Below are 57671 nucleotides of genomic sequence, written 5' to 3'. Positions count from 1 at the left end.
GGGGCTGCAACTCGCTGGGTGCCGCCGACAGGTCGGCCTCGAGCAGTTCCGCGGCATCGTCCCATTGGCTCTGGCGCGACCAGGAATAGACCACCGCTCGGGCCAGACGCTTGTTGGGGGTGTCGCCCTCGACCCTCTCGAGAATCCGATCACGCCACTCCTGGTCGGCACGCTGAGCCGCCAGACCGAAATCGACCCAGGCGCTCAACATGCAGTCGCTCTTTTTCAGGCTGGGCACGTCGGATAAGCATTGGTTCGATTCTTCTGGGGCCGAATCGGCCCCGGCCATTTCCGGCAGTATATTGCACCCCGCCAGAAGCGAGGCCGCCAGCAAGCCGGCCAGCAACTGTATTCGTTTCATACCCATCAATTCCTTGCGTTCGTATCGAGCGTCAGCATCGTCTGCTGCGTCCAATTATCGTTATCGAGGACGTCGCCCCCATTCCAGGGCAATGTCAGGCGGAAACATACCGCCAGGGTGTCATCATCGGCCAGGGTCAACTGACCTTGTTGCGCCCGGGCGCAATCTGCCGCGACGGAGAGTCCGATACCCGAACCTTTGATTGGCCCCTTGCGCCGAGCACGACCCTGATAGAAGGCCTCGAATAGTCGTTCGCGGTCGGCACTATCGATCGGCTCACCGCTATTGGCAACGTCAATTGTCAACGTCGGACCATGTTGACTTGTGCGTATTTCCAGCTGCCCCCCGTCCTCGCCGTAGGCGATAGCGTTGGACACCAGATTATCCAGCACTCGTGCAGTGCGGTCACGATCTGCCATCCATTCAATGGGGGAGCGCGATGCACTGACCTGCATGCCTTTCTTGCTTAGCGCCAGCTGATGTTTGCCCAATACCTCCTGTATCAAGGTGGCCACATTGAAGCATTCGTTGTCGGCAGTCTGATTGTGCTGCAACAGATTATAGTCTAGTAGTTGTTCGATCAGTCGCTGCAACTCCAGTCCGCTGGTATCGATCAATTCGACGATTTCGAGCTGGCGCTGGGTCAATTCACCGACGATGCCGTCGGAGAGCAGGCTGGTACCTTCACGAACACTGGCCAGCGGTGTCTTGAGTTCATGTGACATATGACGCAGAAATTGCTGTTTCTGCGCCTCGAGTTCACTCAAGCGTACGGACAGCCAATCCAGGCGCTCGCCCAGGTTGACCAACTCCGCTGGTCCTTGGATCAAATGTGACGACGCAGGTTCCATACCGCTGCCCAGCGTCAGTATGCGCCGCTCGATCTGGCGTATCGGGCGAATGATCAACCAGGTGAACAGCAGCATCAGAGCGAGACTTGCCGACACCAGGGCCGCGGTCTGCAACCACAGCCGGCGTTGCACCTCCTCGGCCTGAGCGCTGATATTTTCGATACGATTATCGATCTGGCGATTGGTCGCCTCGCGCACGGCGCTGGTGTGCTCACCAAAACTCGCGAAGCCGTCCAGATTCTCGCTGACTTCTTCAACGGTCATGGTCGGCAGCATCGCCAGTGCCTCGATCTGATCGCTCAGCACAGCGATATCCGAATTATTAGGCAACAGGCGCTGCTGGGCCTCGAGTAAGGCTGCGTACTCTTCGACCTTGGAGGCATAGATTTCCATCAGACCGGGCTGCTCGACCACGGCATACTGACGAGCACTGCGCTCCATTTCCAGCGCCAGATTGGAGAGTGCCCGGGCACGCCGTGTCTGTTCGACAGCCTGACGCGCGCTGATATCAGCCAGATAGGAAAGTTCCGAAAGCGCCTGCCCCGCCTGAAACATCAGGACGGCAATGGGCAGCATCACTACGAGGAAGGCCAGCAGTACCAGCTGCAATAATGATCGAGGACGCCAGCGGCGTGAGACCTGTGAGGTCATGGCAACGGTTCTATGCAGAAAAAGGATCGAAATCATGAGTCTTATCCGCATAGCATACCAGAGTTGCCGCCAAGCAAAGTCGTAGACATCTAAACAACGCAAAAAAAGAGGGCCGACAAAAGCCGGCCCAAGGTACGCAGGGAACTGAAGGGTCAAGTGAGTGCTCTTTGAATGCCTACCTGTTTAGACATCGCCGAGAACTCGGATGGTCCCGAGGGACCCGAAGCCATGAAATCGCGTCAATGTCTAACAGGAACTGGCGATTTAATGTCAGCGGCGAACCGCCGTGCTTCGTTCTTTGATGCGCCGCCTGGGCGTCGTATCCAAATTGATCCCCCTCACGGGGGAATGGCGTCCGTGCCGGGCCTCCTTGCCCAAAAGGTACCTTTCCATGCCGTAACGGCGGTACCCATCTCATCGCAACTTGAGTCACACATCGCGTGGAGCAAACGCATTTGCCAATCTGAAAGAACAAGCCCAAGGGGTCATGCTTTCGATTGACCAAACAGGAAATGAGCTAAATGCTTCGATCTATTCCTGCCGCTCACGTAACATGTTGCGATAGGCATGCCAATAACCCCTATATGCTTTAAAAAACAAAAGGTTATATTTCTTCTCAAATAACCCTATAAGCGAATAACTGCGTTCATGGATAAAAAGGGACGCGAGGCACATTCATTACGTCTCTAAACGGCAACGAGCAATTCATTGTGCCGAATGTTTCGATCAAAAACAGGTGGTTAGCGAGTATCTGACTAGCGACAGCAAAAGGATATTTCAGAAAGTGCGTTTCAATTCATCTGCTTGAGCAGAATCTTGGATTTTCGAGCATGGTTGTAGGCATCGCGTCTAAGCGCCGGTAATAACTCGATGCGGGAGTGAACGAAGCCATGCTCGATGAACCAGTGAGCGGTATGGGTCGTCAGAGCGAACAATGCCTCGAGTCCACGCCGCCGAGCACGCCGCTCTACCTCGGCGAGCAATAATTCCGCCCGGGCGCTGCCACGATAATCGGCATGGACGGCAACACAGGCGAGCTCACCCATGGCGGTATCGGGAAACAAATGCAGCGCGGCGCAGCCAATGATCATGCCATCACGCTCGATGACCAGATAGTCGTCGATCTCCTGTTCGAGTCGTTCCCGGGAGCGCTCGATCAGAACGTCGTGTTCTTGCAGTGGCCGCAGCAGCTCAAGTAAACCGGCAATGTCGCGCAGTTCAGCGGGACGCAGCTGCTCATAACGGTGCTGGGTGATCATCGTTCCCACCCCGTCTCGAGTGAATAGCTCACCCAGCAGCGCATCATGATTGTGCCAAGGCAACAGGTGGGTACGACCTACGCCGTGGCGCGCCGCCTCGCAGGCGGCACTCAAGTGCCGCGCGAGTTCGCTGCCCGGGGCAGCGGCAGCACGCAAGGGCTCCGCCTCGTCCGGGGACAGCTGACGCTGCAGCCGACCGCTTGCATCATGCAGCCCATCGGCGTCTCCCAGCAGGATCAGCTTATCGGCCTTGAGCGCGATGGCAGCGTGCTGGGCCACTTCAGAGGCATCCAGATCGAACACTTCGCCGGTACTCGAGAATCCCAGCGGTGGTAGCACCACCAAGGCTTCCCGCTCGAGCAGCGCACCGATGGCACTTTTACGCACCCGGCGCACTTCGCCACTGCGATCGAAGTCGATGCCTCGACGCACTCCCAGGGGTTTGGCCATGACGAGATTACCGGACACCGCGACGAGCTCGACACCGTGCAGCGGTGTATTGGGCAGGCCCAGAGAAAAACGCGCCTCCAGCCACAATCGCTGCTGTGCCGCCACGCGCTCGACACACGCCATGATGACTTGATCGGCTACCCAGCGTCCTTCATAGCGTTGTGGCGCGATATCCGATTCCTCGAGCACCTGGCTGACCTGAGGACGAATACCGTAGACCAGCACCAGACGCACCCCGAGGGTATGCAACAGGGCCAGATCCTGGATCAGCTGTTCGCCACGCTCGTCGATCATGGCGTCGCCTTCGATCAGGATGACGAAGGTACGCCCACGATGCGTATTGATGTAAGGCGACGAATTACGAAACCACTCGACGAAGGGAAAATGTGTATTCAAGACCTGTCCCCGATCGCAGGAAAACCGAACCAGGCGAAGCACTATAACAGAGCCGCTGCCTCCCCTTATGCCTCAGAATGTCTCAGCCGAACATGCCCTTGAACATGAAGAAGAACAGGATCGCCAACATGGCGCCGGCCGGCAAGGTAATCAGCCAGGACAGAATGATGGTGCCGAGCACCCGCAGGTTGAGCGCCGCCATACCGCGCGCCAAGCCCACCCCCAGCACTGCGCCCACCAGGGTATGGGTGGTGGAAACCGGCAACCCGGTTCCCGAGGCCAGGACCACGGTGGTGGCCGCCGCCAGGGTGGCGGCGAAACCACGGCTCGGTGTCAATTCGGTGATGCCGGTACCGACGGTTGCAATCACGCGGTGCCCATAGGTCACCAGACCGACAACGATACCCGCGCCCCCCAATACCAGCACCCACCAGGGCAGAATTGCCGCACCATCTATCTCGCCGTGGGTGCGCACCACGCTGATCACCGCGGCCAGTGGTCCGACGGCATTGGCGACATCGTTGGACCCATGGGCAAACGCCATGGCGCAGGCGGTGAACATCATCAGTACGCCGAAGACGCGCTCGACGCTGGAGAATTGAAAATCACCGTTCTTGGCGCCCTTGGTGCGATTGATCCGGTTCTCGAGCCCGATGCCCAACAGCATGATCGTCAAACCGATACCGGTGGCGAGCAATAGGCTTTGAGCAAAGCTCAGATTCAGCCCCACATGGGATAGCCCCTTGACCAGCGTCACCATGGCGACGATAAAACCCACCAGAAAGATATACGCCGGCACATAGCGCTTGGCCGCCGCGAAAGGGTCCCGACTCTCGAAGATCAGCAACTGCACCGACTTGAACAGGACGAAGCCGAAGGTACCCGCCAGCACTGGCGACACTACCCAGCTGGCGGCAATCTGACCAACCTTGCCCCAGCCGACGGCATCGACTCCCAACCCGGCCACGGCGAAACCGACAATGGCGCCGACGATGGAATGGGTGGTCGACACCGGCCATCCGCGGGCCGAGGCGATCAACAGCCATAAGCCCGCTGCCAGCAACGAGGCCAGCATGCCATAGACCAGCAGTTGCGGATCATCCACGAGGAGTTCGGGGTTGATGATGCCTTTGCGAATGGTCTCGGTGACCTGGCCGCCGGCTAGCCAGGCCCCCAGAAATTCGAAGATTACCGCGATCAGAATCGCCTGCTTGATGGTGATGGCCTTGGATCCGACGGAGGTGCCCATGGCGTTAGCCACATCGTTGGCACCAACCCCCCAGGCCATGAAGAAACCGAAGATACAGGCAAGAATGATGAATACGTCACCGTATTGCTCAATGATAAACATGGGCAGCCGTTCGTTTTTGGGTGGCGTTCATGAGCGAATCCACGTAACCGCGACGGGACGTGGATTCAGCGGGCAGTGAGTATCTGTAGTCGACTGCCAACGCGCTCGGCGCGATCGGCAAGATCCCCGATCCAGTCGATGATCTTGTAGAGAAACATCACATCCACGGGCGGCAGATCGTCTTCGAGATCGAAGAGTTGACGACGAATGGCGATTTCCTGAGCATCCGCTTGATGCTCGAGATCGTGCAGGTCGCGAATCAGGTTTTCCATGAGTTGCGCCACATTGCGACCGAAGCCGGATTCGAGTAGCGACTCGAGCTCTTCCAGTGCCTTGCGCGCCTGGGCCACGGCCGCCAGTGCGATCTCCAGATAGCCGCGCATCGGTGTCGCCAAGGGCTCGGGGATCTGCATGGAACGTCCCAGCATGATGCCGGTGATGTCCCGGGCCCGATTGGCGATCTTGTCCTGCACGCTGATCAGTTCAAGTAGATCCGAGCGCGATACCGGCAGAAACAGGGTGTTAGGTAGATTGAGGCGTAACTGGGTTTTCAGCTCGTCCGCCTCGTTCTCGAGAGCGGTCACCTTCTCGCGGTGCTGGGCAGCTTCTTCCCAGTTGCCCGCCAGCGCGGCATCGAAGAAGGGCAATAACTGATCGGCGCACTCACTGGTCTTGACGATATGCGCCAATAACGGCTGAAAGGGCGAGCGCCCGAACAACGCTGAAAACGGATTGGACGTCATCATATAAAGACTGTCATGGGTTGGGAATGGCGTCGATAGTATAGTGATTGCATCGTGCAACGTCATGAAATTTCATTCGAGCGTCTCAACAGGATAGCCTGATGGCCGAAGAAATCGAACTCAAGCTGGCACTTGGCAATGTCGCCGCATCTTGTCTGCCGCGACATGAACTACTCATCGAACTCCCAATGAAGCTCGAGTGGCTGTCCAATACCTATTACGACACTGCCCAGGGTGCACTAGAGACCGCCCGGATCGCCTTGCGTGTTCGTCGCACCCCGGAACACCGGCTACAGACACTCAAGACCGCCGGCCGCGGGTCCGGGGGACTTTCCAGCCGTGGCGAATGGGAATGGAAGATTGGCGATGATGGCCTGGATCTGATCGGCCTGGCCGACTTGCCGCCCATTCAAGCCCTGGACGACGCTGTCCTCGAAGCGCTCCAACCGCGCTTTGTCACGGATTTCGAACGCTGCCGCTGGCTGCTCGAGACCGAGGACGCCACCATCGAGGCTGCCCTGGATCAGGGTGAAATCCGCGCTAACGGACGCAGCATCGCCATCAACGAGCTGGAACTGGAGCTCAAGCGCGGGCAGCCCGGTGCCTTGTGGCAATTGGCGAAGGGGCTTGCCGAACGGGTGCCGCTGCGCCCGTCCATTGCCAGCAAGGCCGAACGCGGCATGGCGTTGGACAAAGGCCACTGGCCACTTCAGCCTCCCGACGAGAGCCTCCGCACCCGGGCCGATCATGCCTTACGCCTGCTCGATATCTACCGCGATACCGAAGAACGATGCTTCCTGGAAAAGGCTCGCGACACATATCATGGCCTAGCCAGTGACAGACAGTTGAGTATCGCGCAGCAGCGTCACGCAAGTGCTCTGGCGAGCGCCTTGACGCATCCTGACTGGCTGACCACCAGCTTTGGGCGGCACAGCCTGGGCCTGCAACAGACACTTTGATTCACGAGGAGTCCGATCTTGCCATCTCCGTTACGTCCTGGCGGCATGGATCTGCGCACCTGGCTGTTCCAGCTCATCTTCGAGTCGGACACGCGACTCGCCAAGAGTTTCGATATCGCACTGATCAGTCTGATCCTGATCAGTGTCGCCATTGTCATGCTCGATAGCGTGGCATCTCTGCATGCACGCTACGGAGCGTTGTTTCTCGGGATGGAATGGGGCTTCACCGTGATATTCACTCTCGAGCTGGCGCTGAGGCTCTACTGTCTGGATCGTCCGCTGCGCTATCTGAAAAGCTTTTATGGCGTCATCGACCTGCTATCGATTCTGCCGACCTGGCTGAGCCTGCTCATACCCGGCGCCCAGTCGCTACTGGTGGTGAGGATCCTGCGCGTGCTGCGGGTCTTTCGTGTACTGCGGCTCATGGAGTTTCTGGGCGAAGGCAAGATCCTGCTGCAATCGCTGCGCCGCAGTTCGCGCAAGATCCTGATGTTTTTGTCCACGGTGCTGATGCTGGTGATCATCTTCGGCTCGATGATCTATCTGATCGAGCCGCCCGAGGCAGGCTTCACCAGCATCCCGCGGGCGATCTACTGGGCCATCGTGACCCTGACCACCGTGGGCTACGGCGATATCACGCCGCTGACACCCCTAGGGCAGTTCCTGTCGTCCGTGGTCATGATCATGGGCTATGCCATCCTCGCCGTGCCGACCGGGGTCTTTTCCGCCGAAATGATGCGCTCGATCCGGGAGCAGCGTTATTCCGACGAGGCCTGCCCCGGCTGCGGCCATGAAGGGCACGAGCGCGATGCGCGCTACTGCAAGCGCTGCGGTGCCTGGCTCGACGAAGAAAGCGAGGATCCGCGCAAGAAAAAGCACGATGATGAGCAAGCGTCCGCCACACCTACCGGCTAGTCGCTAAAATGCCGCCCAGCGGAGCGGCATTTCCACAACCAAGAGGCATTCAACGAAAGGGAGAGGTATCGCCCCGGCCTTCGCGCAGGATGACCGGCGGAATCTCGCGCAAATCGATCACGCTGGTAGGTTCCAGTGAGCAGGCGCCACCATCGATGATCAGCTCGAGATGCGCGCTGAAACGCTCACGAATCTCCTCCGCATCGGTCATCGGCAGCTCTTCACCCACCGGAATCAGCGTCACGCTCATCAAGGGGCCGCCCAGGGTGTCGAGCAGCTCATGAGTGATGCGGTGATCCGGCACCCGCACGCCGATGGAACGGCGCTTGGGATGCAACAACAACCGCGGCACTTCGCTGGTGGCATCCAGAATGAAGGTGTAGGGACCGGGGGTATTGTTCTTGAGCAGACGAAAGGCGTCGTTATCGACCTTGGCATAGGTGCCGATCTCGGAAAGATCGGAACACACCAAAGTAAAATTGTGCTTGTCGTCCAGCGAACGCAGCCACTTGATCTTCTCGATGGCCTTCTTTTCGCCCAGATGACAGCCCAGGGCATACCCCGAGTCGGTGGGATAGGCGATCACACCGCCCTGACGGATGATGGAGACGGCCTGATCGATCAGACGTTTCTGAGGGTTTTCAGGGTGAATCTGGAAGAACTGGGTCATAACCTCTCCTGACAGTGTTGACGAGGGGTTCGCATAGCACTTATTGACTAGCTTATCTGGTTATACAAATTCAGCCAGCAAAGTCGCGCATTCGTGGATGACACCACACCGGCGGCAGATCGCTCCGAGGGGCGAGACTCATGCTGCCCGGCGCCAGATGGCCACCCGGGAAATGAAAATCACTGCCCAGGGAACCATAGAGTCCGCGCTCCAGAAGCTGACGCGCCAAATCGCGCGTGACATCCGGATTCTGAAAGCCGCTGATCAGTTCCACCGCTTCGCCCCCCGCCTCGGCAAAGGCATCCAATAGCAGCCCGCGCTTGCGCCGGGTCAGACCATAACGCAATGGATGCGCCAGCACCGCCACACCTCCGCTTTCACGAATCCAACCGATCACGCTACTCAGGTAAGGCCAGTGCGCCTTGACGTCACCGCGCTTACCCGCGCCGAGGTGTTTCTTGAAAGCCGCAGCCATATCCGGCACCACGCCGGCTTCCACCAGGGCCCGGGCGAAATCAGGCCGCCCCAGGGGACGCTCGCTGCCGGCTTGCTTACGTGCACGGGCCAGAGCATCATCAAGGCCCACCGCTTCGAGACGACGAGCGATCTCTTCACTGCGCGTTACCCGCGCCTCGGCCTGGATCGCCAGCGATTCCTCCATCGTAGCGCTTGCGCCAGTAGGTAACAGCCCTACCACATGAATCGTCATACCCCGCCATTGGGCGGAGAGCTCCGTGGCGGGCAACAAGCGCACTCCCAGCCGTGCCGCCGCGATGCTGGCTTCCGGGACACCATTCAAGGTGTCATGATCCGTCAGCGCCATATGGGTCACGCCTCGGGCATGGCAAAGGTCAACCAGCGCGCTGGGCGACAGCGCGCCGTCCGAGGCGGTGGAGTGCATGTGCAGATCGAGACCGGAAACCGACTCGAGACTCTCGGGAAGTGACATCGTGGGCATGACGCCACCCGGCGTCTTTGTCAGAATAGGAGCGATATGGTGCGCGCCCTGCCACTCCGGGTCAATGGCGCCTCCTATTACAGGATACTGTCATGAAGCTGCTGCTGGACTTTCTTCCGATTGCGATCTTCTTCGCGGTCTATCATCTGAGTGGCGACATCGTGCTGGCCACGCTGGTGCTGATTCCCACCACACTGGCCCAGATGGCGTTCATCTGGTGGCGTTATCAAAGACTCGAGAAGATGCACCTGATCACCCTGGGGCTATTGATTCTGCTGGGCGGCGCCACGATCGCGTTTCACGACGCCGCTTTCATTCAATGGAAGCCTACCGTGGTCAATGCCTTGTTTGCCCTGGCCTTTCTTCTTTCACCCCTGTTCGGCGGCAAGACCCTGGCCCAGCGTATGATGGGCAAAGCCATCAGCCTACCGACGACGATCTGGACCCGCTTGAATCTCGCCTGGGCAGTTTTTTTCCTGGCCATGGCGGTGCTCAACGTCTACGTTTTCAAGACCTTTAGCGAGGCCACCTGGGTCAACTTCAAGCTCTTTGGCATGCTTGGCCTGACCTTGGTATTCGTGCTGGCCCAAGGAGTCTATCTTAGCCGTCACATGCTGGTTCAGTCCAAGTCCGGGAGTGGGGGTCGCTGAGCTTCTTCATTTCGACTCACTATCACACAAGGACACGTACCATGCTCTACGCCATCATCAGTGAAGACGTGAATGACAGTCTGGAAAAGCGCCAAAGCGCCCGCCCGGATCATCTGGCGCGGCTCGAAGCACTGCGCGACGAGGGGCGCCTGGTGATTGCCGGCCCGCATCCTGCCATCGACACCGAATCACCGGGAGATGCGGGCTTCAGTGGCAGCTTGGTGATTGCAGAGTTCGATGATCTGGACGCCGCCTGCGCCTGGGCCGATGCGGACCCTTACGTCGCTGCCGGTGTCTACGCCAAGGTGACGGTGAAACCGTTCAAGAAAGTATTACCCTGAGGCCAACTCCATGACGAACGTGGTTCTTGTAGTCAATACCGGCTCTTCCTCGATCAAGATGGCGGCTTACGCGCTGACCGAGCATAAGCCACCGCTGTGGAAGGGCGAGATCGATGGTATCGGCCGTACCGCGATGTACGAATCCCGCTCGAATGGTCGAACTCATGAGCGAATCCCCGTGCCGGCGGAGGTCGTGCAGGAACACAAGCCCTTGATCGAGTGGCTATTGCACCATTTGCAACGGGAGCAGCCGACATTCAAGGTCGTGGCGGCAGGGCATCGTGTCGTGCATGGTGGAAAGCATTTCAGCGCGCCGGTACGTGTAACCGATACGGTCTTGGAAGAACTACACGGCCTCAGTCCCCTGGCACCCAGCCACCAGCCCCACAACCTAGTGGGCATTCAGGCCGTCACCGAGATCTGGCCTGACATCCCTCAGGTGGCTTGCTTCGATACCGCCTTTCATCGCACCCAGCCGCGGATCGCACAACTCTTTGCCCTGCCCTATCAGCTAGCCGAGGAAGGGGTGTTGCGTTACGGCTTTCATGGCCTGTCCTATGAATACATCGCCAGTGTGCTACCCGAGTATCTGGGTGAGCGTGCCAAGGGTCGCATCATCGTCGCTCATCTAGGCCATGGAGCGAGTCTTTGCGCCATGCGCAATCGAAAGAGCATCGCCACCAGCATGGGCTTCACTGCCCTGGATGGCCTGGTGATGGGCAAGCGCTGCGGTGATATCGATCCGGGCGTAGTGCTCTATTTACTGCGGGATCGCGGCATGAGCCTGCCACGCGTCGCCTCGCTGCTCAGCCATGAGTCGGGGCTACTGGGCATATCAGGTATCAGCGATGACATGCGCGATCTAGTGGACAACGATGAGGCACGGGCAAAGGATGCGGTGGAGCTGTTTGTCTATCGCGCCCTTTCTCAGATCGGGGCGCTCATCGCGCAGCTGAAAGGATTGGATGGCCTGGTCTTCACCGCAGGGATCGGAGAGCATTCGCCGCAGATTCGTGCGCGCATCCTGGAAGGCCTGGCCTGGCTGGGCATACAAATCGACGATCAGGCCAACGCTCAGGGTGCGTCCTGCATCAGTGCTGCGACCAGTAACGTGCCGGTTCACGTTATCGCCACCGACGAGGAAAACGTCATTGCTCGTCACACCCGTCTTTTGATCAATACGGCCGCTTAACGCGGCCCAACCCCTCGTCCTTTACCAGCCTCTACAGACGCCCCCCTGTCAGAGTTGGTAGAGGAACTTTACGAATTAATTAGCGTCCTAACATAAAGTCAACGGCATTGCCTCGATATGGCCATGCTTAGGGTCTTTATTCGACCTTTGTATAATAGTCCATATCCTTTACCATGCTAATCGACTGCGGTGTCGACCTTATTCTTCTTTTCATCATTGCGCGCCGCGACATTTTTCGTCCATCGCTGCAAGGTTCTGTCAATGATCGATGTCATGCTTGTTCTTAACACCGGGTCGTCTTCCGTCAAGGCCGCGGCTTATCCCTACGCCACCCCTGGCGCCCCACTCTGGAAGGGGTGCATCACCGGTATCGGTGGTGCGGCGCTCTATGAGGCCAAACTGGGAAGCGCAGCAGGTGAGCGCATGTCCTTGGGCGAGGGCATGCCCCAGACGCACGGCCCGCTGATTCGCTGGATGCTCAAGCGCCTACGTCATGAAATGCCATCGCTGAACATCGTGGCGGCGGGCCATCGCGTGGTGCACGGCGGGCGCGAATTCGATGGCCCCGTCCTGATCGACGATGAGGCGCTGGAGACGATGCATAGCCTGAGCGAACTGGCACCCGGTCATCAACCGCATAATCTGAGCGGCATTCATGCCATTCGCGATACCTGGCCTGATATTCCCCAGGTCGCCTGCTTCGATACCGCCTTTCATCGCAGCCAGCCCCGCGTCGCTCAATTGTTCGCCCTGCCACGACGTTTCGCTGATGAAGGCATATTGCGCTATGGCTTCCATGGTCTCTCCTACGAGTACATCGCCAGCGTGTTACCGCGCCATGCCGGCGAAAAAGCCAACGGCCGTTTCATCGTCGCACACCTGGGGCACGGGGCCAGTTTGTGTGCCATTCACGAGGGGCGTAGCGTCGCCACCACCATGGGCTTCACTGCGCTGGACGGCTTGATGATGGGCAAGCGTTGCGGCAGTGTCGATCCCGGTGTCATCCTGCATCTACTGCGACATCAGGGTATGAACGCTCAGGAAGTGGAGTTGATGCTGCGGCGTGAGTCCGGCTTGTTGGGCATCTCCGGTATCAGCGACGACATGCGCGACCTGGTGGACAGCGATGATCCACATGCCCGCGAGGCCATCGATCTCTTCGTCTATCGCATTGTCTCGCAGGTGGGGGCTCTCGTCGCCCAGATGGGTGGCTTGGATGGTCTGGTCTTCACCGCGGGCATCGGCGAACATTCGCCCCTGATCCGTGACGAAGTAATCAAGAAGCTTGCCTGGCTGGGTATGCGCCTCGATCCTGCGGCCAACACCGCGGGGGCGGTGCGCATCAGCACCCAAGACAGCGACCTCCCGGTTTTTGTCATCCCCACGGATGAAGAAGGTATCATCGCTGAACACACCCGCGCCCTGGCGTATGAGGAAATGTCGGTCACCGCGTAATCAAGAGGACTCGGTCTCCCGTCACCAATCAACGAGGCTTACCCACAATGGCTGTGAGTAAGTCTGTTGAAAGTCAGCGGATCACTCGCGCCGGGCCATGATTTGCGTGGGCTCGGCGTTGTTGTTCAATTCTTGAGCATGCGCGCTATGGGAGATGCCGCTTTGGACGATTGCCTTTCGCCATCCGCTCAACTCTCTGAGCTAACGGCCCTGGAAAGTGCTCGGCTGGAATGGACCGAAGCCGAGGACATGTCCGAGACACCGCATTCGCTTGTCTTCGACGATGTCTACTTCTCGCGTCAAGATGGCCGCGCCGAGACGGAGCATGTGTTTTTGCAGGGCAATCGGTTACCCGAACGCTTCGCCGCCTGGCAGGATACGCGCCCTTTCGTCATTGGCGAGACCGGTTTCGGTACCGGTCTGAACATGCTGTGTGCTTGGGCCTGTTTCGATATTCATGCACCTCGGGGTGCACGGCTGCATCTGATTTCCACCGAACGATATCCTCTCACTCGCGAAGACTTGAAGCGTGCCCTGACCGCCTGGCCCGAATTCACCAAGCGGGCGCGCGCGCTCGTGAACCAATGGCCCGAACCGGTCAGCGGCGTACACCGTCTGATATTGTCCGAGCGAGTGGCCCTGGATCTGCACTTCGGCGACAGCAGCGAGCGTCTAATGCAGTTGGATGGACGTGTCGATGCCTGGTTTCTCGATGGATTCGCCCCCTCGAAAAATCCTGACAACTGGCAACCAGCGCTATTCCAGGCCATGGCGAGCCATAGCCAACCCGGCGCCACCTTCGCTACCTTCACCTGTGCCGGCATCGTCAAGCGTGGTCTCAAAGCAGCGGGCTTCGAGTGGGAAAAAGTGCCGGGATTTGGGCGTAAACGTGAAATGCTGTGCGGCCATATCGCCACACCGCCAATGGATATCTCACGCAAGCAAGTTCCCTGGTTTGCGCCGCCACCCACGCGAACAGCCCGGCACATCGCCGTGATCGGGGCGGGATTGGCCGGCACCAGCACCGCCGAGGCGCTGGCAAGACGCGGTGTAGGAGTCACGCTGCTCGATCGGGACGCACCCGGCGCCGGCGCCTCCGGCAACCGGCAAGGCGCGCTCTACGTCAAGTTGGCCGCCGAGACTAACCCGCAGAGCCGCTTCTACCTGGCGGGGCTGCTGTATACCCGGCGCCTGCTCGAACGCCTCGATCCCAAACGACAGCTCTGGAACGATTGTGGTGTGCTGCAGTTGGCGCTGAGCGAGAAGGAAGCCCGACGTCAGACCACCTTCCTGAACAATCATGCGCTGCCTAAAAGCGTCGTCGAAGGCGTCACTGCGGAGGAAGCCAGCCAGCGCGCCGGCGTTGCCTTGGCCCAGGGCGGGCTGGACTATCCGGGTGCCGGCTGGGTACGTCCGGCAGCCTTGTGTAAGCGGCTCGCTGAACGCCCGGGCATTGTCTTTCGTCGGGCCGAGGTCACGAGGCTTGAACATCGTGAAGATGGCTGGAGGCTTGAACTGGCGGATGGAGACACTCTGTCCGTCGATCAAGTCGTGGTCGCCAATGCCTGGCAGGCGCCTAACTTTGCACCCCTTGATTGGCTGCCATTGAAGCCGATACGCGGTCAGGTCAGCGAACTGCATCTATCGTCGGATTCGACCCATCCCCCTTTACCGCTCAAGCAAGTGGTTTGCGCCGGTGGTTACGCCCTACCGATGTTGGAGGGCGTGCAGTCTTTCGGGGCCACCTTTGCCCCAGGCGATACCGGGCGCAAGCTGCGTGAAGCGGACAGCGCCACCAATCTGGCGGAATTCGAACGAATGCTACCCGCCTATAGCGAGACATTGCGCGCCAGCGGTGTCGAATTTGACCCGGCGCAGTTAACGGGTCGCGCCAGCCTGCGGGCCGCCAGCCCGGACAAGTCGCCCTATGCGGGCCCGGTGCCGGATGCGCCGACCTGGCGCTGGGATTACGCTGCATTACAGAAGAATGCACGACGCGCCCCGGCCGTTGCCGGCCAGCATCACCCCGGCCTTTGGATCAGCGCCGCCCACGGTTCCCGCGGACTCGCCAGCGCGCCTCTATGCGCCGAGGTGCTGGCCTCGCACATCTGCAACGAGCCCATGCCGCTGGAGCGCGAACTCGTGGATCATCTGCACCCCGGGCGGCGTTTGATCGCCGAGATCATGCGCAGCCACAAGGCTTCGCCTTAAAAGTCAGCGAGCGAAGGCTAGACAAGGCAAAAATTGACGAAATAGCGGAGCTTACTGAAGTAAATGAGCATCTTGAGTTAATTTTTAACGCCGTATAGACGAGCGCAGGTACTTTTTAGGCGAAGCCTAATCTTCCTCATCGTCTGCCAGATCCCGCCCAAAGGCCCGCCACTGGGCCAGGGTCATGATCTCGGTAGATTCGGTCTGCAGGTCGTGGACGACCAGCAGCTCGCTGCGCTCGAGCTGACGCTTGAGTTCCGCTACCCAGCCGGACATGCCCTCTCCCGTGTCGGTGGTGTCATACCCCTGCCGGGTGACAAAGGTCTCCAGCAGCGCATCGAGCGTCTCACCCGGGAGCATGCGATAGGGCACTTCCACGAATCGGCTCATGACGCCTCTCCCTTCTCTCCGTCGCCGCTCTCCCAACCTGCCAGCCGAGTCAGAAAAGCCTCTTCATCGAGCACCTCGACGTTCAGTTCCTCGGCCTTGGCTAGCTTGCTGCCCGCTCCAGGGCCGGCGACTACGCCGGCGGTCCTTTTTGAGACACTTCCCGAGACCTTGGCGCCCAACGCCTGAAGCCGCGCCCTACCTTCGTCCCGGGTCATGCTCTCGAGCGTGCCGGTAAGCACCCAGGTCTGCCCGATCAACGGTTGAGGGCGAACACTCACTTCGGTTTCTTCCCATTGCACCCCGGCATCAATCAATTGATCGACGGTCTCGCGATTGTGTTGCTCCTGAAAGAAGTTATACACATGCGCGGCGACCACCGGGCCGACATCCTCGACGGCTTCGAGATCGACAAGCTCGGCCCGCATCAGCGCCTCCAGGGTGCCGAAATGCCGGGCCAGATTACCCGCCGTCGCCTCACCTACCTCACGAATGCCCAGCGCATAGATGAAGCGGGGCAAGGTTGTATGGCGAGACTTCTCAAGAGCGGCGATCAGATTGTCCGCCGACTTCTTGCCCAAGCGTGGTAGCTCGGCTAGCTCCTCTGCCCCGAGATGAAACAGCCCCGCAGGTGTCTTGACCCACTCGCGCTCGACGAGTTGATCGATCAGTTTGGTCCCGAGCCCGTCGATATCCAGCGCACGACGGCTAGCGAAGTGCTTGATCGCCTCCTTGCGTTGGGCCGCACAGAAAAGCCCCGCCGGGCAGCGTACCACCGCCTCGCCTTCAACGCGCTCGACTTCGGAGCCACAGACCGGGCAGTGCATGGGAAACTCGATCACCCGAGCATCGTCAGGCCGCTCGTCTTCCATGACCCGCACTACCTGGGGGATCACGTCGCCGGCACGACGAATGACCACCCGATCGCCGATCATCACGCCGAGCCGTGCGATTTCATCCTGATTGTGCAGCGTCGCGTTCGAGACCAGGGCACCGGCCACGGTGACCGGTTCGAGCCGCGCCACCGGTGTAATGGCACCGGTACGCCCGACCTGGAACTCCACGTCCTTGAGCCGAGTGGTTTGTTCCTGGGCCGGAAACTTGTAGGCAATGGCCCATCGTGGTGCACGAGCGACGAAGCCCAGTTCGCGCTGCAGACGCAAGTCATCGACCTTGATGACCGCCCCATCGATATCGTAATCCAGGTGATCGCGTTTCTCGCCCAGGCGACGGCAGTACTCGAGTAGTGCGGCACTGCCCTCGACCAGCGCAAGCTCCGGATGGGTACGAAAACCGAACTCACGCAATCGCGCCATATAAGCCGAATGAGCCATTGCCACTTCGTCGTCGTCGATACGCGCGACCTGGTAGGCACAGAATTCCAGCGGTCGCTGCGCAGTGATACGAGGATCGAGCTGACGCAGGCTGCCCGCCGCGGCATTGCGCGGGTTGGCGAATACCTTGCTGCCCTCCTCCCGAGCGCGAGCATTGAGCGTCTCGAAGCCGGAGTGACGCATATAGACTTCACCACGAACCTCGATCAGTTGCGGGATCGAATCGCCGCGTAGCTTGAGCGGAATCGAACGCAGGGTGCGCAGATTGGAGGTAATGCCCTCACCGGTGCGGCCATCACCCCGGGTCGCACCGCTGATCAGCACACCCTGCTCGTAGACCAGGGACACCGCCAGGCCGTCGAGCTTGGGCTCGCAGCAAAACGCCAGGTCATCGTCATTACGTTCCAGACGCTCATTGACGCGCTTGACGAAGGCGGCGATTTCCTCTTCGTTAAAGGCATTGTCCAGGGAAAGCATCGGTACGGCGTGCTGGACTTCTGGAAACCCTTCGGCGGGGGCGGCACCAACACGCTGAGTCGGAGAGTCCGGCGTCACCAGATCAGGGTGCTGAGACTCGAGCTCCTGAAGGCGACGCAGGCGACGATCGTAATCCTCGTCGGTCAGTGTAGGGTCATCAAGGACGTAATAACGATAATTGGCCTCGTCGAGTTCGGCGCGCAGGCGCGCAACCTCGTCGTGAAGCTCAGCGGTCTTGGGGGTCTTCTGGCTCATGCGAGTCGCGGGTCTCGAAGCGGCAAAAACCGCATTGTAAGGCGGGCCGTAGGATCGTCGCAAAAGAAGACGGGGCCTTAACGGCCCCGTCGATGCAACATCCAAGAAAATCCAGTTAAGAGAATCAGTTGGCCTGATAACGATGCAACCGGTGCCGACGACCGAATTCCTGCACGCGCTGCCGCGCAAATTCGACGGTTTGTGCGGTCATGACGCTACGGTTCTCGTCCTTCAACTCACCGCCCAAGTTGCGCACCAGCACCATGGCGGTTTCCACCATCGCCTCGAAAGCGGCAGCGGCGTCCATGGCCGCGGGCAGCGGCATCAGGAAAGTCACGCCCGGCGTGGCAAAATCATCCATGGTCTCGAGGTCGAAAACCCCCGGCTTGATCACATCGACCATGGCGAACTGCAACTCACTATCAGGCTCTTCCGTCTCATGACGCAGGAAGATACCCATCTCACTGTAACGCAACCCGCAGGCCAGCATCAGATTAAGCAGATCTGGGCCCGCAAAGCCTTCCTCGTTACGCGCCATCACGCTGATGACAATGATCTCTTCGGCATGAGCCAGGCTCTCCCGGGCACGCTGAGCACTGACATGATGCCGCCGTGCCTTTTCAACGACGGGATGCGAGACCGGATGTGACGCTATGCGCTCATCCTCTGACGCGTCCATCGAGGTGGCGTCGTCGGCCTGATGCACGGCAGCTGGTTCGCAGTCGGATCGAGCCGGGTCGGAAAATTCGTTTTCGAACTCAGCCTGCGGACCGCCAGCGTCAGCTGCGGCGACGCTCTGGCGATCGTCCTCGACCGGTGAAATATCGCTGTGCACGTCGCTGGGACGTTCAGGCGCCTCCGCCGCAAAATCCGCAGTGGCTCCTAGCGAAGGTTCGCGATGCGGCGACGACGGTTCGTCATGACGCTGAAACGCCGACGACATTCGCTGCATCGATTGTGAGACGCGCTGGCCTCCACTACGCAGCGCTGCAGCCATGCCGGCTCGGCTGAAGGTGCTTTGCTCGGACTCCTCACCGACGGATGAAAACGTCTCGTAGGTGGGACGGCTCGGCTGAGGCTGCGCCTGTTTTTGCGGAGTATCGTCTGTCGCAATCGGACGCGTCGCAGAACGTGCTTCGCCTTGCTGCTCGGACTCGGCGCGAGATGCGGAGCGTGGCGCCTCGGCCTGTTCAGACTCGGCCGGTTGTGGTGTGGGCCGTGAGTGAGTCTTGTGAGCGGCGCGCAAGGGCGGAGCAGAACGTGTGGACGGCTTTTCCTGTGCCTGTTCTTGTTCCTGTTCCTGGGCCATGCGTGAAAAGACCTTTGACGGTCCAGGGTGCTCCTGGCGCTGAAGCTTGGGCTTGGGTGCGACCGTCGGTTGAGTCGCCGGCTTGACCACCCGGGCGCCGCCGTTGGGCAACTCCCAGTTGACCTCGGCAGCACGCGCGGCGGCCTCGGGATCTGCTTCGGCCTGGCTGACCGCAGTGCCGTCTTCGCGTTCCTCACGTCGTTCGGCGTGATCGAGCCGGGGCACTTTGCGTTGACGCTGCAAGCGACGCACACCATCGACGACGATGATGGTCACGAGTACCAGCCCCAGGATAATCAACCACTCTCTTAGTTCCATGGATCGTCTTGCCTGTTTGCTAAGGCGCCATGCCTATGATTTATGTGTCCGATAGCATAACGCGATTGCCGAGAAAATGGGCTAGTTTTTTTAAATGTCAAGTTTTTCTTTGGCCCGACGCAATCGCCCTTCATTTGTCCCCAACCCTATCGCTAAAAGCGTTGTTAACCCTTTTAGCCTTTTTGTGCAAGTTTTCTATGCTTCTGCCAAGGCCGCCGCTTCTTCGACACCCACCGACACAAGACGCGAAACGCCTGGCTCCTGCATGGTCACGCCCATCAATCGATCCGCAGCTTCCATAGCGATCTTATTATGCGTGATATAGATGAATTGTACAGAATCTGACATATCCTTCACCAGTGCCGCATAACGACCGACATTGGCATCATCCAAGGGTGCATCCACTTCATCAAGCATGCAGAAAGGCGCCGGATTGAGTTGGAAGATCGCGAAGACCAACGCCAAGGCAGTCAGCGCCTTTTCGCCTCCGGAAAGCAGATGAATGGTGCTGTTCTTCTTACCCGGCGGTCGGGCCATTATCGCCACACCGGTTTCCAGCAAGTCCTCCCCGGTCAGCGTCAACCATGCGCTACCACCACCAAAGACCTTGGGAAAAAGGTGCGAAAACCCCTGGTTGACCTGATCGAATGTCTGCTTGAAACGTGTCCGCGTTTCCTGATCGATCTTGCGAATGGCCCGGTCCAGTGTCTCCAGCGCTTCGCTCAGTTCAGCATGTTGACCCTCGAGATAGTTCCGACGCTCCGCCTGCTGGTCATATTCCTCAATTGCTGCAAGGTTGATGGCCCCCAGACGCCGCAGCTTGTCGCCGGCGTCTTCAAGGCGCGTTTGCCAGGCCGACTCGGTAGCGTTGGGATCGAGGGACGACTCGAGTTCCTGGGCATCGAGTCCTAGCTCGCCCAGGGCCTCGTCCTGACCGTCGGCCTTGAGCCTGAGCGCCTGAACCTGCATGCGCGCTTCCTCGAGCCGACTACGGATACCTTCCAGGTTGCGTTCGTGCTGCTGACGCGCAATTTCGGTTTCACGCAGGCGCTCGGCAAGTTGTTGCGCCTCGTCGCGACAGGCGGTGAGCGCCTGCTCTTCCTTCGAGCGTCGATGCAGGAGTTCATCGAGCTGCTCCCGGCTTTCCTCTTCGGGCTCACGCAGTACCTCGCGCTGCTCCTCGAGCTCGGCGCACTTCTCTTCGAGGCGCGTGCGCGTTTCGTTGCTGCGGCCACTCTGTTGAACGAGGCCGTTACGCTCCGTGGTCAGACGCTGGTACTCCAGCGCCAGTTGCTGCCCCCGCTCCTGCAGGGGGCGCTGCCGAGCCCGCAGGCTGGCAAGAGCCTCTTGCGTCTCGCGGCGCTCTCGCTCGAGATCCTCGCGCCCTTGGCTGCTCTGCTCGAGCGCCGTCATCGCCCGCTGCCAACGCTCCCGAGCCTGCTCCAGCTCCCGGGCGCATGCTTCATGGCGTTTGTCGATGTCCTGAAGCTCTGCATCGAGATCGCGGCGGCGTGCATCGACATGCTCCAGTCGCGACGCAAGATTGGCTTCCTGCAAGGCCAGTTGCTGACGCTGCTGCTGGCGATTCCGCTCGTCGCCCCGGCATTGTTCGAGGGAGGCCTCGATATCAGACTCACGGGCCTGGGCGTCTGTCAGTTGACGCTCGTGTTCATCGAGCCCACTCATGGCGCTCTCGAGAGCATGCATGACCTCATCGCGGCGCCGCTGTTGGGTCATGACGCTATCGGCATTGTCGCCAGTACCATGGCGACGAGCCCAGCCTTGGCCCAGCCAGAGGCCATCCGCAGTCATTACGCTCTCGCCCGGTGCCAGCGTCTCAAGACGCGTCCAGGCCTCGGCGTGGCTATCGGCGCAATGGATAGTGGCCAGTAGCCGACCGGCAGCTCCGGCACCATCGACCTGAGCGGCCAGGCTGAGGGCGGGCGCCGGATGCTCCGCATCGGTGAGCAGTGCCAGTTCATCACCGCCCAGTGAATCCGCGAGCACCTGACGCTGCAACTCCGGGACAAGGCGTGCATTGAGCCAAGGGCCCAATACCCAGGACACCATCTGTTCCCAGGCCGGGTCGACACGCATTCGTTCGGCCAGCCGCGGCGTCGATGCCAACCCATGTCGTTCGAGCAGCGTATCAAGCGCATGGCCGCCGTCGCTCAGGCTCGCCGCGAGTAGCGCCTCCAGTGAGGCCAGCTCTCCCTGCAACTGGCTACGCTGCTGGCGGGCCGCTTCGCGGGCCGCTTCGGCGTCTACCAACCTCTCGCGGGTCTCGCCGCGCTCGGATTGCAACATTTCGCGACGTACTTCAATCTCCTCGAGTTGCAGATCGATCTCGGCCAACTGCTCGCCAAGTTCTTCGCGGCGCTCGCGCAGCTCGCTCTGTTCCGGCAATTCATCATATTGCTGGCGACGACGCAGACTATCATCCGTCAGAGATTGTAGCTGCTGTTCAAGATGGCGCACGTTGTCCTGGGCCCGCTCCGCCTCGCGGCTTGTCTCGCGGTCCTGCTCGCTGAAGGTTTCCCAACGCTCCCGAGCTTCCTCAAACGCCTGTTCGGCCTCTTCCAGTGCGGCATCGAGTTCCGCCAGGGTATCGGCGGTCTCTTCCTGCTCGGGTTCAAGCGCTTCAAGGCGCTCATCGAGACTGACAAGCCGGGCATCGTCCTCTTCGCCCAAACGATCGAGTTCGCTTAGTTCGCGCCGCGCCGACTCCAGTTCCCGGGCAAGACGCTGCTCCTGGCTTCTGGCATGCTCCAGATGCTGCTCGAGACGCGCGATGGCGGCACCGGTCTCGTAGAAGCGCGCCTGATGGGTCTCGAGCTGTTCCGCCAGCCGGTCATGTTCCTGGCGCGATTCCTCGAGCTGGCGCTCGCACTGTCGGCTGCCCAGAATTTCGCGCTCGACCTGGGTTTCCAGTTCGCGCACACGACTTTCCTGTTCACCCTGCTGCGCTCTTAGTCCCCGACCACGCAACAGTGCAAGCTCGCCCTTGAGCCGGTGCTCTTCTCTTTTCAGGGTTTGGTAGCGTCGTGCCGCCTCGGCCTGGCGCTTCAAGCGTTCGAGCTGCTTGTCGAGCTCTTCGCGAATGTCGTCGAGACGCTCGAGATTTTCCTGGGTGCGACGCATGCGATTTTCGGTCTCGCGGCGGCGTTCCTTGTACTTGGAGATGCCGGCGGCTTCTTCGAGGGTCGAGCGCAACTCTTCCGGGCGTGCCTCGATCAAGCGCGAGATCATTCCCTGACCAATGATCGCATAGGAGCGCGGACCCAGACCGGTGCCCAGGAACAGATCGGCGATATCGCGACGGCGACATTTCTGATTGTTGAAGAAATAGCTCGATTGGCTGTCGCGAGTCACCACCCGCTTGACCGCAATTTCGGCGTATTGCGCGTAGGCCCCCCCCATGCTGCCGTCGCGGTTGTCGAAGAACAGCTCGATGGAGGCCTGGCCCACCGGCTTGCGCCCGGTGGAGCCATTGAAGATGACATCCGTCATCGACTCGCCGCGCAGGGTCTTGGCCGAGGATTCACCCATCACCCAGCGTACGGCGTCGATGACGTTGGACTTGCCGCAGCCGTTGGGACCGACGATGGCGGTCATGTTGCCATCGAAGGGGACCGTCATGGGATCGACAAAGGACTTGAAACCGGCAAGCCGGATCGACGTCAAACGCATGGGTTCAATCTACGACCCGATCAATGAGGATGTCGACCGTCTCATTCTGGCCATCCAGTTGGATGGGCCCTGCCTGACCGGCCAGATCCCCCGGTTGCGGCATAGCCTGCCCCGAGGCTGAAACACGCACCGTCAGCTGCACCTCATCGACCTGGGAAAGGCGCGCGCTGGGGGCCATGGCATCGCTGTCGTCGAGGGTGACTTCAAGGGGCAGGTCAGCGACCGTGGCGCGCTCCAGCGCCAAGGGTGGCAGTTCACCGGCGCTATCCCGCGCCACCACGAACACCGTATCCCCCGGTGCGGCTTGATCCTTGAGCGCATCGTCAAGGCTGACCTTGACCGCAAGCGATGGCCCCTCTCCGGCGCTAGTCGCGGCACTTGCGCGCTCCGGCGTGATGCCCAGGCGCTGCTGGGCGATGGCGATACCGTTGCGCAGTACCTGTGCCGCTTCCTCGTCATCGAAACCGGCGATGGCCTTGCGCCAATGGGCGATGGCCTGCTCGTAACGACCGTGCTCGAAGGCTTCGATGCCCAGCAAGCCAAGCACCGTCGGCTGACGTGGGTCCTTGGCAAGTACTTCATCGGCCAGGTTCTGGACCTCATCGGTCAGCGTTCGATCGGCGGCGAAGAATTTCATTTGCGTCAGCTGCGCCAGCAACTCGACACGCCGTCCTTCCAACACGATGAGTCGCTCGAGGGCATCGATTGCCTCATCGAACTGACCGCTGTCACGATAGAGCGGAAACAGCGCCACCCACAGTTTGGGATTGTCCGGTTGCTGATCGATCTGGGTCTCCAGGCGCTCGATCAGCATCTTCACCGAGCCATCCGGGGCGCTCATCACGTCGCGCTGAATGGCATAAAGGGCCAGATCATCCTGAGCTCCCTCCTGCTGATACCACAGCAGACTGATGACCACCACCGCGATCATTGCCAACAACACCATCCAACGCCCAGCCGTGGCGGTCTTGAGCGGTGAACGACGCTGCGCTTCGGTGTCCTCGAGCAGACTGCGATCGAGTTCCAGGCGACTTTCCTCGAAGCGCTTGGCATCTATCTCGCCCCGGGAATGAGCCTGCTCCAGGGACGCCAGTCGGCGCTGATAAACCGCCACGTTCTGTGCGTCGTTACTCTCTTCGGCCTCGTAAGCGTGCTGAGCCGCATGAACCGCTCGGGCACGCTTGAGTGGCCAGGCGAGTATCCATAATGCCGGGAGCAATAATACCCCCAGCGCTATCCACAGCAGATTCATTCAGCCCTCTCACGATTGACCAGCGCATTGAGACGCTCCCGCTCGGCAGCACTGAGCGCATGATTGGCGGAGCGCCGCCGCGCTCGCACGATGAAACCAATGATCACACCGCCGAGCACGACCAGTCCGGCAGGAAGCCCCCATAACAGCCAGGTGCGGCCGGACAAACGTGGATTGTAGAGCACGTAGTCGCCGAAGCGATCGATCATGTAGTCCTGGATCTCACGATCGGAGCGACCGTCCCGCAGCAATTGGTAGACCCGTTCGCGCATGTCCCCGGCGATGGGGGAGTCGGAATCACCGATGGCCTGGTTCTGACACTTGGGGCAACGTAGGGAACCGTTAAGAGACTCGTAGCGCTGCTTAAGGACCGGGTTTTCGAACTCCCGTACTTCGATGGCGGCCAGGGTCGTGGCGGTCCACGATAGACAAAGCAATAACGCCAGGACTTGGATCAATCGGTACGCCATTTTTCCACCTCCGGCACGATCGTCTGTTCGACATCCTCGGGTGTGATGTACCCGGTATGGTGATAGCGGATGATACCGTCCGCATCGACAAGAAACGTCTCCGGGGCGCCATAGACGCCAAGATCGAAGCCCAAGGTTCCCTCTGCGTCGAAGACATTGACCTCGAAGGGATTGCCAAACTCCTCGAGGAATTCACGCCCCTTGGCCCGGGTATCCTTGTAATCGACACCCACCAAGCGAATGCCGCGCTCTTCCAGTGCCAGCAATTGTGGCATCTCCTGCTTACAGGTCGGGCACCACTCACCCCACACATTGACCAGCGTTACCTCGCCCTTCAGCAGGGATTCATCGACCTGCTTCTCGGAATCCTCCAGGGTCGAAAGCTCAAAGGGCGGGAACTCCCGGGCCAGCAGCGCCGAATCCCGCGCACTAGGGTTCAATGCCAGCCCCTGATAGAGAAACACGCCAAGCACAATGAACAGCAGTAACGGAATCAGCAACAACAAGCGGCGCTTCATGCTCGCGCCTCCTCGAAGCCTGCCTGATTCGCCGTTCGTGTTTGTTCCGCCCGACGCTTTACCCGCCGATAGCGCTTATCGACCACCGCCAGCATACCGCCCATGGCCATGAGCAACGCCCCCAGCCATAGCCAGCGCACGAACGGCTTGAACTGAACCCGTAGCGCCCAGGAACCGTCGCCCAGATCCTCGCCCATGGCGACATAGAGATCCCGCAGCAAACCAGGGCGCAGCGCCACGTCGGTCATCGGCATGCCCCGGGCCAGATAGAGACGTTTTTCCGGATGCATGGTGAAGCGGTGCTCACCGTCGCGGCTGACATCGATGGTGGCGGTATCGGCGATGTAGTTGGGTCCCCGGCGCTCCCGCAACCCCTGCATGGTGAAGGTATAGCCGGCGATCTCGGCGCTTTCGCCTACGTTCAGGCGGATATTGCGCTCGATATTGTAGTTCGACACCATGGTCACGCCGATGATGGTCACCGCCAGCCCCAGATGCCCCACCACCATGCCCCAATAGGCCGGTGACAGGCGTTTGAAGCCGACAGCAAGGGAGGAGGCGTTACGCAGCTTGTCGAAAAGATCGCGGCCCAAGGATAGAACGATCCATAGCGCCATCACCAGTCCCAGCGATACCCACAGGTTCCACTCCCCGCCGTAGAGCAGCGGTGTCATCACGCCGATCACCAGCGCCGCGATGCCGGCACCCATCAGGCGCTTGAATAGCTCGCGTCCACTCATCTGCTTCCAGCGCGATGAAGGTCCTAGCCCCATGAAAACGCACAGCAGCCCGGTGAGGGGCACGAACAGCGCATTGAAATATGGCGGACCGACGCTGATCTTGCCCAGCCCCAGGGCATCGAGCAGCAACGGGTAGACCGTGCCCAGCAATACGGTCACGGTCATGACAATCAACAGAATGTTGTTGATCAGCAGCAGCGCATCCCGGGATAGCCAGGTGAATCCGACGCTATGGCTGACCCGTGGCGCGCGCAGCGCGAAGACAAGCAACGAAAGTCCGACCGTCAGCCCAAGCAGTACCAGGATAAAGGTGCCCCGGGCCGGATCGTTGGCGAAGGCGTGCACCGAGGTCAGCACCCCGGAACGCACCAGGAAGGTGCCCAGCAGGGACAACGAGAAGGTGGTAATGGCCAGCAGTACCGTCCAGCTCTTGAAACTGCCGCGCTTCTCCGTCACCGCCAGGGAATGAATCAAGGCGGTGCCCGCCAGCCAGGGCAGCAAGGAGGCGTTTTCCACCGGGTCCCAGAACCACCAGCCGCCCCAGCCAAGCTCGTAATAGGCCCACCAGCTGCCCAAGGCGATGCCCACGGTGAGAAAGGCCCAGGCGATGTTGGTCCAGGGCCGCGCCCAGCGAGTCCAGGCCGCATCCAGACGGCCGCCGATCAGGCCGGCGATGGCAAAGGCGAAGACCACCGAGAAACCGACATACCCCATGTAGAGCATGGGTGGGTGGATGACCAGACCGAAGTCCTGAAGCAGTGGATTGAGATCGGCGCCGTCCTGCGGCATGTTGGGCAGCAAGCGCTCGAAGGGGTTGGAGGTAATCAGCACGAACAGCAGGAAGCCGACGCAGACCATACCCATCACCGACAATACTCGCGCCACCATGTCCCGGGGCAACTGGCTTGAAAACTGGCTGACCGCGAAACCCCAGCCGCCCAGCATCAGACTCCACAGCAGCACCGAGCCTTCATGACTGCCCCACACGGCAGTGGCCTTGTAATACCAGGGCAGCATTGAATTGGAGTTGTTGGCCACATAAGCCACACTGAAATCGTCGAGCAGAAAGCTCGTGGTCAGACATACATACGCGATCGCCAAAAACAGAAACTGTCCACCGGCCAGTGGCTTGGCAAAGGCCATCCAGAGCGGGCGGCGAGTCAGCGTGCCGGCTAGTGGCACCGCGGCCTGAATCAAGGCCATGAGTAGCGCCAGAATCAGCGCGAAATGACCGAGCTCGGGGATGATCTTGCTAAGCATGGTGACTCCAGGATCCGTAAACGGATCTATTCAAGCGTTTCTGTCGGCATTTTGCCTTGCATGGCTTCGGCCACTTCCGGTGGCATATAGTTCTCGTCATGCTTGGCCAACACCTGACCAGCGCGCAGCATGCCGCCTTCCTCGAGCTTGCCGACCACGACCACGCCCTGACCTTCGCGGAACAGATCCGGCAGGATGCCGCTGTAGTATACTTCCAGATCGTTCTCGTAGTCGGTCACCACGAAGGAGACATCGAGGCTCTCCTTGTCGCGCTGCACACTGCCCTCCTTGACCATGCCGCCGGCACGAATCTGACGCTCCAGTGGTGCCTCACCCTTGGCGATCTGCTCGGGGCTGAAGAACAGGTTGATATTGCTGCTCAGCGAATAGAGGGTCAGCCCCACGGCAATTGCCGCCAGGGTGGCCAATCCGAGCAGTATCACCAGGCGCTGTTTACGCTTGGGGTTCATGGGCGTTCTCCCGGCCGGCATGCTGTTCCCGGCGTTGACGTCGTTGAAGATCGCGAATCAGATGGCGGCGCTCTGCCCGCGCGTAAAGAGCACTGCCGATCAACAGCAGTGCAGTCACGCCCCAGGCGGACCACACATAGGGCGCATGTCCCTCCATGGCCAATAATTCCAGGAACGAATCGAAGGCCATTATTATCCTCTCCTCCCGGTGCCGGCGACAAGCTCGCGCACCCAGCGTTTGGCGGATTCGCGACGCAGTATCTCATTACGGGTGCGGGTCAAGGTCAAGGCGATGAAGAAACAATAGAAGCCCAGCACCATGATCAACAGCGGCAACCACATCTCGACGGGCATCGCCGGGCGCTCGGTCAGCGTAAAGGTGGCCGGCTGATGCAAGGTATTCCACCACTCGACGGAATACTTGATGATCGGAATATTGACTACGCCCACCAGCGCCAGCACCGAGGCAGCCCGGGAGCCGCTGTCCCGGCTGGCGAAGGCCCCCCGCAGCGCAATGACCCCCAGATACAGGAATAGCTGAATCAGCATCGAGGTCAGACGCGCGTCCCATACCCACCAGGTGCCCCAGGTCGGCATGCCCCAGACGGCACCGGAAAACAAGGCAACGAAGGTCATCGCCGCACCAAAGGGAGCGATGACCGATGCCGCCATGTCGGCGATCTTGATCTTCCAGACCAGAAAGATGACGCCGGCTACCGCCATGGTGACAAAGCAGGATTGGGCGAGAATGGCCGCCGGCACATGCACGTAGATGATGCGAAAGCTGTTGCCCTGCTGATAGTCCGCCGGGGCGAACACGAGCCCCCAGACACTCCCCAGCAGCAGCAGCAGGATCGCCATCCACCAGAACCAGGGCTGGAGTTTAGCACTGATCGCGTAGAACCATTTGGGCGAACCCAGCTTGTGTATGAAGGCCCACATGCCGTTACTTCCTCAACCGTTGATACTGATGCGCAGCGCCGCTGCAATGGCCCAAGGCGCGAGCATCAGCGCCACGCACAACTGAGCGCCGAGAATCGCCAGATGCGGCGCGGCATTGCCCTCGAGAATCACCACTTGTACCGCGCCGGCCCCAAAGATCAGCACGGGAATATATAAGGGCAATACCAGCAGCGACAGCAGCACGCCACCTCGCGAAAGCCCCACCGTCAATGCCGCCCCGATGGCGCCTATCAGACTCAGGCTGGCACTGCCCAGGGCAAGTGAAAATGCCAGAACCGCATAGCTTTGCCCCGGTAATGCCAACATTAGTCCCAGTAGCGGCGCCATCAAGGCCAGCGGCAGCCCGGTCAGCAGCCAATGCACCAGCACCTTCGATAGTACCAGCAGCGGCAAGGGCTGGGGTGAAAGCAGCAACTGCTCGAGACTGCCATCGTCGTAATCACCCCGGAACAACGTATCCAGTGACAACTGGGTGGCCAGTAGCGCCGCCACCCATAGAAGCCCCGGCGCGATTGCGGCCAACAGATCAGGATCCGGCGAAATACCCAAGGGGAACAGCGTGATGACCAGCGCAAAGAACACCAGCGGGTTGATCACCTCGCTGCGTCGACGCAGCACCAGGGTCATGTCCCGCCTGATAGTCGCTCTTATTGCGACCCCGAGCCCCGCTTTGGGTTCAACGACGTGCATTCACTCTCCTGAGTTGTCTCGTGTCGCTTGCCCCAGGGTGACGCGACGTAACTCCCCCAGCGGCACCAACTCGTGATGGGTGGTCAGAATCACGCTGCCCCCTGATCGAGCATGTTCCAATAGACGCTGTTCGAGGCGGGCGACACCCTGCTTGTCGATGGCAGTAAAGGGCTCATCGAGCACCCACAGCGGTCGCGGCGTCAATATCAAGCGTGCCAGCGCCACTCGCCGCTGCTGCCCGGCGGAGAGCTGCGCCACCGGCACATCCTCGAAGCCGTAGAGCCCGACATCTGCCAGTACCGCCATGCGCTCGCCATCGCCGCCACGTTCGCCGCAAAGCGCTTGATACCAGGCCAGATTTTCCAGCGGAGTGAGTGCCGACTTGATGCCGGGCGAATGGCCTAGATACAGGAGATTGGCGAGAAAGGCGGTACGGGCACGGCGCATCGGCTGACCGCACCAGTACAGTTCGCCACCATAATCCGTGAGCTGGCCCGACAGGATCTTTAGCAGGGTTGTCTTGCCACTGCCGTTGGGACCCTCGACACGCAGCACCTCGCCAGGCCCTACGTCCAGATCGAGCGCCTGAAACAAGCGCCGATCATCGCGTTCGCAGGTCAATCCGCGTGCCTCAAGACGAAATGTCACTCGCACTCCCACTGCCTATAATCAACGGGGCACTTTACAGGGAAAGCCATTTTGCGGCCAGCCACGAGATTGCGTCAGCGCGTCGCAGTATCATCGAGCACTTCTGGAGTATGTCCAATGCGCTATCCAATTCCCCAGCTCACCGAGGCGAACATTCATGTCGCCGAGATCGAGGTCGAGCGCAGCCGTTTCATCGCCTGGATTAACCATGCGCCCAATGTCGCCCGCTTCGAGGCGCTGCTCGCTCAGGCTCGCGCCACCTACTCGGATGCCAGTCACCATTGCAGCGCCTTCATCGCCGGGCCGCCCGGTGAACAGACCGCCATCGGCTTTTCCGATGACGGCGAGCCGGGCGGCACCGCCGGACGGCCGATGTTTCAGGTATTGGAGGGTGCCGGACTCGGCCAGATCGGTTGCGTGGTAACCCGCTACTTCGGCGGCACCAAACTGGGTACCGGCGGTCTGGCTCGCGCCTACTCCCAGGCGGTCCAGAAAGCGCTGGAAACGCTGCCTTGCACCGACTTCGTCGAGCGCAGCACGCGGCTCCTCAAGATCGGCTTCGCCGGCGAAGCCGAAGCCAGGAGCTGGCTCGCCGGGCAGGCAATCCCCATCGAGAGTGTGGACTACGATGGCGACGGCGTGACACTCACCGTCGGCTGGCCCAGCGACACCGCGATCGACCTTGCTCCGCTCGAAGCCCGGCTCAAAGGAAACATCGCCCTACTCGACTGACAGAATTTTTTCAAAGCCTCTCAGCCTCTCGCGGTCGTCACGAGCGACTTTTCATCCCAAATACTTGATCATGACGCCGGCCGCTACTGCCGACCCGATCACCCCCGCCACATTCGGCCCCATGGCATGCATCAGCAGGAAGTTATGAGGATTGTAGTCAAGCCCCACCTTGTTCGACACCCGCGCCGCCATGGGCACCGCCGACACCCCGGCGGAGCCGATCAAGGGATTGATCGGCATCTTACTGACCAGGTTCATCAGCTTGGCCATGAGGATGCCGCAGGCGGTGCCGATGGCGAAGGCGACGATGCCCAGCCCGAGAATCCCCAGGGTTTCCACGGACAAGAAACGATCGGCGATCAGCTTTGAACCCACCGACAACCCCAGAAAAATGGTAACGGTGTTGATCAGTGCGTTCTGGGAGGTATCGGACAGGCGCTCCACCACGCCGCACTCGCGCATCAGGTTGCCGAAGCAGAACATGCCCAGCAGCGGCGCGGCATCCGGCAGAAACAGCACCACCAGGATCAGCAGCACCAACGGGAAGAGGATCTTTTCCACCTTGGAAACTGGGCGCAACTGGGTCATGACGATCTGACGCTCCTTTGAGGTGGTCAGAGCGCGCATGATCGGTGGCTGAATCAAAGGGACCAGCGCCATGTAGGAATAGGACGCCACCGCGATTGCGCCGAGCAGCTCCGGAGCCAACAGGCTCGATACATAGATCGAGGTCGGCCCATCGGCCCCACCGATAATGCCGATGGCCGCCGCCTGTTTGAGGGAGAAGTCCATCCAGCCCAGCGCCGTGAAGCCGACCGCGCCGAGTAGCGTGGCGAAGATGCCGAACTGCGCCGCAGCGCCCAGGAACAGGGTGCGCGGATTGGCCAGCAGCGGGCCGAAGTCGGTCATCGCTCCGACCCCCATGAAGATCACCAGGGGCGCGATGCCCGAGGCAATGGCCACGCTGTAGAACTGATACAGCATGCCATGGTTGAAGCCGGCATCCATCGCCGTGTCATTGGCCGAACGCACTAGCGCCGGAGAGATGTCGCCGTGCAGGGCATCGGCGATCGCCTGCCGCCAGGCGTCGACATCCATCGACGCATCGCGTCCCAGATCAAGCGCCGCCGATAGCTGCTCAAGCACCATCGGCTTTGCCAGGTGGGCCGCCTGTTCCGCCGCCGATAGTGCCAGGCCGGCTTCCGGGATGTTGGCAAGAATGCCACCGAAGCCGATCGGCACCAGCAGCAATGGCTCGAACTTCTTGTTGATCGCCAGGTAGAGCAGCAGCAGACCGATGGCAATCATCACCGCCTGGCCCAGGGTCAGATTATAGAGCCCCGAGCCCTGCCAGAGACTGAGTAGCTTGTCCATGCGGAAATATCCCTTAAAGCACGATCAGCGTATCGCCCACGGAGACACTGTCGCCCTCCTTGACCTTGATCTCGGAAACCGTGCCGGCTTCACTGGCACGCACCTCGGTTTCCATCTTCATGGCCTCAAGAATGATCACCACGTCGCCCTCATTGACACTGTCGCCGGGGCTGACGTTGATCTTGAAGATATTACCGGCCAAGGGCGCAGCAATGCTGGCGCCACTGCCCGCCGTCGGTGCCTCGTCCTTAGCCGGCGATGTGCCATCATTCTCTTCTGAGGCCTTGACCTGGCCGATATCGCCCCCCTCGGCGACCTCGACCACGTATTGCTTGCCGTTGACGCTGACGGTGTAGGTTTCGGGCCCACTCGACTGCGCCTTGACGGGCTTGCTAGGCGCCTCGTCGCCGTTGTCGCCAGTGGTCTGGCCATTCGGGGCCTGAGGTGCCGGCTCGAAGGCATCCGGATCGTCGCGATGCTTGAGAAACTTGAGCCCGATCTGCGGGAACAGCGCATAGGTCAGGACGTCATCGATTTCCCTCTCGCCCTCCTCCAGGCGAATATCCTCTTCCTTGGCCTTGTTGCGCAGCTCGTCACGAAGCCTGTCCATCTCGGGTTCGAGATTGTCCGCCGGGCGACAGGTGATCGGTTCACCACCTTCCAGCACGCGCTGTTGAAGCTCCTCGTTGAACGGGGCCGGCGCGGCGCCGTACTCGCCCTTGAGCAGCGCCTGTACTTCCTTGGAGATCGACTTGTAACGCTCACCCATCATCACGTTCATCACCGCCTGGGTGCCGACGATCTGCGAAGTCGGGGTGACCAGCGGAATGAAGCCGAGGTCTTCGCGCACCCGGGGGATTTCGGCGAGCACATCGTCGAGCTTGTCGCCGGCGCCCTGCTCCTTGAGCTGCCCTTCCATGTTGGTGAGCATGCCCCCCGGCACCTGAGCCAGCAGAATGCGGGAGTCGATGCCCTTGAGGGAGCCCTCGAAGGCGGCGTACTTCTTGCGCACCTCGCGGAAATAGGCGGCGATGTCCTCTAGCAGCGCCAGGTCCAGGCCCGTGTCGCGCTCGGTTTCCTTCATGATCGCCACGACGGACTCGGTAGGGCTGTGGCCGTAGGTCATCGACATCGAGGAGATCGCCGTATCGACGTTATCAATGCCCGCCTCGACCGCTTTGAGAATGGTCGCGGTGGAAAGGCCGGTGGTAGCGTGGCACTGCATGTGAATTGGAATCGATAGGCTCGTCTTGAGTCGCGACACCAGATCATAGGCCGTGTATGGCGTGAGCAGCCCCGCCATGTCCTTGATCATCACGGAATGCGCCCCCATGTCCTCCAGACGCCTGGCCAGGTCGACCCAGCCCTCCAGGGTATGTACCGGACTCACGGTATAGGAGATCGCCCCCTGAGCATGACCGTCGTTGTCGATCACCGCCTTGAGCGGGCGTTCGAAATTGCGCGGATCGTTCATCGCGTCGAAGACACGAAAGACATCGACACCGTTGGTGCGGGCGCGCTCGACGAAGGCGTCTACCACGTCGTCGGCATAGTGTCGATAGCCGAGCAGATTCTGGGCGCGCAGCAGCATCTGCTGGCGGGTATTGGGCATGGCCTCCTTGAGGGCCCGGATGCGCGCCCAGGGGTCCTCACCCAGATAGCGGATGCAGGCATCGAAGGTCGCACCACCCCAGGATTCCACCGACCAGAATCCCACACGATCCAGCTTTTCGGCGATCGGGAGCATGTCGTCCAGACGCATGCGTGTCGCGAACAGCGACTGATGTGCATCACGCAACACCACGTCAGTAATGCCCAGCGGGCGTCGAGTATCAGTCATGGCAAAGAAGAACCTTTCTGTTGATCCCTAAAATATGCTCCAGCGTCGTCAGACGCGATCCAGCTCCTGGGCGCTCAGTGGTGATGACGCTGTCGATAGCGATGTACCGCGGCACTGATTGCGACTATCACGTTATCATCCAAGTCAGCGTCGGCTCGGCTGGGGGACGTGGATGGGCGCGACGGCTCTTCTTGCACTGAGACCGACGCGAAACGTATCACCAGCCGCGACATCAAGGTCGTGGCCATCACCAGCACGGTCAGAAAGACGAACACGAATCCCATGCCGAATGCCATCAGGCTCAGGCCTTCCTGCATCAGCGATGCATTGTCCATGCGGAACTCCCCTGCTTTTTCGAGAGCGAACTCGAGTAGCGGTCACGTCGAGCTGGACGCGACTGATATACTGAGTTGCCTGATTTTCGAGCGTTTACGATCACTTTACCGTGGAATTTACGTGGTTAACTTACTACATAAAGGACGCATCGGCCTAGCGCCCATGGAAGGCGTTATCGACGCCGTGACACGCGACCTGCTTACCGCCCGGGGAGGTATCGACTGGGCAGTGACGGAGTTTGTGCGTGTGGTCGATACACGCTTGCCGCCGCGGGTATTTCACAAGCACTGCCCCGAATTGCTGTCATCCCAGGTGACCACGCCTCATGGCACACCGGTCCATTTACAGCTGCTCGGCTCCGATCCCGATGCCCTCGCGGCCAATGCTCGCCAAGCGTTGAAGCTGGGTGCCACCGGGATAGACCTCAATTTCGGCTGTCCAGCCAAGACCGTCAATCGCCACGATGGAGGTGCCTCTCTCTTGCGTGACCCGTCGCGAGTCCAGTCCGCCGTCGAGGCCGTGGCACGGGCCGTCGAGGGCGTCGTACCCGTTACCGCCAAGCTGCGACTGGGATTTGCCGATCGACGCTTGGCTCGCGCCTGTGCCCAAGCAGCCGAAGCCGGAGGCGCCCAGCAACTTGTCGTGCACGCCCGGACGCGAAATGAGGGGTACCGGCCACCCGCTCATTGGGAATGGATCGCTAATGTTCGCCATTGCGTAAGCATCCCGGTAATTGCAAATGGCGATATCTGGACCCTTGGCGACTATTGGCGAGCACGCAGTCTTTCCGGTTGCGACGATGTCATGATCGGTCGCGGTGTACTCGCCGATCCGGACTTGCCGGCCCGTATCCGCCACTGGCAACGCACCGGAGAATGCCTTCCCGCCACCTCCTGGAATGTCCGCGCGACTATCCTGACCCATTATGCTGCATTGCAGCGTACCACACTACCCGAGCGCGTGGTGGTTTCACTACTTAAACAATGGTTGAATCATATGCGTGCCCGGGATGAGCAGGCGTGCTCTCGTTTCGCGGCGTTGCGCCGCGAGACACAGCTGGATTCTTTTCTTGAGGGCCTAGAGAAAGCCTATCTGGCCGCATGATAGCCATGATGGAGAGCGGCTAAAAAAATAGCCATACAAAGCAAACGCCCGCCTCCTCACGGAGACGGGCGTCATTGAATCTTGGCACGCCCGGGAGGATTCGAACCTCCGACCACCTGATTCGTAGTCAGGTACTCTATCCAGCTGAGCTACGGGCGCAAAACAGGTTTCGCAAGACTACAGAAAGGTACCGATAAGATGGCACGCCCGGGAGGATTCGAACCTCCGACCACCTGATTCGTAGTCAGGTACTCTATCCAGCTGAGCTACGGGCGCTCGATTCAGAAAGTGTTGATGCCTTTAGACCTCGACTTCCTCTCGGCCTTATACAGCCAATCCATCTTTCCCGCGATGCTGATGAGCCATGATCAACTCGACTAAAATGGCGGAGAGAGAGGGATTCGAACCCTCGATAGGGCTATAAACCCTATACTCCCTTAGCAGGGGAGCGCCTTCAGCCACTCGGCCATCTCTCCCTCATCAACACGGCGCGTAGGTTACCGATTACAGCTATACCTGTCCACCCTTGGGCAGGATTTTTCTGTCTCAGCCATGAATCCTATGCGCCTCGAAAACCACTGTCGTCGTCCTCGCCGTCGGTTTTTTCACGCTGTATACGCTGATAGATCTCTTCGCGGTGAACGGCAACATCCCGCGGTGCGTTGACGCCAATACGCACCTGGTTACCTTTTACACCTAGTACCGTCACGGTTATATCGTCGCCGATCATCAACGTTTCGCCAACACGGCGAGTCAGGATGAGCATGCTGATCTCCTTTCATACTTCTTCCAAAGGGTACGCTGCAGCGCAGACGGCTCGTGCAGTGCAGTACCTGTATGTTTTGCGCACCGTGAATCACCGCGAGACAAGCCTCATAACGACATTACATCACCCAGCTCATACTGGATTAGATGAAAAGCGCAAGAAGACTAGCCTTTCTGAACAATTTAATCCACGTTAAGTTAAAAGCGTCCAGCCTACTCGCTTTCAACGTCTTGCTTGTCCAGGCCAAAGGCCTTGTGAAGCGTGCGTACCGCCAGCTCCATTTGTTTCTCATCGATCACCACGGAAATCTTGATTTCCGACGTGGATACCATACGAATGTTGATGTTCTCTTCAGCCAATGTGCGGAACATTCTAGACGCGACCCCCGCGTGAGAACGCATGCCTACACCCACAAGGGAAACTTTAGCTATGTTATCGTCACCACGCAATTCCCCCTCACCCAGGTCCGGCAGCACCTGCTCCTTGAGAATCTTCATGGTCTGCTTGTAGTCACCCTTGGCCACGGTAAAGGTAAAGTCGGTGTAATTACCCGCCGGCGCCACATTCTGCACGATCATGTCGACTTCGATATTGGCATCGGCAATCGGGCCCAGGATGCGCCAGGCGACACCCGGCACATCCGGTGTGTTGAGCAGGGTCAGCTTGGCTTCGTTGGCAGTAAAGGCGATGCCTGAAATGAGCGGCTCTTCCATGGAATCCTCTTCGTCTTGGTCGGCGATGATCAGGGTGCCTGGGCCATCCTCGAAACTGGATAGCACACGCAGGGGAACGTTGTATTTACCGGCGAATTCGACGGCACGAATCTGCAACACCTTGGAGCCCAGGCTAGCCAGTTCGAGCATTTCCTCCACGGTGATGGTTTCAAGGCGCTGTGCCTTGGCACAGACCCGGGGATCTGTGGTGTAGACGCCATCGACATCGGTATAGATCTGACATTCGTCGGCCTTGAGCGCCGCGGCCAAGGCAACGCCCGTGGTATCCGAGCCGCCGCGCCCCAGGGTGGTGATATTGCCTTCTTCATCGACACCCTGAAAACCGGCAACCACGACCACCTGCCCCTCGGCAAGGTCTTGACGCAGATCATCGGTTTCGATGCGCTGGATGCGTGCCTTGGTATGAGCACTATCGGTGCGAATTCCTACCTGCGCTCCAGTGTAGGAGGTCGCGGGAACACCCGCTTTCTGTAGCGCCATGGCCAGCAACGAGATGGTCACTTGCTCACCGGTCGAGACCAGCATATCCATTTCGCGGGGCGTCGGTTCGTCATTGATCTGCCCCGCCAGTTCGATCAGGCGATTGGTTTCGCCGCTCATCGCCGACACCACGACGACGACCTGATGGCCCTCGTCACGAAATCGCTTGACCTTCTCGGCGACGGCCTTGATACGTTCCACGGAACCCACTGAGGTACCGCCAAATTTCTGTACGTATAGCGCCATGAATTGTCTACTCTTGTGGTCGTAAGTTCAAAGAAGCAGGTTGCCATAATCGCTGGATAATCGACGAGGGCTCCTGATCTCGATCCTCTAGCTCAGCTGGCTCTCCAGCCAAGTCGGCACACTGTCGAGCGCTCTGGGCAGTGCCGCAGCATCGCTCCCTCCGGCTTGGGCCATGTCGGCACGGCCTCCCCCTTTACCGCCAACCTGAGCGGCGACATGATTGACCAGCTCTCCGGCCTTGATCCGAGTCGTCAGATCATCGGTGACCCCGGCGATCAGGCTCACCTTGTCACCGCTGGTCGCACCCAGCACCAATACGCCAGACCCCAGCTTGTTCTTGAGTTGATCGAGCAAACCACGCAACTCCTTACCGGACACGCCTTCGACCTGCTTGGCCAGCACCTTGATACCGGCGACTTCCCGGGTCTCACTGAGCATGTCGCTACCGGCGGCGCTGGTCAGTTTGGCCTTGAGCCGCTCGAGCTCCTTTTCCATCTCGCGATTGCGCTCGATCAATGAGTCGACTCGCTCCTCGACCCGCTCGGGTTTGACCTTGAGACGCTCGCCGATACGCGCCACCCGGGCCTCCTGATCGCGGAAATAATCCAGGGCGCCTTCGCCGGTGATGGCTTCGATGCGTCGTACACCGGCAGCAATGCCGGTTTCGGTAAGGATATGGAAGCAGCCGATGTCGCCGCTACGGGCCACGTGAGTACCACCACACAGTTCGATGGAAAAGTCGTCGGCGCCGATGGTCAGCACCCGCACGCTGTCGCTGTACTTGGCTTCGAACAGCGCCGCCGCGCCCTTGGCCTTCGCTTCGTCCAGGGTCATCTGCTGGATACGGGTGTCGGCGTTGGCCAGCACCTGCTGATTGACGATGGCCTCTACCTCGGCGAGTTGTTCACGACTCATCGCCTCGAAATGACTGAAATCGAAGCGCAACCGCTCAGCGGTCACCAGTGACCCTTTCTGCTGAACGTGGTCCCCAAGCACGCGCTTGAGCGCCTCATGCATGAGGTGCGTCGCCGAGTGGTTGCGCACTGTCGCTGCACGCAGACTGGCGTCGACCCGAGGCGTCACCGACGTTCCCACCTGCAGGCGACCTTCGATCACCACGCCGTGGTGAAGGTGATGGCCGCCCTGCTTCTGGGTATCCGTGACCTGGAAGCGCAGACCGGAAGCGTCGAGATAACCGGTATCACCCACCTGGCCACCGGACTCCGCATAGAAAGGCGTGCGATCGAGTACCACCACGCCCTTGTCGCCCTCTTCGAGTTCGGCCAGGGCGTTACCGGCCGCATCGACCAGCGCGGTGATACGCGACTCATCCTCGAGGCGCTCATACCCGCTGAAGGTAGTCTCACCCTCGAGTTCAAGGCTCGCGGTGTAATCCGCACCAAATTGGCTGGCGGCCCGGGCCCGTTCACGCTGGGCCTCGAGTTCGCGCTGGAATCCGACCTCATCGAGCATCACGCCGCGTTCGCGACAAATATCCGCGGTCAGATCGAAGGGGAAACCGTAGGTATCGTAGAGCTTGAATACCGTCTCGCCGGCCAGTACGTCGCCGTTCAGGTCTTCCAATGCCGACTCGAGCAACCCCATGCCATGATCCAGGGTGCGCGCGAACTGCTCTTCTTCCTTGAGCAAGATCTTCTCGATTTGTGGACGTGCCTTGCGTAGTTCGGGATAGGCCTTACCCATTTCTGCATCCAGCGCCGCCACGAGCTTATGGAAGAACGGCTCCCGGGCACCAAGCTTGTGACCGTGGCGAATCGCTCGGCGAATGATTCGTCGCAGCACATAGCCGCGCCCTTCGTTGGAGGGCAGTACGCCGTCCACGATCAAGAAGGCGCAGGAACGGATATGATCGGCTATCACCCTGAGTGACGGCGCGCTCAACTCGGCATGCCCGGTAGCCTCGGCGGCGGCGATCAGCAGGTTCTGGAACAGGTCTATCTCGTAGTTGGAGTGCACCCCCTGCATCACTGCAGCGATGCGCTCCAACCCCATACCGGTATCGATCGACGGCTTGGGCAGCGGATTCATGTTGCCGGCAGCGTCACGATCGAACTGCATGAACACCAGATTCCATATCTCGATATAGCGATCGCCGTCTTCTTCGGGACTACCCGGAGGCCCCCCCCAGACCTCGGGACCGTGATCGTAGAAAATCTCCGAGCAGGGACCGCAGGGGCCGGTATCGCCCATCTGCCAGAAGTTGTCCTCATCGAGCTTCGAGAACCGATCGGGATCGATACCGATCTCTTCCTTCCAGATGCGCTCGGCCTCGTCGTCGCTGATGTGTACGGTGACCCAGAGCTTTTCCTTTGGCAGGCCCAGGGTCTCGGTGAGGAAGACCCAGGCGAAGCGAATGGCATCCTGCTTGAAGTAGTCGCCGAAGCTAAAGTTGCCCAGCATCTCGAAGAAGGTGTGATGGCGGGCGGTATAGCCGACGTTGTCCAGATCGTTGTGCTTGCCGCCGGCGCGCACGCAGCGCTGGGACGAAGTCGCACGTACGTAAGAACGCGGGTCGCGCCCCAGGAACACATCCTTGAAGGGCACCATGCCCGCATTGGTGAACAGCAGCGTCGGGTCGTTGTCCGGCACCAGGGAGCTCGACGGCACGATGCTATGCCCTCGCTCCTCGAAAAAGGTCAGGAAGGCCTGTCTAATGTCTGCGCTTTTCATAGAAAACCCGTGGTAATAAGCGTTTAGGCGCTGCGGGCAGGCGGTCGTTGCCGATCGACAATGACAACGATGGCTTGTCATACCACGAAAAGACGCCACCCGGGGGCCGTCGCGAGGCGAACTAGTATAACGCAGTCGTCAAATGACTAAAGGGGGCAGGTATTGGATTACAAAAGATTATCCCAGGCATGGGAAAGGGCGTGACGGGACTGCTCGAAATCGAAACCACGCCCAGCGAGAAAACGCTCCCTGCGGGCGCGCTCCCGGGGCGTACTGCCAGGCCCTTCAAATCGCTTGGCCAAGACTTCGCAGGCAAGACTGAACCAGTCGAGCTCACCTGCGGCATCGGCTTCCGCCAAGGTTGCACGGATCAGTTCTCGATCGACACCCCGCTCGCCTAGCTCGGCACGCACCTTGAGAGGCCCTTGCCCGCGAGCAATATGCGAACGCAGGAATATCTCAGCGAAACGCGCATCGGACTGCAATCCCTCGCTAGCCAAAGCGTCCAGACTTTCGGCAATATCGTCGCTTGCATGGCCCTTGGCAGCCAACCGCCTTTCCAGCTCGACGCGAGAATACTCGCGCCGCGCCAACAGGCGAATGGCATCATCCCGGGCGGACACGCCACCACTGGCTGTGCTCGCTGCACCCGTAAAGAGGCCAGACATGCTTAGAACAAACCGTCTTCGCTGTCTTCGCTCGTGGCGGCAGTGGCCTCGGGCTCGGCTTCCTTACCTTCCTTGTTTTCAGCGGTCCTGGGTTCCGGCGCGCTCAACAGTTGACCACGAATGCCGCTTTCGATCTCATCCATGACCGCCGGGTTGTCCTCGAGGAACTGCGCCGCATTGGCCTTGCCCTGGCCGATCTTGTTGCCCTGATAGCTGTACCAGGCACCGGCCTTATCGACCAGCTTGCACTGCACGCCCAGATCCACAACCTCTCCGGCGTGATAGATGCCTTTGCCGTAAAGGATCTGGAACTCGGCTTGGCGGAACGGTGGCGCCACCTTGTTCTTGACCACCTTCACGCGGGTCTCGTTACCGGTGACCTCATCGCCGGCCTTGACCGAGCCGGTACGGCGAATGTCTAGACGTACGCTGGAGTAGAACTTCAGCGCGTTGCCGCCGGTGGTGGTTTCCGGGCTGCCAAACATCACACCGATCTTCATGCGGATCTGGTTGATGAACACCACCATGCAGTTGGCGTTCTTGATGTTGCCGGTGATCTTGCGCAGCGCCTGAGACATCAGGCGGGCCTGCAGGCCGACATGAGAATCGCCCATTTCGCCTTCGATCTCCGCCCGGGGCGTAAGGGCCGCCACGGAATCGATAATGATCACATCGACGCCACCGGAACGTACCAGCATGTCGCAGATTTCCAGTGCCTGCTCGCCGGTATCCGGCTGGGAAACCAGTAGATCATCGAGATTGACGCCGAGCTTCTCGGCATAGCTCGGGTCAAGGGCGTGCTCGGCATCGATAAAGGCACAGGTCTTACCTTGCTTTTGTGCCTGAGCGATGACCGACAGCGTAAGGGTGGTCTTGCCCGAGGATTCCGGTCCGAAGATCTCGACGACACGGCCCAGCGGTAGCCCGCCGATCCCCAAGGCGATATCCAGCCCCAGGGAGCCGGTGGATACAGAGGGCATGATGACCCGGGGCGTGTCGCCCAGACGCATCACGGTGCCTTTGCCGAATTGACGCTCGATCTGCGAAAGCGCCGCATTGAGGGCTTTTGAACGATTGTCGTCCTGTGCCATGGATGTCTCCCGATACGATTACTGTATGATTGACCAGTATTATGCCGTAAAAAAAATCACGCGCCTACTCCTGCAGACACGGATATCGGCTATTTTTCGTCGCCGTCGTCGCTATTTTTCAAGCCAGTCAATGAGTCCTTCAAGCGCCACTCGCACCGCCTGATGACGCACCTGCAGACGATCTCCTTCAAATACGTGCCGCTCGGCATGCTGACGCGAGGCATCGCCCCAGGCAAACCACACGGTACCCACCGGTTTTTCGTCGCTGCCACCATCGGGGCCTGCAATGCCACTGACCGCCACTCCGATATCGGCACCACTTTCGAGACAGGCGCCCTTGACCATGGCTTCCACCGTCTCCTGACTGACGGCGCCGTAGCCTTCAAGCATCGACTTGGACACCTTCAGCAAGCGCATTTTGGAGACGTTGGCATAGGTTATGTAGCCGGTCTCGAAGTAATCCGAGCTACCAGCGATATCAGTGATCGCCGCGGCAACACCGCCGCCGGTGCAGGACTCCGCTGTGGTCACCGTCGCTGTTTGACGGCGGCAGGCGTCGCCCAGGCGTTCACTTAGCTTCAATAATTCCTCTTCGTACACCATGAGGCTACCTCATACTCACGAGCGCGGATGATACGCGTAGGATAGCGGTATTTGCGGACGTTTAAAGCCGCCGGCCGAGTCGTGTTCGATTTCGGGAACTTCACCGCATCTCTTCGCCCGTAGAAAACTCCCGCAGGACCTGCCGGCATCCCGGCCCGACACCTTCACCGGTACCCGGCTCGATCCAGGGCAGGATCGCCAGCGGTGGCGCGATGACCGCCCCCAGTACCGAGAGCACGCCCCGGGCCACGAGTTCCCGGGACACCACCTCCACCTTGGGCTCGCTCAGCAGCCCCTGGAGTTTCACCGGCGAATCGGAGGCCAACAGACTGGGGTCCTTGGGGTGCGCCTCGAATACCAGATCGAGGCGTTCGTCACCCAGGTCGATCGAGCCGCCACCGGTCAGGTTGCTATCCGCGGTACCGATAAAGAACTGCTCGACCACCACCTCGCCTCGAGTTGCATCGAGCCGAGTATAGGCGCACTGCATGGGCACTTTGTCGGAATCCACCAGGGTCCCTATCAGCGCCTCGGCCAGATCGAGTCCCAGGGCTTCGATGACCAACATGTCTAGGCGCCCGCTGGACATGGCCAGTTCCAGATTGCCATCCAGCCCCGCCATTACCTCATCCAGGGAGTTGCCACGAAAGCGCACTTTCCCCTGCCCGCCAATGGTACCGGCGGAGTCCCTGGCGATGTCGGACAACTCGACCTTGCGTAGCAAGGGTTTCAAGTTGATACGCCGCAGGGAAAGATCGAGACTGCCGTCGAGGGGCGCTTTCCGGGCATCCATACGCAACTGCGTAATCATTTGTCCACCACCGATACCCGCTTGTAGCGGCTCCAGGGTCAGCACGCCCTCTTCCAGACTCAGGTCGAGTTCAAATTCCGAAATGGGAATATCCTTCGCCGAGACCTGGGTCGCGCTGTAGCGCACCTCGGCGTCCATGCGCCGCAGTCCCTCCAGGTTCCATTGTGTATCGGGAAAGATGCCCGGACTACGCCTCTGCTTGGCGGCAAGACGCTGCTGCCTGGAAGAGACCGCCTCGCCGCTCCCTGTATCGGGGGCCACTCCCAACAAGGGCCCCAGATCATCCAGATCCAGGCGTTGGGAGTAGAGCGTTGCCCATAGCATATTGCGCTCACTCAGCCGCAGCCGCACGTCACCGCCGACATCGCTGTTGCCGAAATGCCCGTCCAGACCGAGCAGACGCACGAGCTCGTCCTTGACGCGCAGCTCCCCCGCCAGCCGATAAGGCGGCAAGGCGGGAAGATTCAGGCCGGTCAGCCGGTTGAGGCGTGCCGGGTTGGGGCCGGAGAGCTGGAATGAGCCTTGTGCCTGAGCGATCTTCAGCGGCTGCTCGAGATTGCCATCGACCTCGAGCCGGGATTTCCGGGACGTCGCCCAGCCCTGAACCGGGTAGGCCTTGTCCGGGTCGTCCAGGGTAAGCAGCGGCCCTACCTCGACATCATATTCGAAGGGCTCTCCTTGCCGGCGACCATTACCCCAAAGGCGCACCCTCGACTCGTCTTCATCGCCGATGGAGGTGCTTTCGGCATTCACACGCAGCAATAACTCCTGATCGGGCGACCTGTAAGTCAGCGCCGTGTCGTCCAGTTCCAGGTCGCCCCGTTCGAGACGTGCATTGAGCTTGCCGTCCAGAATGCCGAGTTCCTGGAATCCGAGCGGTGCCAGGGCCTGACCCAGATCCAGCCGCCTCGCCTGAAGTTCGATATCGCCGTCCAGGGTATCGGAACCCACCTTCAGCCAACCCTGAGCCGCCATCTCTCCTTCACTCTGGGCGACACGCAGGCGCTCCAGCGTCAGCCGTCCCTGTTCGAGACCGCCTCTAAGGACTACCCCGCTGAGCCGGGTGTCACCATAACTCACCCTGTCGACAGCGAGATCGATGCGCGCATCGACCTTAGTCAGAGGCACCAGACGTTCGGCCCAGCGTCGATCCCAGGCAACATGCTCGGCCTTCTGCTCGATGGCCTGTTCCGCTTGTCGTCGCTCCTGGTCGCTACCCAGTTCGGTGACGCCCCACTGCTCGAGCTTGAGCCGATCGGCATCGAGCTGGACGTCGATGCGTGGACGCTCACCCAGGGTCACCCTCGCCGAACCGATGACGGTGCTGTCTCCCAATTGCGCGTCGATCTCCTCGAGCGCCCAATGCCGATCGACGTGACTCAGCCGGGCATGGAACTCGAGCCCCGGTAGATCGAGTTCAGGCTTGTCGAGCAAGGCTGCCAGATCAGTCTTCTCCGGAGCACTCACGTCGATCTTTCCCTCTAATGACAGCGGTTGGGCAATATCGCGCAGCCGCCCATCGAAACTGGCGTGCAGCTGGCCGAGCGCGCCTTGAAGTTGCAGCGGATAGGCCTCGGATTCATCGTTCAGAGCCGCCGATGGCGTCCCGCCTCGCCCACTGAACGTCACGGACTCGTCCTGATAGATGCCCTGTCCATCGATCAGGATTCGCCGCGGCCCTCCCGCATTAGTGGCTTGGTCAGAGTCCTGGGTGCGAACCTCGACAGCAAGCTCCAGGTCCCGCGCGGCATCGCCATAGGTCAGGCGTCCTTGATCGATGCTGACCACGTCCGGGCTGATGGTAGGCCCCCCGCCCTCGCCACTTTGCTTATCGTCACCAGCGAATAGCCCCGACCAGCTAGTGGTGCCATCCTCGCGCCTGGCCAAGTGAATTTCCGGGCGCTGCAGATGCAGACGCTCGAGCGCGACCTTGCCTTGCAGCAGCGCGCCCAGATCCAGAGTGAGCGCCAAGGCCTCGAGGTCGAGCAGATGTGAGTGAGGCACCCAATCGGGATTGGCAACGCTGAGCCGTTCGAGCCGGATCGACAACGGCCAACCCCAGTCGATCTCGAGCTCGCCGATTTCCACGTCGCGTCCGTTTAGACGCTTACTGATCTGATCTTCCAGCAAGGCCCGAGCCCAGGAGGATTCGATCAGCAACATCGGCCCCACCAGCAGTGCCACAAGGCCCAGAACTCCCAGCAGGCTCCATCGAAACGTCTGTCTCACATCGCCTCCTTGCCCTGCCGATCAAGGTGTAAAACGCCTCATCCACCTTACTCTTCGTTTCTTCCAGCAGCTCCTTGACAGCATAGCTGCTGCCGTCATCGTCAATCGAACTGTCGAAGCCTCGGTGGACTGGGATAGAATGGCCGGCCCACGTATAAAGGGAATTCGAATACGCCATGCCAGACGCGATCGAGACGAAAAGCCCCCAACATACCCCGATGATGGCGCAGTATCTCAAGATCAAGCGCGAACATCCGGGGGTGTTGCTGTTCTATCGCATGGGCGATTTCTACGAGTTGTTCTTCGACGATGCTCGTCGCGCCGCGCAGTTGCTCGACATTACCCTCACCCAGCGCGGTCAATCCGCGGGCAAGCCGATTCCCATGGCCGGCGTGCCCTACCACAGCGCCGAGGGCTATCTGGCGCGTCTGGTCAAGTGTGGCGAATCCGTGGCGATCTGCGAGCAAATAGGCGACCCGGCCACCAGCAAGGGGCCGGTGGAACGCAGGGTGGTGCGCATCGTCACGCCGGGTACGCTGCATGACGAGGCCCTGCTCGACGCCAAGCGCGACAATCTTCTGGTCACCTTGCATTGCCGAAACGGGCGCTGGGGGATTGCCTGGCTGGAGCTATCAAGCGGTCGCTTCAGCGTGCTCGAAGTCGATAGCGACGCCGATATGCTGGCGGAAATCCATCGCCTCGATCCAGCGGAGCTGCTGACCGCCGACGAGCGGGAGCTGCCAGCCAGCTTGAGAGAGCGCCGAGGGCTCAAACGTCAAAGCGAATGGCTGTTCGACCTGGAATCCGCGACCCGGTTGTTGTGCGATCAGTTCGGCGTCGCCGACCTGCGGGGCTTCGGCTGCGCCCACCTATCGCTTGCCATCACCGCCGCCGGAGTACTCATCGACTACGCCCGGGATACCCAGCGCTCGCGACTACCTCATGTAACGGCCCTGGGAGTGGAAAGCCGCGACGATGCGGTGGTCATCGACGCCGCCAGCCGCCGCAATCTCGAGATCGACACCAATCTGAGCGGTACGGGTGACAACACCCTGGCCAGCGTGCTCGACACTTCCGCCACGGCCATGGGGGCGCGCTTGCTCAAGCGCTGGCTCAATCGCCCACTGCGCAGTCGCGAGCAGATCGTCGCCCGCCAAGGCGCAGTGCAGTTGCTGCTGGGCAATGAGGCGCACGCCCCCCTGCACGACATGCTCAAACAGATCGGCGATGTCGAACGCATTCTCGCCCGGGTTGCCCTGCGCAGCGCCCGCCCCCGGGATCTGGCACGCCTGCGCGATGCGCTGAACGCGCTGCCGGATCTTCAGGAAGAGCTGGCCCAACTGGATGACGGCAGCGTCCTCGATGACTTACGCCATCATATTCACCCTTACCCGGATCTGGCCGATCTTCTGACTCGCGCCCTGCTCGACAACCCGCCGGTGGTGATTCGCGATGGCGGCGTGATTGCCCCAGGCTTTGATGAGGAACTCGACGAGTTCCGCGGCCTGGCGGAGCATGCCGGCGACTATCTGGTGAAGCTCGAGACCCGGGAGCGGGAGCGCACCGGGCTGGCCGGACTCAAGGTCGGCTACAACCGGGTACACGGCTACTTCATCGAGATCCCCCGCGCCCAGGCTCGGGACGCCCCGGCAGACTATATTCGCCGCCAGACGCTAAAGAATGCTGAGCGCTTTATTATTCCCGAGCTCAAGGAGTTCGAAGACAAGGCGCTGTCGGCAAAATCCAAGGCCCTGGCCCGGGAGAAACTGCTCTATGAGGGCTTGCTCGACACCCTGAACGCTGAACTCAACCCGCTTCAAGCGACGGGACAAGCCCTGGCCGCCCTCGACGTGCTGACGACTTTCGCCGAACGCGCTCAGGCGCTGGATTTCGTGCGTCCGCAGCTTCTCGACACACCGGGCATCTGCATCCTCGACGGGCGTCACCCGGTGGTGGAGCATGTCAGCGAACACCCCTTCGTACCCAATGACCTGCGTCTTGATCCAGAGCGTCATATGCTGGTGATCACCGGACCCAACATGGGTGGTAAATCTACTTATATGCGCCAGGCGGCATTGATCGCACTGCTCGCTCACTGTGGCAGCTTTGTGCCCGCCGAGCGGGCCGAGATCGGCACCCTGGATCGCATCTTCACCCGCATCGGCTCGAGCGACGATCTCGCCGGCGGACGTTCGACCTTCATGGTGGAAATGACCGAAACCGCCAGCATCCTGCATAATGCGACCGAAGAAAGCCTGGTACTGATGGACGAGATAGGACGCGGCACCAGCACCTTCGATGGCCTGTCCCTGGCCTGGGCGAGCGCCGAGCACCTGGCCCGGGTCAAGGCCTTCACGCTGTTCGCCACCCACTATTTCGAGATGACCGCCCTGGCGGAGCAGCTCGAGGGCGTGGCCAACGTGCATCTCACCGCGGCGGAACACAAGGACGGTATCGTGTTCATGCATCGGGTGGAGGAAGGCCCTGCCAGCCAGAGTTATGGTCTGCAGGTGGCACAGTTGGCCGGGGTGCCGCAAAGTGTCATTGCGCGAGCCCGGGACAAGCTGACCGGTCTCGAACAGCAGGAGATCGATCAGGGCCAGCGCTCATCAGGCAATAGGCCTGCAAGCACAGCCCCCCAGCAAGCGGACCTGTTCGCCAGCACGCCGCATCCGCTGATTGACGAACTCAGTAGCCTGGCACTGGACGAGCTGTCGCCTCGGCAAGCCCTCGAGCTGCTGTATCGCTGGCGTGAGACCCTTTAAAGGAAATGACCGCATAGCCGGTCGTGCAGGTACGACTTGTTCGCCCAGGTCCAGCGTGACTAGAATCGGAACTCGATAAAACAAAGCCTTATAAACAGCACGTTTTTATAACATTCAACCGCTGATGCGACGGCATCTAGCACATCAAGCCCGAGGGAGACACCATGACATTCGTCGTCACCGAAAACTGCATCCGCTGCAAGTACACCGATTGCGTGGAGGTGTGTCCGGTCGACTGCTTCTACGAAGGTCCCAACTTTCTGGTGATCCACCCCGACGAGTGCATCGACTGCGCGCTGTGCGAGCCGGAGTGCCCCGCAGAAGCAATTTTCTCGGAAGACGAACTGCCGGACAATCAAGAGGCCTTCATTGAAATCAATGCTGAGCTCGCCGAGGTGTGGCCGAATATTACCGAGAAGAAGGACCCGCCAGAGGATGCCGAAGCGTGGGACGGCAAACCCGGCAAACTCGAGCAACTCGAACGCTGAAGACCAGCACCACAAAGGGCCAACACCCTACAGAGCATAAAAAAGGCGACCCGAAGGTCGCCCGCTCCCAGCCGTTCCATGAGGGTAATTCCCTGTACCCGCTTCCCTTGGCTTCTTCCTTGTCCGGTCCCGACCTCCTGTCTGTCATGCCGAACGAGCCAACGACCATGTGCGTCCCTGCTGTTAGCGCTTGGCTAACGAAGTCCTGTGTCTATCTTGTCAGATTGAGGAAACCTCGCAACGGGGGGGGCCAATATCGACTGATAGCGACCAAACTTTAGAAAAAATTTGAAGTGTTCTAAAACAAGAGCTTGTTATCAGCAGCGCATGGGCAAAAACTAATTTAAGTTAGTTTTGTCCATAAGAACCTCGCCTCTTTGTAGGAAATGTCTTACACGAAGTGAAGACATTGACGACGGTCAAGAGAGGCAAGAAGAGGTTGTAAGCATTACAACCGCGCCGAATGATGCAGCGGCATCAAGATGACCGATACCGCTGACACAGAGTTTTAGTTAAATCCGTAACACGGAATTCAAACGCAGAAGATGAAAACTTGGCTCACCCTTGACCCTTGATGGCCTTGAGCCCGGGATACCGGGCCTTGTCGCCCAGTTCCTGCTCGATTACCAATAGGCGGTTGTACTTGGCGATACGATCTGAGCGGCTGAGCGAACCGGTCTTGATCTGCCCCGCGGAGGTTGCCACGGCAAGGTCGGCGATGGTGGTATCCTCGGTCTCGCCGCTGCGATGCGAGATCACCGCCGTGAACCCTGCGTCCTGAGCCATCTTGATGGCGTCCAGGGTTTCGGAGAGCGACCCGATCTGATTGAACTTGATCAGTATCGAGTTGCCGATCGACTCGTCGATGCCGCGCTTGAGGATACGCGTGTTGGTGACGAACAGATCATCGCCCACCAGTTGCACCTTGTCGCCGAGCTTGTCGGTCAGGATCTTCCAACCATCCCAATCGGACTCATCCATGCCGTCCTCGATGGAGACAATCGGGTACTGTTCGACCAGCCCCGCCAAGTAGTCGGCAAACCCGGCGGCGTCATAGCGCTTGCCTTCGCCGGCCAGATCATACTCGCCGTCTTTGTAGAACTCAGAAGAGGCACAGTCGAGTGCCAGGGTAATGTCCTTGCCCAGGGTATAGCCGGCATCCGTCACCGCTTGCTTGATCACCGCCAGGGCCTCGGCATTGGAATCCAGATTGGGAGCGAAGCCGCCTTCGTCACCTACCGCCGTGGCCAGACCTCGGCTGGAAAGTACCTTTTTCAAGGCATGAAAGATTTCCGCTCCCATGCGCAGCGCCTCACGGAAATTTGGCGCACCCACCGGCTGAATCATGAACTCCTGCATGTCGACATTGTTATCGGCGTGTTCACCGCCGTTGATGATGTTCATCATCGGCACCGGCATGCTGTACTGACCGGGCTGACCATATAGCTCGGCGATGTGGGCATAGAGCGGGACACCCTGCTCGGTGGCGGCGGCCTTGGCGGCAGCCAGGGAGACCGCGAGGATGGCGTTGGCGCCCAGGTTGGCCTTGTTGTCGGTGCCGTCGAGTTCCAGCATGGCGTTGTCCAGCCCCCGCTGATCGCTGGCATCCATGCCCATGAGGCGTTCGCGAATCTTGGTGTTTACCGCCTCGACGGCCTTGAGCACACCCTTGCCCAGATAGCGCGCCTTGTCGCCATCGCGCAGCTCCAACGCTTCCCGAGAACCGGTGGAGGCACCGCTTGGCGCACAGGCACTGGCGCGCGTACCGCTTTTGAGAATGACCTCGGCCTGTACGGTCGGATTGCCGCGGGAGTCGAGTACTTCCAGAGCGTGAATATCGGCGATCTCTGCCATGTCATGCCATCCTTTTGTTTGGTTCAGCGTTGTCGGAAACGAGATTACTGTACCTGGATCGTGGGAAAACCCTTGACCAGTTCATCGAGCTGCTTGAGTTGATTCAGGAACGGCTCAAGCCTGTCCAGCGGCAAGGCGCAGGGTCCGTCACACAGTGCCTTATCCGGATCGGGATGGGCCTCGAGAAACAGTCCGGCCAGGCCCACGGCGATTCCGGCACGAGCCAGATCGAACACCTGAGCACGGCGCCCGTCGGCGCTGTCCGAGCGACCGCCGGGGCGCTGCAATGAATGGGTCACATCGAAAATGACCGGGAAATCGGTCTGCTTCATCTCGCCGAAGCCAAGCATGTCGACCACCAGGTTATTGTAGCCGAAGCTCGAGCCGCGCTCGCATAGGATCAGGCGCTCGTTACCCGCTTCCTGGCATTTCTTGATGATATGGCGCATCTCATGGGGAGCGACGAACTGCGGCTTCTTGATGTTGATCACCGCCCCGGTCTCGGCCATGGCCACCACCAGATCGGTCTGACGCGCCAGAAACGCCGGCAGTTGAATGATATCCGCCACCTCGGCTACCGGCGCCGCCTGCCAAGGCTCGTGCACGTCGGTGATAACAGGCACATCGAAGCGCGACTTGATATCGGCAAGGATCTCGATGCCTTTTTCCAGACCAGGACCACGGTAGGAGTGGATCGAGCTGCGATTGGCCTTGTCGAAACTGGCCTTGAACACATAGGGGATGCCCAAACGAGCGCACACCTCGATATAGGTCTCGGCGACGTCCATCGCCATGTCCCGAGATTCCAGCACGTTCATCCCGCCGAACAGCATGAACGGCAGCGTATTGCCGACCTGCAGGCCGGCGAACTCAACGACCCGGTCGCTCATGTCACCACTCCCTGAGCGCGAGCGCGCGCCGCCTTATGCTCAAGCGCTGCCTGCACGAAGCCGGAAAACAACGGATGCCCATCCCGCGGCGTGGAAGTGAATTCGGGGTGGAACTGGCAAGCCACGAACCAGGGGTGATCCGGCAATTCGATCACTTCCATCAGAGAGTTGTCGACGCTCTTGCCGGAGACGACCAGCCCGGCCTGCTCCAGCGCCTCGACGAACTGGTTGTTGACCTCGTAACGATGACGATGACGCTCGGTGATGGCATCCAACCCGTAGGCCTGATGGGCCTTGGAACCCGGCTTGAGCTGGCAGACCTGTCCGCCCAGACGCATGGTGCCGCCCAAGTCGGACGCCTCGTCACGCAATTCGATCTTGCCTTCCGGCGTGATCCATTCGGCGATGAGCGAGATCACCGGATGCTGGGTATCACGGCTGAACTCCGTGGAATTGGCATCCTCCCAGCCGGCGACATGGCGCGCGAACTCGATCACCGCGACCTGCATGCCCAGACAGATGCCTAAATAGGGCACCCTCTGCTCACGAGCATAGCGAGCCGCCAGAACCTTGCCCTCCACGCCCCGCTCACCAAAGCCGCCAGGCACCAGAATCGCATCCTTGCCGGCCAGGCGCTCGGTGCCATGGCGCTCGATCACCTCCGCATCGACGTAATCGATGTTGATCTTGACCCGAGACTGGATGCCCGCGTGCACCAACGCCTCGTTGAGCGATTTATAGGCGTCGAGCAGTTCCATGTACTTGCCGACCATGGCGATGTTGATCGACTTCAAGGGGTTGAGCTTGGCATCCAGCACATGAATCCATTCGGTCAGATCGGCCTCCGGGGCCTCGAGACGCAGCTTGTCGCAGACGATCTCGTCCAGACCAAATTCGTGCAGCATCAGCGGGATGCGATAGATGGTGTCGGCGTCCTGCAGCGGCACCACGGCCCGCTCCTCGACGTTGGTGAACAGCGCAATCTTGCGCCGCTCGGTCTCCTCGAGCTCGACCTCGCTGCGACAGATCAGGATGTCCGGCTGGATGCCGATGGAGCGCAGTTCCTTGACGCTGTGCTGGGTCGGCTTGGTCTTGGTCTCGCCGGCGGTCTTGATGTAGGGCACCAGGGTCAGGTGCATGAACAGCGCACGCTGGGCACCCACTTCGCTGCGAAGCTGACGAATCGACTCGAGAAACGGCAGCGATTCGATGTCCCCCACGGTGCCGCCGATTTCCACCAGCGCCACATCGAAGCCTTCGCCGCCTTCGTAGATACGGCGCTTGATCTCGTCGGTGATGTGCGGGATCACCTGCACGGTGCCCCCCAGGTAGTCGCCGCGACGTTCCTTACGTAGCACGTGTTCATAGACGCGGCCGGTGGTGAAGTTGTTGGCCTGGGTCATCTTGGTGCGGATGAAACGCTCGTAGTGCCCTAGGTCGAGATCGGTCTCCGCGCCATCTTCGGTGACGAATACCTCGCCGTGCTGGAACGGACTCATGGTGCCCGGATCAACGTTGATGTACGGGTCCAGCTTGAGCATGGTGACCTTGAGGCCGCGCGCCTCGAGAATCGCTGCGAGGGAGGCTGAGGCGATGCCCTTGCCGAGAGAGGACACAACGCCGCCGGTCACGAAGATATATCGTGTCATGGAAAACCTGTCGAATCGTGAGCAGAAGCTCTAAAAAGGGCCGCAAGGAGAATCGGGCCCGGATGGGACGCCAGAATAGCAGACTCGGGGTGGGGGCTCAATTTAGAACGCTGCGTTGCATTACCGCGGCTACCCCAGGTACAGGAACAGCGAAGACGCTGTAAACCCATCCCTAGGCGCTCCCTTTTCATCTGACCGCCATGGATGGCGGAAATGCCGGAATAGCATGGATGTATTTTCCGGCCCTGAAAAAGGAGCTTCGCTTTTTCCTGCACCTGGCGCCGCTCGGCATGGGGTCTAGCAACAGGCTGCGCGGTAAAGCGACTTTCGCGAAGGCGCCATCGCGAACGCAGTGGCGAGCGACGAGCGACATGGATGTCGCTCGAGGGCAGGCAAGAAGGACCTTGTTCCTGCCCGACGCTCAGGCCACAAGCTAAGTGATGGAATTCGCCTTTGCGTATCGCATGGCGCGCAGCCTGGTGCATACCCTTGCGTTGTCACACCTCCAGATAATCGAGAATACCCTCCGCCGCCTGGCGCCCTTCATGAATCGCGGTGACCACCAGGTCGGAGCCGCGCACCATGTCGCCACCGGCGAAGATCTTCTCGTTGCTGGTCTGGAAGGCGAAGTTGCCGTGCTCCGGCGCAGTGACCCGGCCCCGTTCATCGATCTCGATCCGCTGGGGCTCGAACCACTCGATATCGCTGGGCTGAAAGCCGAAGGCGATGATCACCGCGTCCGCCTCCAGCACCTCTTCAGAGCCCGGCACTACCTCCGGGCGCTGACGCCCGTTCTCGTCCGGCTCACCCAGGCGGGTGCGCACCAGCTTGACCCCTTCGACTTTCTCCTCGCCGATCACCGCCACCGGCTGACGATTGAACAGGAACTCCACCCCCTCTTCCCGGGCATTGGCCACCTCGCGCTTGGAACCGGGCATGTTGCCTTCGTCACGGCGATAGGCACAGGTCACGCTGGTCGCCCCCTGACGGATCGAGGTACGGTTGCAGTCCATGGCGGTATCGCCACCACCCAATACCACTACCCGTTGCCCCTTGAGGGAAATGTAATCCGCCGGATCCTTCTCGAAGCCCAGGCAGTGATTGACATTGGCCACCAGGAAATCCAGCGCCTTGTAGACGCCGGGCAGATCCTCCCCGGGAAAGCCGCCCTCCATGTACTTGTAGGTGCCCATGCCCATGAACACCGCGTCGTATTTCTCGAGCAGCTCGTCGATGGTCACGTCCTTGCCGATCTCGACGTTGAGTCGGAATTCGATTCCCATCTCCTCGAACACCGCCCGACGGCGCTTCATGACGTTCTTCTCGAGCTTGAACTCCGGGATGCCGAAGGTCAGCAGGCCACCGATCTCCGGATAGCGATCGAAGACCACCGGCTTGACGCCGTTGCGCACCAGGATATCGGCACAGCCGAGCCCCGCGGGACCGGCACCGATCACTGCCACCCGCTTGTCGGTCCAGGCCACCTTGGACATATCCGGGCGCCAGCCCATGGCGAAGGCGGTGTCGGTGATGTACTTCTCCACGGAGCCAATGGTCACCGCGCCGAAACCGTCGTTGAGGGTGCAGTCCCCTTCACAGAGTCGATCCTGCGGACACACCCGTCCGCACACCTCAGGTAGCGTATTGGTGCGGTGCGATAGTTCAGCGGCTTCGAGGATGTTGCCCTCGCTGACCAGCTTGAGCCAGTTGGGAATATAGTTGTGCACCGGGCATTTCCACTCGCAGTAGGGGTTGCCGCAGTGCAGGCAGCGATGCGCCTGGCTGGCTGCTTCGCTGGGTTTATAAGGCTCGTAGATCTCGGTGAACTCGCGCGCTCGGGTCCGCGCCTCCTTCTTGCGCGGGTCCTGGCGGCCGACATCGATGAACTGGAAATCGTTGTTCAGACGGTTTGCCATTAAGTAAGTCCTCTTGTTCCGGCTGGCGCTATCTCTTATTCCGGCTGACGCTGGGATTGGGCAAGCAATTCCCGGAGATTCGCGGCCTTGGGCTTCACCAGCCAGAAATGACGAATGAAGTCGGAGAAGTCCTCAAGGATCTCGTGGCCCCGAGCCGAGTCGGTTTCGGCGACATACTCCTGGATCATTTCCCGCAGATGGCGACGGTAAGCCTCCATGGCTTCGGTATTGACGCGATGAATCTCCACCAGCTCGTGGTTGTACTTGTCGACGAAGGTGCGATCCTCGTCGATGACATAGGCAAAGCCACCGGTCATGCCGGCCCCGAAGTTGACGCCGGTCTCGCCCAGTACGCAGACCACGCCGCCGGTCATGTATTCACAGCAGTGATCGCCGGCCCCTTCGATGACCGCATGCACCCCGGAATTGCGCACGCCGAAGCGCTCACCGGCGGTCCCTGCCGCAAACAGCTTGCCGCCGGTGGCGCCGTACAGACAGGTATTGCCGATGATCGCCGTCTTGTGGCTTTCGAACTGGCTGTTTTTCGGCGGCACGATGACCACCTTGCCGCCGTTCATGCCCTTGCCGACGTAGTCGTTGGCATCGCCCTCGAGATACAGATGCAGGCCGCGGGCATTCCACACGCCAAAGCTCTGACCCGCGACACCGGTGAAACGCGCCACGATCGGCGACTCCTCGAGTCCCGCTTCGCCATAGCGTTTGGCGATCTCCCCGGAGGCTCGCGCCCCCACGCTGCGATCGCAGTTGGTAATGGCGAACTCGAACTCGCCGCCGGACTTTTCCTCGATGGCCGTCATCAACGCCTCGAGCACTTCTCGGTTCTTGGCCCCGGGGTCGTGGGGTTCGTTGCGGCTGACCTGGCAGAACTGTGGCGTATCCGCCGGGACATGATCATTTTCCAGCAACGGGGTCAGATCGAGCCTGCGCTGGGAGGCGGTCTCGCCTTCCAGTACCTCGAGCAGGTCGGTGCGCCCAATCAGATCCGTGAGCTTGCGCACCCCGAGCATGGCCATCAGCTCGCGCACCTCCTCGGCGATGAAGCGAAAGTAATGCTTGACCATGTCCACGGTGCCGCGGAAGTGCTCGTCGCGCAGGTACTTGTGCTGGGTGGCGACACCGGTCGCGCAGTTGTTGAGATGGCAGATGCGCAGGTACTTGCAGCCCAGCGCCACCATGGGGGCGGTGCCGAAACCGAAACTCTCGGCGCCGAGAATGGCCGCCTTGACCACATCGAGTCCGGTTTTCAGCCCGCCGTCGGTCTGCAGGCGAATCTTGTCCCGCAGGCCGTTGATGCGCAGCGCCTGATGCACCTCCGGCAATCCCAGCTCCCAAGGGGAGCCTGCGTGCTTGATGGAGGTCAGCGGGCTCGCCGCAGTGCCACCGTCATAGCCGGAGACGGTGATCAGATCCGCGTAGGCCTTGGCCACGCCGGTAGCGATGGTGCCGATGCCCGGCTCCGAGACCAGCTTGACCGACACCTGGGCCTCTGGATTGATCTGTTTCAGATCGAAGATCAGCTGCGCCAGGTCCTCGATGGAGTAGATGTCGTGGTGCGGCGGCGGCGAGATCAGCGTCACGCCGGGCACCGCATAACGCAGCCGGGCGATCAGCTCGTTGACCTTGCTGCCGGGTAGCTGGCCGCCCTCGCCGGGCTTGGCGCCCTGGGCCACCTTGATCTGCAGCACTTCCGCATTGACCAGATAGGCGGGTGTCACGCCGAAGCGTCCCGAGGCGATCTGCTTGATCTTCGAGCTACGGATGGTGCCGTAACGTGCCGGATCTTCGCCGCCCTCGCCGGAGTTGGAACGGCCACCGGTCTCGTTCATGGCCTGGGCCAGCGCCTCGTGGGCCTCGGGGGACAGGGCGCCCAGGGACATGCCGGCGCTGTCGAAGCGAGGTATCAGATCCTCCACCGGCTCCACCTCATCGAGTGGCAGCGGCTCTGGGGCCGGCTTGAGTTTGAGCAGATCGCGAATGGTCGCCACCGGTCGTTCGTTGACCAAGCGGGCGAACTTCTTCCACTCGGCGTAATCACCCTGCTGCACGGCTCGCTGCAGGGTCATCACCACGTCCGGGTTGTAGGCGTGGTATTCGTGTTCATGAACGTACTTGAGCAGGCCGCCTTGGCGTAAGGGCTTGCGCGCGGACCAGGCATCCCGGGCAAGTAGCTCTTGCTGCATCTGCAGCTC

At 60.4% G+C, this 57671-nt stretch carries 46 protein-coding genes and 3 tRNA genes (2 of these 49 cut by a window edge); 11 read left to right on the top strand and 38 right to left on the bottom strand.

The window, feature by feature from the left end; genetic code table 11:
• The 5 genes from ACPF7Z_RS06005 to ACPF7Z_RS05985 form a co-directional block, all read right to left on the bottom strand.
• Positions 1 to 361, bottom strand: the 5' portion of a protein-coding gene (locus tag ACPF7Z_RS06005) for a hypothetical protein (protein WP_425192283.1). The gene continues 173 nt to the left of window position 1, outside the view; only the first 361 of its 534 coding nucleotides appear in the window; its start codon is at positions 359 to 361; the stop codon falls past the left edge of the window.
• A gap of 5 nt (positions 362 to 366) precedes the next feature.
• On the bottom strand, positions 367 to 1863 hold the full coding sequence (locus ACPF7Z_RS06000) for a sensor histidine kinase (RefSeq protein WP_425192282.1): 1497 nt from the start codon (positions 1861 to 1863) through the stop codon (positions 367 to 369).
• Positions 1864 to 2654: 791 nt separating this feature from the next.
• Positions 2655 to 3968, bottom strand: a complete 1314-nt coding sequence (argA, locus tag ACPF7Z_RS05995) for an amino-acid N-acetyltransferase (protein ID WP_425192281.1) — start codon at positions 3966 to 3968, stop codon at positions 2655 to 2657.
• Positions 3969 to 4050: 82 nt separating this feature from the next.
• Positions 4051 to 5319, bottom strand: a complete 1269-nt coding sequence (locus ACPF7Z_RS05990) for an inorganic phosphate transporter (RefSeq protein WP_425192280.1) — start codon at positions 5317 to 5319, stop codon at positions 4051 to 4053.
• Positions 5320 to 5384: 65 nt separating this feature from the next.
• Entirely contained in the window at positions 5385 to 6065 is a 681-nt protein-coding gene (locus ACPF7Z_RS05985; RefSeq protein ID WP_425192279.1) for a TIGR00153 family protein, read from the bottom strand.
• Between the two features lie 98 nt (positions 6066 to 6163).
• Here ACPF7Z_RS05985 and ACPF7Z_RS05980 point away from each other — a divergent pair, with 98 nt between their 5' ends.
• Positions 6164 to 7021 (top strand): CYTH domain-containing protein, encoded by an 858-nt coding sequence (locus tag ACPF7Z_RS05980; protein WP_425192278.1) that lies wholly within the window; start codon positions 6164 to 6166, stop codon positions 7019 to 7021.
• 45 nt (positions 7022 to 7066) lie between these two features.
• Positions 7067 to 7936: an ion transporter gene (locus ACPF7Z_RS05975; protein ID WP_425192296.1), complete on the top strand. Its 870-nt coding sequence runs from the start codon at positions 7067 to 7069 to the stop codon at positions 7934 to 7936.
• Between the two features lie 49 nt (positions 7937 to 7985).
• Here the strand turns inward: ACPF7Z_RS05975 and ACPF7Z_RS05970 are convergent, their stop codons facing one another.
• Together ACPF7Z_RS05970 and ACPF7Z_RS05965 are read right to left on the bottom strand one after the other, a co-directional pair.
• Positions 7986 to 8606, bottom strand: a complete 621-nt coding sequence (locus ACPF7Z_RS05970) for an L-threonylcarbamoyladenylate synthase (RefSeq protein WP_425192277.1) — start codon at positions 8604 to 8606, stop codon at positions 7986 to 7988.
• A 70-nt stretch (positions 8607 to 8676) separates the two neighbouring features.
• Positions 8677 to 9564 (bottom strand): PHP domain-containing protein, encoded by an 888-nt coding sequence (locus ACPF7Z_RS05965; protein ID WP_425192276.1) that lies wholly within the window; start codon positions 9562 to 9564, stop codon positions 8677 to 8679.
• A gap of 92 nt (positions 9565 to 9656) precedes the next feature.
• Between ACPF7Z_RS05965 and ACPF7Z_RS05960 the strand changes: the two genes are divergently transcribed.
• The 5 genes from ACPF7Z_RS05960 to mnmC all read left to right on the top strand — a co-directional run bounded on the left by ACPF7Z_RS05960 (position 9657) and on the right by mnmC (position 15413).
• Positions 9657 to 10214 carry a septation protein A gene (locus ACPF7Z_RS05960; RefSeq protein ID WP_425192275.1) on the top strand — a complete coding sequence of 186 codons (558 nt, stop codon included), beginning with the start codon at positions 9657 to 9659 and terminating at the stop codon, positions 10212 to 10214.
• Between the two features lie 41 nt (positions 10215 to 10255).
• A complete protein-coding gene (locus ACPF7Z_RS05955) occupies positions 10256 to 10555 on the top strand; it encodes a YciI family protein (RefSeq protein ID WP_425192274.1) in 300 nt (99 codons plus the stop codon).
• 10 nt (positions 10556 to 10565) lie between these two features.
• The gene (locus ACPF7Z_RS05950) at positions 10566 to 11747 is read left to right on the top strand and encodes an acetate/propionate family kinase (RefSeq protein WP_425192272.1); all 1182 of its coding nucleotides are present in this window, start codon (positions 10566 to 10568) and stop codon (positions 11745 to 11747) included.
• A gap of 273 nt (positions 11748 to 12020) precedes the next feature.
• A complete protein-coding gene (locus ACPF7Z_RS05945) occupies positions 12021 to 13202 on the top strand; it encodes an acetate/propionate family kinase (protein WP_425192271.1) in 1182 nt (393 codons plus the stop codon).
• Between the two features lie 162 nt (positions 13203 to 13364).
• A complete protein-coding gene (gene mnmC, locus ACPF7Z_RS05940) occupies positions 13365 to 15413 on the top strand; it encodes a bifunctional tRNA (5-methylaminomethyl-2-thiouridine)(34)-methyltransferase MnmD/FAD-dependent 5-carboxymethylaminomethyl-2-thiouridine(34) oxidoreductase MnmC (protein ID WP_425192269.1) in 2049 nt (682 codons plus the stop codon).
• Positions 15414 to 15539: 126 nt separating this feature from the next.
• Here the strand turns inward: mnmC and ACPF7Z_RS05935 are convergent, their stop codons facing one another.
• From ACPF7Z_RS05935 to ccmA, 13 genes are all read right to left on the bottom strand, one after another.
• Positions 15540 to 15803, bottom strand: a complete 264-nt coding sequence (locus ACPF7Z_RS05935) for a YheU family protein (protein ID WP_425192268.1) — start codon at positions 15801 to 15803, stop codon at positions 15540 to 15542.
• A complete protein-coding gene (ligA, locus tag ACPF7Z_RS05930) occupies positions 15800 to 17866 on the bottom strand; it encodes an NAD-dependent DNA ligase LigA (RefSeq protein ID WP_425192266.1) in 2067 nt (688 codons plus the stop codon). Before ligA ends, ACPF7Z_RS05935 begins: the two co-directional genes overlap by 4 nt.
• 124 nt (positions 17867 to 17990) lie before the next feature.
• Positions 17991 to 19493 (bottom strand): cell division protein ZipA, encoded by a 1503-nt coding sequence (zipA, locus tag ACPF7Z_RS05925; RefSeq protein ID WP_425192265.1) that lies wholly within the window; start codon positions 19491 to 19493, stop codon positions 17991 to 17993.
• 195 nt (positions 19494 to 19688) lie between these two features.
• Entirely contained in the window at positions 19689 to 23183 is a 3495-nt protein-coding gene (gene smc, locus ACPF7Z_RS05920) for a chromosome segregation protein SMC (RefSeq protein WP_425192263.1), read from the bottom strand.
• 4 nt (positions 23184 to 23187) lie between these two features.
• A complete protein-coding gene (gene ccmI / locus ACPF7Z_RS05915; RefSeq protein ID WP_425192262.1) occupies positions 23188 to 24435 on the bottom strand; it encodes a c-type cytochrome biogenesis protein CcmI in 1248 nt (415 codons plus the stop codon).
• On the bottom strand, positions 24432 to 24905 hold the full coding sequence (locus ACPF7Z_RS05910; protein WP_425192261.1) for a cytochrome c-type biogenesis protein: 474 nt from the start codon (positions 24903 to 24905) through the stop codon (positions 24432 to 24434). Before ACPF7Z_RS05910 ends, ccmI begins: the two co-directional genes overlap by 4 nt.
• The gene (locus ACPF7Z_RS05905; RefSeq protein WP_425192260.1) at positions 24890 to 25423 is read right to left on the bottom strand and encodes a DsbE family thiol:disulfide interchange protein; all 534 of its coding nucleotides are present in this window, start codon (positions 25421 to 25423) and stop codon (positions 24890 to 24892) included. Before ACPF7Z_RS05905 ends, ACPF7Z_RS05910 begins: the two co-directional genes overlap by 16 nt.
• The gene (locus ACPF7Z_RS05900; RefSeq protein ID WP_425192258.1) at positions 25420 to 27423 is read right to left on the bottom strand and encodes a heme lyase CcmF/NrfE family subunit; all 2004 of its coding nucleotides are present in this window, start codon (positions 27421 to 27423) and stop codon (positions 25420 to 25422) included. The genes ACPF7Z_RS05905 and ACPF7Z_RS05900 overlap by 4 nt, the downstream gene beginning before the upstream one ends.
• A gap of 26 nt (positions 27424 to 27449) precedes the next feature.
• Positions 27450 to 27893 (bottom strand): cytochrome c maturation protein CcmE, encoded by a 444-nt coding sequence (gene ccmE / locus ACPF7Z_RS05895; RefSeq protein WP_425192257.1) that lies wholly within the window; start codon positions 27891 to 27893, stop codon positions 27450 to 27452.
• Positions 27877 to 28083 carry a heme exporter protein CcmD gene (gene ccmD / locus ACPF7Z_RS05890; RefSeq protein ID WP_425192256.1) on the bottom strand — a complete coding sequence of 69 codons (207 nt, stop codon included), beginning with the start codon at positions 28081 to 28083 and terminating at the stop codon, positions 27877 to 27879. Before ccmD ends, ccmE begins: the two co-directional genes overlap by 17 nt.
• 2 nt (positions 28084 to 28085) lie before the next feature.
• Positions 28086 to 28835 carry a heme ABC transporter permease gene (locus tag ACPF7Z_RS05885; protein ID WP_425192254.1) on the bottom strand — a complete coding sequence of 250 codons (750 nt, stop codon included), beginning with the start codon at positions 28833 to 28835 and terminating at the stop codon, positions 28086 to 28088.
• A 12-nt stretch (positions 28836 to 28847) separates the two neighbouring features.
• Positions 28848 to 29546, bottom strand: a complete 699-nt coding sequence (gene ccmB, locus ACPF7Z_RS05880) for a heme exporter protein CcmB (RefSeq protein WP_425192253.1) — start codon at positions 29544 to 29546, stop codon at positions 28848 to 28850.
• Positions 29547 to 30194 carry a cytochrome c biogenesis heme-transporting ATPase CcmA gene (gene ccmA / locus ACPF7Z_RS05875; protein WP_425192252.1) on the bottom strand — a complete coding sequence of 216 codons (648 nt, stop codon included), beginning with the start codon at positions 30192 to 30194 and terminating at the stop codon, positions 29547 to 29549. It lies immediately after the preceding gene.
• Between the two features lie 117 nt (positions 30195 to 30311).
• On the opposite strand from ccmA, the gene ACPF7Z_RS05870 reads away from it, so the two are divergent.
• Positions 30312 to 30926, top strand: a complete 615-nt coding sequence (locus ACPF7Z_RS05870) for an IMPACT family protein (protein WP_425192251.1) — start codon at positions 30312 to 30314, stop codon at positions 30924 to 30926.
• A 51-nt stretch (positions 30927 to 30977) separates the two neighbouring features.
• On the opposite strand, the gene ACPF7Z_RS05865 is transcribed toward ACPF7Z_RS05870, so the two are convergent.
• From ACPF7Z_RS05865 to ACPF7Z_RS05855, 3 genes are all read right to left on the bottom strand, one after another.
• Complete coding sequence (locus ACPF7Z_RS05865; RefSeq protein ID WP_425192250.1) at positions 30978 to 32300, bottom strand: sodium ion-translocating decarboxylase subunit beta; 1323 nt, start codon at positions 32298 to 32300, stop codon at positions 30978 to 30980.
• Between the two features lie 13 nt (positions 32301 to 32313).
• Positions 32314 to 34140: a sodium-extruding oxaloacetate decarboxylase subunit alpha gene (oadA, locus tag ACPF7Z_RS05860; RefSeq protein ID WP_425192248.1), complete on the bottom strand. Its 1827-nt coding sequence runs from the start codon at positions 34138 to 34140 to the stop codon at positions 32314 to 32316.
• 74 nt (positions 34141 to 34214) lie between these two features.
• Complete coding sequence (locus tag ACPF7Z_RS05855; RefSeq protein WP_425192247.1) at positions 34215 to 34475, bottom strand: OadG family protein; 261 nt, start codon at positions 34473 to 34475, stop codon at positions 34215 to 34217.
• Between the two features lie 163 nt (positions 34476 to 34638).
• Between ACPF7Z_RS05855 and ACPF7Z_RS05850 the strand changes: the two genes are divergently transcribed.
• Positions 34639 to 35580 carry a tRNA dihydrouridine synthase gene (locus ACPF7Z_RS05850; protein ID WP_425192295.1) on the top strand — a complete coding sequence of 314 codons (942 nt, stop codon included), beginning with the start codon at positions 34639 to 34641 and terminating at the stop codon, positions 35578 to 35580.
• 82 nt (positions 35581 to 35662) lie between these two features.
• Here the strand turns inward: ACPF7Z_RS05850 and ACPF7Z_RS05845 are convergent.
• From ACPF7Z_RS05845 to ACPF7Z_RS05800, 10 genes are all read right to left on the bottom strand, one after another.
• A tRNA-Arg gene (locus ACPF7Z_RS05845) sits at positions 35663 to 35739 on the bottom strand.
• 40 nt (positions 35740 to 35779) lie between these two features.
• Positions 35780 to 35856 (bottom strand) — tRNA-Arg (locus ACPF7Z_RS05840).
• 107 nt (positions 35857 to 35963) lie between these two features.
• Positions 35964 to 36056, bottom strand: a tRNA-Ser gene (locus ACPF7Z_RS05835).
• Between the two features lie 83 nt (positions 36057 to 36139).
• Positions 36140 to 36346: a carbon storage regulator CsrA gene (gene csrA / locus ACPF7Z_RS05830; protein ID WP_425192246.1), complete on the bottom strand. Its 207-nt coding sequence runs from the start codon at positions 36344 to 36346 to the stop codon at positions 36140 to 36142.
• A 212-nt stretch (positions 36347 to 36558) separates the two neighbouring features.
• Positions 36559 to 37806 carry an aspartate kinase gene (locus ACPF7Z_RS05825; protein ID WP_425192245.1) on the bottom strand — a complete coding sequence of 416 codons (1248 nt, stop codon included), beginning with the start codon at positions 37804 to 37806 and terminating at the stop codon, positions 36559 to 36561.
• Between the two features lie 87 nt (positions 37807 to 37893).
• The gene (gene alaS, locus ACPF7Z_RS05820) at positions 37894 to 40497 is read right to left on the bottom strand and encodes an alanine--tRNA ligase (RefSeq protein ID WP_425192244.1); all 2604 of its coding nucleotides are present in this window, start codon (positions 40495 to 40497) and stop codon (positions 37894 to 37896) included.
• A gap of 167 nt (positions 40498 to 40664) precedes the next feature.
• Entirely contained in the window at positions 40665 to 41165 is a 501-nt protein-coding gene (locus tag ACPF7Z_RS05815) for a regulatory protein RecX (protein WP_425192243.1), read from the bottom strand.
• 2 nt (positions 41166 to 41167) lie between these two features.
• Positions 41168 to 42256: a recombinase RecA gene (gene recA, locus ACPF7Z_RS05810; RefSeq protein WP_425192242.1), complete on the bottom strand. Its 1089-nt coding sequence runs from the start codon at positions 42254 to 42256 to the stop codon at positions 41168 to 41170.
• A gap of 111 nt (positions 42257 to 42367) precedes the next feature.
• A complete protein-coding gene (locus tag ACPF7Z_RS05805) occupies positions 42368 to 42859 on the bottom strand; it encodes a CinA family protein (protein WP_425192241.1) in 492 nt (163 codons plus the stop codon).
• 100 nt (positions 42860 to 42959) lie between these two features.
• On the bottom strand, positions 42960 to 45899 hold the full coding sequence (locus ACPF7Z_RS05800; RefSeq protein ID WP_425192240.1) for an AsmA family protein: 2940 nt from the start codon (positions 45897 to 45899) through the stop codon (positions 42960 to 42962).
• 176 nt (positions 45900 to 46075) lie between these two features.
• Between ACPF7Z_RS05800 and mutS the strand changes: the two genes are divergently transcribed.
• Positions 46076 to 48664, top strand: coding sequence for a DNA mismatch repair protein MutS (mutS, locus tag ACPF7Z_RS05795; protein WP_425192239.1), 2589 nt, complete (start codon positions 46076 to 46078; stop codon positions 48662 to 48664).
• A 164-nt stretch (positions 48665 to 48828) separates the two neighbouring features.
• A complete protein-coding gene (fdxA, locus tag ACPF7Z_RS05790; RefSeq protein ID WP_425192238.1) occupies positions 48829 to 49152 on the top strand; it encodes a ferredoxin FdxA in 324 nt (107 codons plus the stop codon).
• A 558-nt stretch (positions 49153 to 49710) separates the two neighbouring features.
• Here the strand turns inward: fdxA and eno are convergent.
• The 5 genes from eno to gltB form a co-directional block, all read right to left on the bottom strand.
• Positions 49711 to 51006: a phosphopyruvate hydratase gene (gene eno, locus ACPF7Z_RS05785; protein WP_425192237.1), complete on the bottom strand. Its 1296-nt coding sequence runs from the start codon at positions 51004 to 51006 to the stop codon at positions 49711 to 49713.
• 44 nt (positions 51007 to 51050) lie between these two features.
• Positions 51051 to 51896 carry a 3-deoxy-8-phosphooctulonate synthase gene (gene kdsA, locus ACPF7Z_RS05780; protein ID WP_425192236.1) on the bottom strand — a complete coding sequence of 282 codons (846 nt, stop codon included), beginning with the start codon at positions 51894 to 51896 and terminating at the stop codon, positions 51051 to 51053.
• Positions 51893 to 53545, bottom strand: a complete 1653-nt coding sequence (locus ACPF7Z_RS05775; protein ID WP_425192235.1) for a CTP synthase — start codon at positions 53543 to 53545, stop codon at positions 51893 to 51895. The genes kdsA and ACPF7Z_RS05775 overlap by 4 nt, the downstream gene beginning before the upstream one ends.
• A 497-nt stretch (positions 53546 to 54042) precedes the next feature.
• Positions 54043 to 55461 (bottom strand): FAD-dependent oxidoreductase, encoded by a 1419-nt coding sequence (locus ACPF7Z_RS05770; protein WP_425192234.1) that lies wholly within the window; start codon positions 55459 to 55461, stop codon positions 54043 to 54045.
• A gap of 35 nt (positions 55462 to 55496) precedes the next feature.
• Positions 55497 to 57671, bottom strand: partial view of a glutamate synthase large subunit gene (gltB, locus tag ACPF7Z_RS05765; protein ID WP_425192233.1) — the end only. It continues 2277 nt past the right edge of the window; only the last 2175 of its 4452 coding nucleotides appear in the window; its start codon lies beyond the right edge, outside the window; it ends in the stop codon at positions 55497 to 55499.

The sequence above is a fragment of the Halomonas sp. GXIMD04776 genome (assembly GCF_049808615.1).
GTDB lineage: Bacteria > Pseudomonadota > Gammaproteobacteria > Pseudomonadales > Halomonadaceae > Modicisalibacter.
Note: the sequence above shows the minus strand (reverse complement) of the source record. Positions and strands in the feature narration are given on the sequence as shown.

Bases quoted from the DNA above. Each gene is read 5' to 3' on its own strand.
- ACPF7Z_RS06000 (WP_425192282.1), bottom strand. From the start codon at position 1,863: ATGACCTCACAGGTCTCACGCCGCTGGCGTCCTCGATCATTATTGCAG.
- ACPF7Z_RS05990 (WP_425192280.1), bottom strand. From the start codon at position 5,319: ATGTTTATCATTGAGCAATACGGTGACGTATTCATCATTCTTGCCTGT.
- ACPF7Z_RS05985 (WP_425192279.1), bottom strand. From the start codon at position 6,065: ATGATGACGTCCAATCCGTTTTCAGCGTTGTTCGGGCGCTCGCCCTTT.
- ACPF7Z_RS05980 (WP_425192278.1), top strand. From the start codon at position 6,164: ATGGCCGAAGAAATCGAACTCAAGCTGGCACTTGGCAATGTCGCCGCA.
- ACPF7Z_RS05975 (WP_425192296.1), top strand. From the start codon at position 7,067: ATGGATCTGCGCACCTGGCTGTTCCAGCTCATCTTCGAGTCGGACACG.
- ACPF7Z_RS05970 (WP_425192277.1), bottom strand. From the start codon at position 8,606: ATGACCCAGTTCTTCCAGATTCACCCTGAAAACCCTCAGAAACGTCTG.
- ACPF7Z_RS05965 (WP_425192276.1), bottom strand. From the start codon at position 9,564: ATGCCCACGATGTCACTTCCCGAGAGTCTCGAGTCGGTTTCCGGTCTC.
- ACPF7Z_RS05960 (WP_425192275.1), top strand. From the start codon at position 9,657: ATGAAGCTGCTGCTGGACTTTCTTCCGATTGCGATCTTCTTCGCGGTC.
- ACPF7Z_RS05955 (WP_425192274.1), top strand. From the start codon at position 10,256: ATGCTCTACGCCATCATCAGTGAAGACGTGAATGACAGTCTGGAAAAG.
- ACPF7Z_RS05950 (WP_425192272.1), top strand. From the start codon at position 10,566: ATGACGAACGTGGTTCTTGTAGTCAATACCGGCTCTTCCTCGATCAAG.
- ACPF7Z_RS05945 (WP_425192271.1), top strand. From the start codon at position 12,021: ATGCTTGTTCTTAACACCGGGTCGTCTTCCGTCAAGGCCGCGGCTTAT.
- ACPF7Z_RS05935 (WP_425192268.1), bottom strand. From the start codon at position 15,803: ATGAGCCGATTCGTGGAAGTGCCCTATCGCATGCTCCCGGGTGAGACG.
- ligA (WP_425192266.1), bottom strand. From the start codon at position 17,866: ATGAGCCAGAAGACCCCCAAGACCGCTGAGCTTCACGACGAGGTTGCG.
- zipA (WP_425192265.1), bottom strand. From the start codon at position 19,493: ATGGAACTAAGAGAGTGGTTGATTATCCTGGGGCTGGTACTCGTGACC.
- smc (WP_425192263.1), bottom strand. From the start codon at position 23,183: ATGCGTTTGACGTCGATCCGGCTTGCCGGTTTCAAGTCCTTTGTCGAT.
- ccmI (WP_425192262.1), bottom strand. From the start codon at position 24,435: ATGAATCTGCTGTGGATAGCGCTGGGGGTATTATTGCTCCCGGCATTA.
- ACPF7Z_RS05910 (WP_425192261.1), bottom strand. From the start codon at position 24,905: ATGGCGTACCGATTGATCCAAGTCCTGGCGTTATTGCTTTGTCTATCG.
- ACPF7Z_RS05905 (WP_425192260.1), bottom strand. From the start codon at position 25,423: ATGAAGCGCCGCTTGTTGTTGCTGATTCCGTTACTGCTGTTCATTGTG.
- ACPF7Z_RS05900 (WP_425192258.1), bottom strand. From the start codon at position 27,423: ATGCTTAGCAAGATCATCCCCGAGCTCGGTCATTTCGCGCTGATTCTG.
- ccmE (WP_425192257.1), bottom strand. From the start codon at position 27,893: ATGAACCCCAAGCGTAAACAGCGCCTGGTGATACTGCTCGGATTGGCC.
- ccmD (WP_425192256.1), bottom strand. From the start codon at position 28,083: ATGGCCTTCGATTCGTTCCTGGAATTATTGGCCATGGAGGGACATGCG.
- ACPF7Z_RS05885 (WP_425192254.1), bottom strand. From the start codon at position 28,835: ATGTGGGCCTTCATACACAAGCTGGGTTCGCCCAAATGGTTCTACGCG.
- ccmB (WP_425192253.1), bottom strand. From the start codon at position 29,546: ATGCACGTCGTTGAACCCAAAGCGGGGCTCGGGGTCGCAATAAGAGCG.
- ACPF7Z_RS05870 (WP_425192251.1), top strand. From the start codon at position 30,312: ATGCGCTATCCAATTCCCCAGCTCACCGAGGCGAACATTCATGTCGCC.
- ACPF7Z_RS05865 (WP_425192250.1), bottom strand. From the start codon at position 32,300: ATGGACAAGCTACTCAGTCTCTGGCAGGGCTCGGGGCTCTATAATCTG.
- oadA (WP_425192248.1), bottom strand. From the start codon at position 34,140: ATGACTGATACTCGACGCCCGCTGGGCATTACTGACGTGGTGTTGCGT.
- ACPF7Z_RS05855 (WP_425192247.1), bottom strand. From the start codon at position 34,475: ATGGACAATGCATCGCTGATGCAGGAAGGCCTGAGCCTGATGGCATTC.
- ACPF7Z_RS05850 (WP_425192295.1), top strand. From the start codon at position 34,639: ATGGAAGGCGTTATCGACGCCGTGACACGCGACCTGCTTACCGCCCGG.
- csrA (WP_425192246.1), bottom strand. From the start codon at position 36,346: ATGCTCATCCTGACTCGCCGTGTTGGCGAAACGTTGATGATCGGCGAC.
- ACPF7Z_RS05825 (WP_425192245.1), bottom strand. From the start codon at position 37,806: ATGGCGCTATACGTACAGAAATTTGGCGGTACCTCAGTGGGTTCCGTG.
- alaS (WP_425192244.1), bottom strand. From the start codon at position 40,497: ATGAAAAGCGCAGACATTAGACAGGCCTTCCTGACCTTTTTCGAGGAG.
- ACPF7Z_RS05815 (WP_425192243.1), bottom strand. From the start codon at position 41,165: ATGTCTGGCCTCTTTACGGGTGCAGCGAGCACAGCCAGTGGTGGCGTG.
- recA (WP_425192242.1), bottom strand. From the start codon at position 42,256: ATGGCACAGGACGACAATCGTTCAAAAGCCCTCAATGCGGCGCTTTCG.
- ACPF7Z_RS05805 (WP_425192241.1), bottom strand. From the start codon at position 42,859: ATGGTGTACGAAGAGGAATTATTGAAGCTAAGTGAACGCCTGGGCGAC.
- mutS (WP_425192239.1), top strand. From the start codon at position 46,076: ATGCCAGACGCGATCGAGACGAAAAGCCCCCAACATACCCCGATGATG.
- fdxA (WP_425192238.1), top strand. From the start codon at position 48,829: ATGACATTCGTCGTCACCGAAAACTGCATCCGCTGCAAGTACACCGAT.
- eno (WP_425192237.1), bottom strand. From the start codon at position 51,006: ATGGCAGAGATCGCCGATATTCACGCTCTGGAAGTACTCGACTCCCGC.
- kdsA (WP_425192236.1), bottom strand. From the start codon at position 51,896: ATGAGCGACCGGGTCGTTGAGTTCGCCGGCCTGCAGGTCGGCAATACG.
- ACPF7Z_RS05775 (WP_425192235.1), bottom strand. From the start codon at position 53,545: ATGACACGATATATCTTCGTGACCGGCGGCGTTGTGTCCTCTCTCGGC.
- ACPF7Z_RS05770 (WP_425192234.1), bottom strand. From the start codon at position 55,461: ATGGCAAACCGTCTGAACAACGATTTCCAGTTCATCGATGTCGGCCGC.